Below are 56,411 nucleotides of genomic sequence, written 5' to 3'. Positions count from 1 at the left end.
ATCGCCCCTCGCGTGGTAGGCCAGCGCCAGATCGACCCCGCCGCGCGGGTAGAGCAGGCGCGCCAGCGCGGGCGCGACATCGGCCTCCGCGGCGGCGGCGGTCAGGGTTGCGGCGGACCATCCGTCGAACGGCACATGGGCCAGGGCGGCGTCCAGGATACGCTCTGCGGGGGCGGTCTGATCGGTCATCTCGGGCTCCTCGTCGGGCTGCGGCTGCATGCTGGACAAACAGGGCGGCGCTTGGTATGTGGCCACCTCCTGCAATCTCTTGCAACTCTAACCTAGGAAGGTGGTGACAACCACATGCAGGTATCTGTTCGCGACAATAACGTCGATCAGGCGCTCCGCGCCCTGAAGAAAAAGCTCCAGCGCGAAGGCGTGTTTCGGGAAATGAAGCTCAAGCAGCATTTCGAGAAACCCTCCGAGAAGAAAGCGCGCGAGAAGGCCGAAGCGATCCGCCGCGCCCGCAAGCTGGCGCGCAAGAAAGCGCAACGCGAAGGTCTGCTCTGAGGGTTTTCCTTCGGACAGAACAGTAAGTTCAGACGACCCCCGTGGCTCCCGCCCGGGGGTTTGTCATTTCCGGGTCCTGACACTGCGGGCCTGCAAGTCCCTGATCTGTATACCGGAATATCGCAAACACCCCCAAAAGGGCCGGTTCCGGCAAGGATTCGCCGATTCCGCAGCGTCACAAATGTGACAGGGGTGTAATGGGTTTATGACGGCACTAAGTAGCAGCTTTCGTACCAGCGGAAGTTGCCGATGACCCGTTCCAGACACCCGATTGCCGAACTGCTTCTGCTGAGCCTCTTCATCGTGGCGCATGCCAGCTCCGTCTGGTTCGCGTTCACCGATCCCGATTACTTCACCCTCAGCTACGCGGCCGAGGACGGACCGCTGGAATATGCCACCGCCGTGCTGCTGTTCATCGGCTGCCTGGTGCTGGCCCGGCGCGCGCTGCAGGCCCCGGCCCACGGGCAGCCGCGCTACTATCTCTGGCTGACGGGGCTCTATGCCCTGATGTTCTTCTTTGCCGCGGGCGAGGAAGTCTCCTGGGGGCAGCGTATCTTCGACTGGCAGTCGAGCGCCTATTTCCTGCAGCACAACTACCAGGGCGAGACGAACCTGCACAACCTCGTGATCGGCGACGTGCACCTGGCCGAGAAGATCTTCGGCAATGCCCTGACGCCGATCATCCTGCTCTACCTGCTGGTTCTGCCCCTGCTCTTCGGCCGGGTCCGCTGGGTCGGTGCCTTCGTGCGCCTGCTGGCCGTGCCGGTGCCGCGCGGGCTGCACGCCTGGATGGCGCTGATCGCCTCGCTGCTGATGGGCGTGATCACGATCAAGCGGCAGTTCGAACTTTACGAACTGGCCTTCGGGATCATCACCCTGATGATTTTCCTCTCCCCTCGCAACCCCGGCGTCTGGGGCCTGACCGGACCGGCGACCCGGCCCAAAGACGAGACATTGGATCAGGCGGCAACCGTGGCGCGCGACACCTCCGCCTGAACCGGGCGCGGGTCCGTTCCCGATCACCCGCGCCGCCCGCCCGGCCGATGATGACCCCCGCGCCGGTGCAGCCGCCGCCGGTCCTTTGCGTCGCGCCGGCATTGAGCACCCTCGGCCCGCCGATCCCCCTGCACGCGGCCCGCGCCCCCGATGATGGAACCCGGTCCAGAGCATCGCGCTCCCTGCCCTCAGAGCGGATACCGGCCCGAGCATTGGCCCTCCGGCAGCCCCTGCGCGCCCGGCCCTGCCTTCCTCTGGCCGGAAATATCCTCGGGGGAATCGGGCCGCAGGCCCGATGGGGGCAGACAGCCCCCTGCCCGGCCAGACCACGCATGACGCTGGCCAGCCGGGCGCAGGCAACGCAGCTTGCGTATCCCGCCGCAGGGAAGAGGCCGCGGCACGGCCCCTCTCAGACCTCGGTGTCGCAGCTCACCCGGATCGCGCGGATGTTCGCGCCATAGGGCGCCGGATCGGTGACCGACCCGCCCTTGAACACCGCCGATCCCGCCACCAGCACATCCGCCCCGGCGGCGCGCAGCGACGGCGCCGTCACAGGCGTGACCCCGCCGTCGATCTCGACATGCACCGGCCGGTCGCCGATCAGCTCGCGCAGGCGCCGCACCTTGGCCGTCATGTCGATGAAGCTCTGCCCGCCAAAGCCGGGGTTCACCGTCATCACGCAGACCAGGTCGCAGAGGTCCAGCACATGCTCCACCGCCACGGCGGGGGTGCCGGGGTTCAGCGCCACGCCCGCCTTCATCCCCGCGCCCCGGATCGCCTGCAGCGTCCGGTGGATATGCGGCCCGGCCTCGACATGGGCGGTCAGGATGTCGGCCCCGGCATCGGCGAAGGCGTCGATATAGGGATCGACCGGCGCGATCATCAGATGCACGTCCATCACCGTCGTCACGTGGCGGCGGATCGCCTTCACCAGCGGCGGGCCGAAGGTGAGGTTGGGCACGAAATGCCCGTCCATCACATCGACATGGATCCAGTCGGCCCCCTGCGCCTCCACCGCCTCGATCTCACGCCCGAAATCGGCGAAATCTGCGGACAGGATCGAGGGCGCGATCTTCAGCGAACGGTCAAAGCTCATGGGCGGGGTCCTTCGCGCTCAGCCGTGCAGCCCGGCGACGTGATCCACCTCTTCGGCGGCGCCGAAGACAAAGGGGATCTTCTGGTGCAGCTCGGTCGCGCTCAGCGACAGGATCGGATCCTTGCCGTTGGTCGCCTTGCCCCCGGCCTGTTCCACCAGGAAGGCCATCGGCGCGACCTCGTAGACCATGCGCAGCCGCCCCCTGGCATAGGCCGGGCGGGCGTCGCCGGTGTAAAGGAACACGCCGCCCCGCGACAGGATGCGGTGCGTCTCGGCCACCAGCGAGGCAACCCAGCGAAAGCCGAAATCCTTGCCGCGCGGGCCGTCCTTGCCGGCCTCGGCCTGTTCGACATAGCTGCGCACATAGTCCGGCCAGTGGCGGCGGTAGCCCGCGTTGATCGCGTATTCCTTGGCGGAGGCCGGGATCGACAGCCCCGTCTCGACCAGTTTGAAACATGTGTCGGCCGGGTCCAGCACATACATCAGCGTGCCCGAGCCGAAGGTCACCACCAGCCCGCATTGCGGCCCGAAGATGATGTAGCCCGCCGCGATCTGTTCGGATGCGGGGCGCAGGAAGCTTTCCTCGGGCCCGGCACCGGCCGGAAAGACCGAAAAGATCGTACCGATCGAGACGTTGACGTCGATGTTCGAGGATCCGTCCAGCGGGTCGATGGCGAGGGCGAATTTCTCGCCGCCCAGGGTCAGCACGCTTTCCTGCTCTTCGGAGGCATAGTATTTCACCCCCGCCGGCCCAAGCGCCTTTTCGAATGCCTCGTCGGCCATCACGTCCAGCGCCTTCTGCTGGTCGCCGCCGGTGTTCTCGCCCACACCCGCGCCCAGCGACTGGCCCAGCGGGCCGCGGGCGATGGTGGCGGCCACGTCGATGCCTGTCGCGCAGAGCGCCTCGATCACGGGCAGCAGGTCGGCGGGGATCTTGTCGGGCTCGATGACGGGCATGGCGGTCTCGCATGGGTTCCAGTTGCCCGGGTTATTCCACGAAACCCCGCCCCGCGCCAACGGGTTTTGCCCGGCCTGCGACATGGCGCGCCTTCGACGGGGATTGGATGACCGTTCGACCGGTGGATATCAAACCCCGGCCCGGATCGGGGTACAATGCCTCGCATATGCTCCATGGAAAGTGACAAGAGCGGCAGACGCGAAGAGAGGCGCAGCGGATGGGCATCGAGGTCCTGCCGGAATTCGATATCGGTTCGATCCGCCCCACGCCGCCCGGCTCAGGGGCAGAGCAAAACCGCCGCTGGCGCCCTCGCCTCAGCCTGGCTAGACATCCGCCGGTCAGATACCTGGCCCCTGGCAGCGCCCCGACCGGCTCAGCGCCAGTCGAAGAACCCCGCGCCGGCCCGCTCCAGCAGGCGCCCGGCCAGCGTCTCGCCCATCGCGGCGCCGTCGGCGACCGGGCCGCTGATCTCGTCGGCCAGCGCCTCGCTGCCATCTGGGCGCAGGATCTCGCCCCGCATCCGCAGCGTGCCGCCCGCGACCTCGGCCAGCCCGGCAATCGGCGTCTCGCAAGACCCGTCGAGCGTGGCGAGGAAGGCGCGTTCGCAGACCAGCCGCTCGGCCGTGGGCCTGTCGTGGATCGCCTCCAGCAGGGCGGCGACCCGCATATCGTCCGCCCGCCGCTCGATCCCGATGGCGCCCTGGGCCACGGCGGGCAGCATGTCGTCGGGGTCGACTGCCTCGGCCTGCACCTGGGTCATGTTCAGCCGGTTCAGCCCGGCCATCGCCAGAAAGGTGCAATGCGCCACCCCGTCGGCCAGCTTGCGCAGGCGGGTCTGCACATTGCCGCGGAATTCCACCACCTCGACATCCGGGCGCTTGACCCGGATCTGCGCGCCCCGGCGCAGGCTGGAGGTGCCGACCTTGGCGCCCGTGGGAATGCCGTGAATGCCGCCCGGCGTCAGGCAGACGAAGGCGTCGCGCACATCCTCGCGCGGCAGGTAGCACTCCAGCACCAGCCCGGCGGGCTGCAGCACCGGCATGTCCTTCATCGAATGCACCGCGATGTCGATACCGCCCTGTACCAGCGCTTGTTCGATCTCGCGGGTGAACAGGCCCTTGCCGCCGATCTCGCGCAGGGCACGGTCCTGGACCCGGTCGCCGGTCGTCTGGATCACGCTGATCTCGAAGGCCTCGACCGGCAGGTCGAACGCGGCCATCAGCCGGTCACGTGTTTCATGGGCCTGGGCCAGCGCCAGCGGAGATCCGCGGGTGCCGATCCGCAGCGGAGCGGAAGGGGTGGGACGTGCGACACTCATGCCGATCTGTTAAGCGCCCCCCGAACGGCTTGCAAGCACCAGCGCAGGCGCCATCCGGTCGCATGGCCCCCGGGGGCGGGCCAGGCGGCGCGCAGGCGGATGCCGCGCGGCAGGCGCCGGGCGGGTTCTTGCGCCCAGCGGTCCAGGCCAAGGCGGATCAGCAGGATATGGTCGTAATAGGGCATGGTGTCCTCGCGGGGGTGGTCGGGTCTTGAGGGTGACGCATCGCTCCTGCCATCCTGCTGTCAGTGGCCTGTGCTATCCTGTCAGGAGCCTGCAGCCGGAGCGCCCGACCATGACCCGACAGAACCGCCTGTTCGAACTGATCCAGATCCTGCGCGCCGCGCCCGGCCCCCGCACCGCCGAGACACTGGCCGAGGCGCTGGAGGTGTCGGTGCGCACGGTCTATCGCGACGTGGCCGCGCTGCAGGCGATGCGCGTGCCGGTCGAGGGCGCGGCGGGCATGGGCTATGTGCTGCGCCGGGGCTACGACCTGCCGCCGCTGAATTTCGACACCGAGGAATCCGAGGCCCTGCGCGTCGCGCTCGCCATGCTGGCGCGGACCGGGGACACCGCGCTGATGCGCGCGGGCGAGCGGGTGCGCGACAAGATCGACGCGCTGCACGGCCCGGCGGACTGGCTGCATGTCGCCCCCTTCGGCGCGGTGCGCGACGACCCGGCGCTTGGCTGCGTGCCGGTGTCGCTGCTGCGCGGCGCGATCCGCGAGGAACGCAAGCTGCGCATCGACTACCGTGCGCTCGACGGCGGGCAGAGCACCCGGGTGATCCGGCCGCTGGTGGTGATCTACCATGTCGAGGTCAAGCTGCTGGTCGCCTGGTGCGAGATGCGCCACGACCTGCGCCATTTCCGCATGGACCGCATCTGGCACTGCGACCTGCTGGAGGAGACGTTCACCGGCCAGGGCGAGGTTCTGCGCGCGCTCTGGGCCGAGCGCGAAGCCGCGGCGGATGCGCCCGCCGCAAGCGGGGCGGCTTGACAAGCGGCCCCTGCGCGGCGACCTCAAGGGGCGACAGAGGAGCCCCGCATGACCGACAAGACCATCCTGCGCGCCCTGAAGGGCGAAACCCTGCCGGTGCCGCCGATCTGGATGATGCGCCAGGCCGGACGCTACCTGCCGGAATACCGCGCCACCCGGGCGCAGGCCGGGGATTTCCTGTCGCTCTGCTACAACCCGGAACTGGCCGCCGAGGTCACGCTGCAGCCGATCCGGCGCTACGGGTTCGACGCGGCGATCCTGTTCGCCGACATCCTGCTTGTGCCCCAGGCGCTTGGCGCCGATCTGTGGTTCGTCACCGGCGAGGGGCCGCGCCTGTCGACCGTCACCGCCCAGGGCGATTTCGACACGCTGAAACCCGCAAGCGCGGTGCACGAGACGCTGGCCCCGGTCTACGAGACCTTGCGCATCCTGTCCCGCGCCCTGCCGGCCGAGACGACGCTGATCGGGTTTGCCGGCGCGCCCTGGACTGTCGCGACCTATATGATCGCCGGGCGCGGCACGCCCGACCAGGCCCCCGCCCATGCGCTCAAGGCCGAGAACCGCGCCCTGTTCGAGGCGCTTCTGGAGCGGCTGACCGAGGCGACGATCGAATACCTTTCGGCCCAGGTCGAGGCCGGGGCGGAATGCGTCAAGCTGTTCGACAGCTGGGCCGGATCGCTGAACGGCGCCGATTTCGATGCCTATGCGCTGGCCCCCGCGAAACGCATCATCGCTGAACTCAAGGCGCGCCACCCCGGCCTTCCGGTCATCGCCTTCCCGCGCGAGGCGGGTGAGAAATACGTGGGCTTTGCCAGGGCGACCGGGGCCGATTGCGTCGCGCTGGACAACTCCGTCGCGGCGGACTGGGCGGCACAACACGTGCAAGTCGACGGCTGCGTGCAGGGCAACCTCGCCTCCTCGCACATGGTCACGGGCGGTCAGGCGCTGGTGGACGAGACCCGCGCCATCGTCGAGGCCTTCCGCAACGGGCCGCATATCTTCAACCTGGGCCACGGCATCACGCCGGATGCCGATCCCGAAAACGTGCAGCTGATGATCGACACCGTGCGCGCGATGGCCCCGGCCACCTGATTTGGGCGGTCATGGCGCCGTGCCCGCGGGCGCGGGCAGGCCATGAGAGCGGCGGCCGGTTACCTGCGGGCGGACGGCTCACGGCCGGTTGCGATATGTCGGCGGCTGGACCCGCTCCGCATCCGCAGGACGGGGCCGCGCCACGCCGGGTCGCCGGGCCTCACGCACGAGGGCCCCGGCGCCCCGCACCGACACCTCCGCACCCCGGCGCGACAGGCTAGCGCGACAGGGCGCCGATCACGTCGATGGGCCGGATCGCGCCGACCTCGCGCCCGGCCTCCATCACGCGCAGCCCCGGCGCGCCCGATTTCAGCGCCGCCACCGCGTCCAGGATCGGCGCGTCGGCCGCGATCTCGGGGCCGGTGCCGCCAGCCGCGCTCATCACGTCGCGCGCCCGCAGCACGCCCAAAGGGTTCATATGGGCCACGAAATCCGCGACGTAATCGCTGGCGGGGGCGGCGATGATCTCTTGCGGGGTGCCGCATTGCACGATCCGCCCGCCCTCCATGATGGCGATGCGGTTGCCGATCTTGAACGCCTCGTCCAGGTCGTGGCTGACAAAGACGATCGTGCGTTTCAGCCGGGATTGCAGCTCCAGCAGCTCGTCCTGCAGCCGGGTGCGGATCAGCGGGTCGAGCGCGCTGAAGGGCTCGTCCATCAGCAGGATCGGGGCGTCTGTGGCAAAGGCGCGGGCCAGGCCCACGCGCTGCTGCATGCCGCCCGACAGCTCGCTCACCTTGCGGGTGGCCCAGTCGGTCAGGCCCACCATCTCCAGCTTCTCGCGCGCCTTGGCCTCGCGCGCGGGGCGCGACATGCCGGCAAGCTCCATGCCCAGGGCCACGTTGTCCAGCACGTTGCGCCAGGGCAGCAGGCCGAACTGCTGGAACACCATCGCCACGCATTCCCGCCGCAGGTGCAGCAGCTCTGCCGACGAACAGTCGGGGATGCGGCAGGTCCAGTCGCCGTCCCGCACCCGGACCTCGCCGCGCACCACGGGGTTCAGCCCGTTGACCGCCCGCAGCAGCGTCGACTTGCCCGAGCCGGACAGGCCCATCAGCACGAGGATCTCGCCCTCCGCGACCTCCAGCGAGCAGTCGTGCACGCCCAGCACCTGCCCGGTGGATTTCTGGATCGTGGCCCGGTCCTGCCCCTTGTCCATCAGCGGCAGCGCCTCCTGCGGGCGGTTGCCAAAGACGATCGAGACCTTGTCGAAGATGACAGCGCTCATTTCCGGCCTCCGATCCGCAGCATCCGGTCCAGCAGGATCGCCACCACCACGATGACAAAGCCCGATTCGAACCCGAGCGCCGTGTTCACCTGGTTCAGCGCCCGGACGACCGGCACGCCCAGCCCGTCGGCGCCCACAAGCGCCGCGATCACCACCATCGACAGCGACAGCATGATGGTCTGGTTCAGCCCCGCCATGATCTGCGGCAGGGCATAGGGCAGTTCGACCTTCCACAGTTTCTGCGAGGGGGTCGCGCCAAATGCCTCGGCCGCCTCCATCAGCGCGACGGGGGTGGACGACACGCCCAGATAGGTCAGCCGGATCGGAGCGGGCAGCACGAAGATCACCGTGGCGATCAGCCCCGGCACCATGCCGATGCCGAAAAAGACGATGGCCGGGATCAGGTAGACAAATGTCGGCAGCGTCTGCATCAGGTCCAGCACCGGCTGGATCCAACCGTAGAGCTTGGGCCGGTGCGCCAGGGCGATTCCGGCCGGAACCCCCAGCCCCATGCAGACGATGCAGGCGGACATCACCAGCGTCAGGCTTTCGGTCATCTCTTCCCAGTAGCCCTGGTTGAGGATGAAGAGGAAGCCCAGCCCGGTCAGCAGGCACAGCTTCCAGCTGCGTTGCAGCACCCATGTCAGCGCGACGAAAAGCGCGATGACGATCAGCGGATGCGGTTCCTGCAGGCACCAGAGCAGCCAGTCGATCAGCCATTCCATCGCATCCGACAGGGCGTCGAAGAAGAAACCCCCCTTGACCTCAAGCCAGTCGAAGGCCCCGCCGGCCCATTTGCCCACGGGTATCTTGGTGTCAGTCAGCCAGTCGAGCATCGCCGCTCCTGTCCCTGTTGTCCGTTTCCTCCGGCGGTCCGTGCCGCCGGTTCGTCAGTCCTGCGCCATCGGCCCCGGGGGGGTCTTGCGCGTCGTCCCTGTCCCGGGACCGCTGCGGCCATCAGGGCGGTGCCGGTCCCGATGTCGCCCCTGAGGGGCACGGAGGGGCGGGCCAGACCGGCACCCTGCCAGCCCCAGAACCCGCCCCCACCGAAGTCGCGCCTGCCCCGCCGGGGCAGGCCGGGGCGAGGGCCAGCCCCCCACCCCGCCGCGGATCAGTTCAGCGCGGCCTTGACGGCGGCCATCGCGTCGCCGCCATCCTCGGTCGTCACGCCGTCCAGCCAGGGCATCCAGGCGTCGGGATGGGCGGCAAGCCATTCCTTGGCGGCGTCTTCCCCGTCCTCGCCATCGTCGAGGATCTTGCCCATGATCTCGTTTTCCATCGCCAGCGAGAAGGACAGGTTTTCCAGGAACTTGCCCACGTTCGGGCATTCCGCCACATAGCCCTTGCGCACGTTGGTATAGACCGTCGCGCCGCCTAGGTCGGGGCCGAAGAAGTCGTCGCCGCCTTCCAGATAGGTCATGTCGAAATTGGCGTTCATCGGATGCGGTTCCCAGCCGAGGAAGACAACCGGCTCACCCTTGCCGTCGGCACGCTTGACCTGCGCCAGCATCCCCTGTTCCGAGCTTTCGACCACCTCGAACCCGGTCAGGCCAAAGGCGTCCTGCCCGATCATGTCCATGATCAGGCGGTTGCCGTCATTGCCCGGCTCGATGCCGTAGATCTTGCCCTCGAGCGCGTCCTTGTGGGCCGCGATATCGGCAAAATTGGTGATGCCCAGATCCGCCGCCGCCTTGTTCACCGCCAGGGTGTACTTGGCACCCTCAAGGTTGGCGCGCACCGTCTCGACCGTGCCTGCGTCGCGATAGGAGGCGATATCGCCCTCCATCGTGGGCATCCAGTTGCCCAGAAAAACATCGACATCGCCGCCGGCCAGCGCGGTGTAGGTCACCGGGACCGACAGCACCTTGGTGTCCGTCTCATAGCCGAGCGCGTCGAGAATCACCGAAGCCGCCGCCGTGGTCGCCGTGATGTCGGTCCAGCCGACATCCGAGAAGACCACCTCGTCGCAATCCGCAAAAGCCGCCTGCGCGCCAAGAACCAGCGCCGCAACGCTTACCGTGCAAGTTTTCATCATGGGTATCTCCCTTGTCGTTTGCCACGCAGCCCCGCGATTTGGCCGGGGTTGCGTTTTTTGTTGATTGATGAGTTAATCAAAAACCAATGAGCCACGATTGCAAGCCGTTTTCCATTCGGCCTGCGTGGCCACCGAGCGCGACACTAAGGGAGTTCTCCAGAGATGCCAAAGGTGGGAATGGAGCCGGTCCGCCGCGAGGCGATGATCCGTGCGACGATCCAGGCCATCGGCGAGGCCGGATCGCTGGATGTGACGGTCAGCCAGATCGCCAAGCGCGCCGGCATGTCCTCGGCGCTGGCGCATCACTATTTCGGCTCCAAGGACCAGATCTTCCTGGCCGCCATGCGCCACATCCTCAAGGGGTTCGCCAGTTCGGTCGCGCTGCGCCTGCGCAATCTCGACACGCCCGAGGCGCGGATTCGCGCGATCATCGCCGCCAGCTTCTCGGAAGGGCAGTTCGACAAGGAGGTCGTGGCCGCCTGGCTGACCTTCTACATCCGCGCCATGCAGTCCGAGGACGTGGCCCGCCTGCTGCTGGTCTATGCCCGGCGGCTGAAGTCGAACCTGCAATACGACCTGAAAAAGCTGTTTCCCGATCACGAGGCCGAACAGGTGGCCCAGGGCCTCGCCTCGATGATCGACGGTTTCTACATCCGCCACGCCCTGCAAGAGGTCGCCCCGGACCGCGACGCGACCCAGGCGCTGGTCTGCGACTACCTCGACCTCTGGCTAGAAAGGAAGACCCACCGTGGCTGACCGGCCCAATATCCTGATCGTGATGGTGGACCAGTTGAACGGGACCCTGTTCCCCGACGGCCCGGCCCCCTGGCTGCATGCGCCGCACCTCAAGCGCCTCGCCGCCCGGTCGGCGCGTTTCGCCAATGCCTATACCGGCTCGCCCCTCTGCGCCCCCGGCCGCGCCTCGTTCATGGCGGGGCAGCTGCCGCGCCGCACCCGGGTCTACGACAATGCGGCCGAATTCGCCTCGGACATCCCGACCTATGCCCATCACCTGCGCCGGGCGGGCTATTCCACCGCGCTTTCGGGCAAGATGCATTTTGTCGGCCCCGATCAGCTGCACGGGTTCGAACAGCGCCTGACCACCGATATCTACCCCGCCGATTTCGGCTGGACCCCGGATTACCGCAAGCCGGGCGAGCGGATCGACTGGTGGTATCACAACATGGGCTCGGTCACCGGCGCGGGCGTCGCCGAGATTTCCAACCAGATGGAATATGACGACGAGGTCGCGCATTTCGCCAAGATGAAGCTTTACGACCTGGGGCGGCGCAACGACGACCGGCCGTGGATGCTGACCGTCAGCTTCACCCACCCGCACGATCCCTATGTCGCGCGGCGCAAGTACTGGGACCTCTACGAGACCTGCGAACACCTGCAGCCCGAGGTGCCCGCGATCCCCTACGAGGACCAGGACAACCACGCCAAGCGCATCTTCGACGCCAACAACTGGCGCGAGTTCGACATCACCGAAGAGGACATCCGCAAGTCGCGGCAGGCCTATTTCGCCAATATCTCGTATCTCGACGACAAGATCGGCGAGATCTTCGAGGCGCTCGAAGGCACCCGGCAGGCGGAAAACACCGCGGTGCTTTTCGTGTCCGACCACGGCGACATGCTGGGCGAGCGGGGCCTGTGGTTCAAGATGAACTTCTTCGAAGGCTCGGCCCGCGTGCCGCTGATGATCGCCGGCCCCGGCATCACCCCGGGCCTGATCGAAACGCCGGTTTCGACCATGGACGTGACCCCCACCGTGGCCGATATCGCCGGTATCGACCTGACCGAGGTCGCCCCCTGGACCGATGGCGAAACGCTGGTGCCGCTGACCCGGGGCACGCCCCGCGAGACGCCGGTGCTGATGGAATACGCGGCCGAGGCAAGCTATGCCCCGCTGGTCGGCATCCGCCAGGAGCAATGGAAATACATCCACTGCGAACTGGACCCGCCGCAGCTCTTCGATCTCGACAGCGACCCGCATGAGCAGGTGAACCTGGCCGACGACCCGGATTATGCCGAGGAATCCGCCCGTTTCGCCGCCGAGGTCGCCGCCCGCTGGGACATGGCCGCCTTTGACGCCGAAGTGCGCCAGAGCCAGGCCCGCCGCCTTGTCGTCTACGAGGCGCTGAGGAACGGCAACTACTACCCCTGGGATTTCCAGCCGCTGCAGAAGGCCAGCGAGCGGTACATGCGCAATCACATGGATCTTAACGTCGTGGAGGAAAATCAGCGCTACCCCCGCGGCGAATAAAAAGGGGGCGCTCAACGGAACAGTGAGGAAACGCGAACAATGTCTGTCGATGAAAGCCGGATGAGGATCGGCACAAGCGGAATATTCCGCGATGTGAATCCTCCGATGGCCACCCTGTCCAAGATCATCATCCTCGGCTTCGTGCTGGCCGGGGTCTTCGCTCCCGATGCGGTCGGGTCGTTCTTCTCGGGCGTCCAGTCCTGGATCAATGCGAACCTGAGCTGGTACTACATCCTGTCGATCGCGATCTTCATCTTCTTCGTCTTCGGCCTGATCTTTTCGCGCTACGGCTCGATCCGGCTGGGCAAGGATGACGACCGCCCGGAATTCAGCACCTTCACCTGGTTCTCGATGCTGTTCGGCGCGGGGATGGGGATCGGGCTGCTGTTCTGGTCCGTGGCCGAACCGATGTACCATGTGCAGAACGCGCCCTTCCTGGAACCCGGGACGGAAAACTCGATGGCCGGGGCGGTCATGGCGATGCAGGTGACCTTTCTGCACTGGGGCCTGCACGGCTGGGCGGTCTATGTGATCGTGGGCATGGCGCTGGCCTATTTCGCCTATCGCAAGGATCTGCCGCTGACGATCCGCGCCTCGCTCTATCCGATCCTGGGCGACCGCATCTACGGCTTCTGGGGCCACCTCGCCGACCTGCTGGCGATCTTCGGCACCGTCTTCGGCGTGGCCACCACGCTGGGGCTGGGCGCCGGGCAGATCCAGGCCGGGCTCAATCACCTGTTCGGCGTGCCTATGGATCCCTGGATCAAATACGTGCTGATCATGATCATCTCGGCCATCGCCACGCTGTCGGCGGTGTCCGGTGTCGGCAAGGGCATCAAGATCCTGTCCGAAACCAACATGTGGCTGTCGATCTTCATGATCGTGGTCTTCATCCTGGTCGGGCCGACCGTCTTCGTGCTGGGCTTCTTCATCACCAATGTGGGCGAATACATCGTCAACGTCATCCCGATGGGCCTCTGGGTGAATCCCGATCCCTCCTCGGGCTGGCAGGGCGCCTGGACCGTGTTCTACTGGGGCTGGTGGATCGCATGGGCACCGTTTGTCGGCATGTTCATCGCCCGCGTCAGCCGTGGCCGGACGATCCGTGAATTCGCCGTCGGCGTGCTGATCGTGCCCACGCTCATCACCTTCTTCTGGATGTCCGTCTTTGGCGGCACCGCGCTCTGGCAGGAGTTCATGCAGGGCGGCGGCATCATCGAAGCGGTGAATGCCGACATCGCCCGCCCGCTGTTCCTGATCATCGACAACTTCGGGCTGGGCTTCTTTGGCAACATCCTGTCGTTCATGGCGCTGATCCTGATCATCACCTACTTCGTCACGTCCTCGGACAGCGGCACGCTGGTGGTGACCACGCTCATCTCGATGGGCAAGGAAGAGCCGCCGGTCAGCTACCGCATCTTCTGGGGCTTTGGCGAGGGCGCGGTGGCGGCCGTGCTGCTGGCCTCGGGCGGATTGCAGGCGCTGCAGACGGCCTCGCTGGCCGCGGGGCTGCCGTTCTCGGTCATCATGTTCCTGATGATGTGGGGGCTGATGAAGTCGCTGGCGCAAGAGCCGGTGGGGCAGCGCCACGCCGTGAGCGCGGCACCGCCCTCGGCCGAACCCGCGGAGTGACGGACCGGCCCGGCGCGCGGTCACACCCGCGCCGGGCCCATTCCCATCGAAGGACTTTCAAGATGTACAAGAACATCCTCGTCGCCGTGAAACTGGAACATGCCCGCCCCGCCGCGCCGCTGCTGCGCCGCGCCGCCGCCGTCGCGGAAAAGGGCGCGGTGCTGACCGTGATGACCGTGGTCCCCGAAATATCGGATAACCTGAAGGTCCTGCCCGAGGATTCGCAGCCCCTGCTCGACAAATACGTCGACGGCTGCGACCTCGACGGGATCGAGGTCCGCACCATGCTGCGCAAGGGCTCTCCGCACCGCCTGATCCCGCAGGTGGCCGAAGAGCTCGACGCCGACCTGATCGTGATGAATTCCCACAACCCGCGCATCCGCGACTACCTGCTCGGCTCCACCGCCGGGCATGTGGTCACCCATGCGCAATGCAATGTCCTGGTCATCCGGCAGAACGCCGGCTGACCCCCCAAGAAGGCAGAAGACCCATGAGAGCGCAGCCAGAGGCGAGCCATTTCATCGCCGGCACCTATCGGCACGACGACAGCGTCGCCCCCTGGGCGGATATCTATCCCGCCACGGGCGAGACCATCGCCGAGATCCGCCCCGCCACCGCGGCCGAGATCGACGCCGCCTTTACCGCCGCCCTGGCCGCGCAGGCGGGCTGGGCCGCCCTGCCCCCGGTCGAACGGGGCCGCGTGCTGCGCCGCGCCGCCGACATCCTCCGCGCCCGCAATGCCGAGCTGAGCGAGCTGGAAACGCTCGACACCGGCAAACCGATCCAGGAGACGCTGGTGGCCGATGCCGCCTCGGGCGCCGATGCGCTGGAATTCTTCGGCGGCATCTGCACCACGCTGAACGGCGAGACCGTGCAACTGGGCGAGGACTGGGTCTACACCCGCCGCGAACCGCTGGGCGTCTGCGTCGGCATCGGGGCGTGGAACTACCCGATCCAGATCGCCTGCTGGAAGGCCGCCCCGGCACTGGCCGCCGGCAATGCGATGATCTTCAAACCCTCCGAGGAAACCCCCCTCACCGCGCTGAAACTGGCCGAGATCCTGGTCGAGGCCGGGGCGCCCGCGGGCCTGTTCAACGTGGTGCAGGGGCGTGGCGACGTGGGGGCCGCGCTGATCGCGGATCCGCGCTGCGCCAAGGTCTCGCTCACCGGCTCGGTCCCGACGGGGCGCAAGGTCTATGCCGCCGCCGCCGAGGGCATCCGCCATGTGACGATGGAGCTGGGCGGCAAATCCCCCCTGATCGTCTTTGAGGATGCCGATATCGACAACGCCGTCTCGGCCGCGATCAACGGCAACTTCTACTCCACCGGGCAGATCTGCTCCAACGGGACCCGCGTCTTCGTGGCGAAATCCATCCTTCCGGCCTTCACCGAACGGCTGGTGGAACGGACCAGGACCGCCCGCCTGGGCGATCCGCTGGATCCTGAAACGAACATCGGGCCGATGGTGTCGGATACGCAGCGCCAGAAGGTTCTGGCCGCCATCGCCCGGGGCCGCGACGAGGGGGCGGAGCTGCTCTGCGGCGGCGAGGCGCCCGAAATGGCGGGCTGGTACATCACCCCCGCCGTCTTTGCCGGTGTCACCGACAACATGTCGCTGGCGCGCGACGAGATCTTCGGCCCCGTCCTGTCGATCCTCTCCTTCGAGGAGGAGGACGAGGTGATCGCCCGCGCCAATGACACCGATTTCGGTCTGGCCGCCGGGGTCTTCACACGCGATCTGACCCGGGCGCATCGCGTGGTGTCCCGGCTTCAGGCCGGGACCACATGGATCAACACCTACAACCTCACCCCGGTCGAGGCGCCCTTTGGCGGGATGAAACTGTCCGGCGTCGGGCGCGAGAACGCCCGCGCGGCGCTGGATCACTACAGCCAGATCAAGAGCGTCTATGTCTGCATGGGCGATGTGGAGGCCCCTTTCTGATGCTTACCATCTATGGACGCGCCAATTCCTCGAACGTGCAGCTGGCCATGTGGGCGGTGAACGAACTGGGCCTGGAACACGAGCGGCTGGATTACGGCCAGGGCCATGCCTCGGCAAAGACGCCGGACTACCTGGCGATGAACCCGATGGGCCTGGTCCCGGTGTTGCGCGACGGCGATGTGACGATGTTCGAAAGCGCGGCGATCCTGCGCTACCTCGGCGCGCGCTACGGCGCGCCCGACTTCTGGCCCGCCGATCCGGCAGAGCGCGGCCCGCTCGACACCTGGGCGGAATGGGGCAAGACCACCTTTGCCCCCGCCGTGCTGCGCATCTTTGTCTACGAGGTCCGCACCGCACCGCAGGACCGCGCCCCCGCCGAGCTGGCCGCCGCCGCCAGGGCGCTGGTGCCGCTGGCGACGATCCTCGACGCGCGCATCGGCGACGGGCCTTGGCTGGGGGGCCGGGACTTCACCTTTGCCGATATCGCCTGCGGTCACATCCTGCACCGCTATTACACCCTGGTGTGGGACCGCCCCGACCTGCCCGCCCTGGCCGCCTATTTCGAGCGGCTTCAGACCCGTCCGGCCTATCGTGCGCATGCGATGGTGAACTACGACGCCCTGCGCGGCGCCTATCCCAAGGTTGCCCCCTGATGGAGGCCGATTTCGTCATCATCGGCTCCGGCTCCGCCGGGTCCGCCCTGGCCGCACGTCTCAGCGAGGACGGGCGGCATTCGGTCATCGTGCTGGAATATGGTGGCACCGATGCGGGCCCCTTCATCCAGATGCCGGGCGCGCTGAGCTATCCGATGAACATGGGCATCTACGACTGGGGCTTCAGTTCCGAACCCGAGCCGCATCTGAACAACCGCCGCCTCGCCACCCCGCGTGGCAAGGTGATCGGGGGGTCCTCGTCGATCAACGGCATGGTCTATGTGCGCGGCCATGCCCATGACTTCGACACCTGGGCCGAGATGGGCGCGGATGGCTGGAGCTATGCCGACGTCCTGCCCTATTTCAAGCGCCTGGAAAGCTGGGACAGCGGCGGGCACGGCGGCGACCCGGACTGGCGCGGGCGCAGCGGCCCGCTGCATGTCACCCGGGGCAAGCGCGAGAACCCGCTGTACCAGGCCTTTGTCGATGCCGGCGCGCAGGCCGGGTTCGAGCTGACCGACGATTACAACGGCGAGAAGCAGGAAGGCTTTGGCCCGATGGAGCAGACGGTCTGGAAGGGCCGCCGCTGGTCCGCCGCCAATGCCTATCTGAAACCGGCGCTGAAGCGGGCGAACCTGACACTGGTGCGCGGCCTTGCCCGCCGCGTGGTGATCGAGGACGGCCGCGCCACCGGCGTGGAATACGAACGCGGCGGCACGGTTGCGGTGATCCGCGCGCGGCGCGAGGTGATCGTGGCGGCCTCGTCCATCAACTCGCCCAAGCTGCTGATGCTTTCGGGGATCGGCCCGGCGGCGCATCTGGCCGAACATGGCATCGCGCCCGTGGTCGACCGCCCTGGCGTCGGCCAGAACCTGCAGGATCACCTGGAGCTTTACATCCAGCAGGAATGCACCCAGCCGATCACGCTCTACAAGCACTGGAACCTGATCGGCAAGGCGCTGGCCGGGGCGGAATGGCTGCTGTTCAAGACCGGGCTTGGCGCGTCGAACCAGTTCGAAAGCGCGGCCTTCATCCGCTCGCGCGCCGGGGTGGCCTATCCGGATATCCAGTTCCATTTCCTGCCCTTCGCCGTACGCTACGACGGCAAGGCGGCGGCCCGGGCGCACGGGTTCCAGGCCCATGTCGGGCCGATGCGCTCGCCCTCGCGCGGGGATATCTCGCTGCGCTCGGCCGATCCGAAAGAGGCCCCGCGCATCCGGTTCAACTACATGTCGACCGAACAGGACTGGGTCGATTTCCGCCACTGCATCCGCGTGACGCGCGAAATCTTTGCCCAGGCGGCTTTCGATCCGTTCCGGGGGCCCGAGATTTCGCCGGGTTCCGCCGCGCAAAGCGACGATCAGCTCGACGCCCATATCCGCGAGCACGCGGAAAGCGCCTATCACCCCTGCGGCACCTGCCGGATGGGTCGTGCGGACGATCCGCATGCGGTGGTCGACCCCGAGGCCCGGGTGATCGGGGTGGACGGGCTGCGGGTGGCGGACAGCTCGATCTTTCCGCGGATCACCAACGGCAACCTCAACGCGCCGTCGATCCTGGTGGGCGAAAAGGTGTCGGACCACGTGCTGGGCAAGACACCCCTGCCCCCGGCCAATGACGAACCCTGGCTGAACCCGCGCTGGCAGGTGTCGGACCGGTAGGGCCCGGGACGGGTGAGCCCGGCGCCAGGCCACCACTGGCCCGCCCGGCGGCGCCCGTCCGGCCCATGCGCGCATTCGGACCTGAGACCTTGCACCGGCGAGTGTCCGAAACGGCCCCCCAATGGGGTCGGGCGCCGCGCTTCGGGCTTGGCGAACGGCTCGTCGCTCCGCTCACGCCTCCAGCGCCGCCTCGTCCCGGGCGATGTCGCGGAAGGCCCGGATCAGCTTGGCGCCGCGCCTCTGGTGCAGATAGACCAGCGCCTCCTCCATCAGCAGCCCGTCGGGCGGCCGGATCGGGATCGGGACCAGCCGCGCATCCGCGCCGAACTCCGCCTGGCTGACGAAACCGATCCCGCCCCCCGCCGCCACGATCTCGCGCACCGCCTCGCGGCCCTCGGCCTCGATCGCCGGGGCCAGCACGATCCCGGCCCGCTCCGCCGCCGCCAGCAGCTTGGCACGGGTGCGCGACCCCTCTTCGCGCAGCACCAGCGGCAGACCTGGCAGATCGGACAGATGAACCTCGGACCGCTGCGCCAGGACGGAGCCGCGCGCGGCAAAGGCGACGATGGGCGACACGCCCAGGGTCGCCCCGTCGATCCCCGCCTCGCGCGGCATCTCGCCCATCACGCCCACATCGGCCTGATAGGTCTGCAACTGCGCGATCACCTCGTCGCTGTTGCCGGTCCTGAGCGAGACGCGCACCCCGGGATAACGCTCGCGGAACCGCGCCAGCAGGTGCAGCAGGTGATGCGGCGCATCCGCCACGATGCGCAGATGGCCGGTGCCCAGGGCCCGCGCCTCGGACAGGAGTTCCGCCGCCTCGCGTTCCTCGTCGAACATCCGCCGCGTGATCGCCAGCAGCCGCTCGCCCACCGGGGTCAGCGACACGCGCTTGCGGCGGCGGTCGAAGAGCAGGAGATCGTATTCTTCTTCCAGCTTGCGGACCTGGTCGGAAATCGCGGGCTGGGTCAGGTTCAACTCTTCCGCCGCGCGCGAAAATCCGCCCGAGACGGCGACATGATGAAAGGCGCGGAGCTGAACGTAACGCATATGCGACCTTCTATCGGCTGAGCTTATGTTAGCATCTTGATAAACGATTTCTCAGATGCACGGCAATATGCGACACCCCCGCCATCCGCCGCGAGAGGAGCCGCGACCATGACCGCCTTTCCCGATCCCGAACTGGGCGAGCCCTACCTGCTGACGCCCGGCCCGCTGACCACCTCGGCCGAGGTGAAACAGGCCATGCTCAGGGACTGGGGCAGCTGGGACGGAGATTTCCGCGCCATGACCGCCGAGGTCCGCCGCCGCCTGCTGGAGATCGCGGGCGACACGGCCGGCGCCTATGACTGCGTGCCGCTGCAGGGTTCGGGCTCTTACTGTGTCGAGGCGATGCTGGGCAGTTTCGTGCCCCGCGACGGCAAGGTGCTGGTGCTGGCCAACGGCGCCTACGGCCTGCGCGCGGCCGAAACGATGCGCTATCTGGGCCGCGCCTTCACCCTGATCGACAAGGGCGACTACCTGCCCCCGCGCGGGGCCGAGGTGGCGCAGGCGCTGGCCGCCGATCCGGCGATCACCCATGTTCTGGCGATCCACTGCGAAACCTCCAGCGGCATCCTGAACCCGATCCCCGAGATCGCCGAGGCCACCGCGCAGGCGGGCCGCAAACTGCTGATCGACAGCATGTCGGCCTTTGGCGCCGTGCCGCTGGATGTGCGCGACTTGCAGGTCGAGGCCTTTGTCTCGTCGGCCAACAAATGCATCGAGGGCGTGCCCGGCTTTGGCTTCGTCATCGCGCGCAAGGAGACGCTGGCCGGGGCCAAGGGCAACAGCCATTCCCTGGCGCTGGACCTGCACGCGCAATGGGCCACGATGGAAAAGACCGGGCAGTGGCGCTATACCCCGCCGACCCATGTGGTGGCCGCCTTCGTCAAGGCGCTGGAGATGCATCGCGCAGAAGGCGGCGCCCCCGCCCGGCTGGCCCGCTACACCCGGAACCGCGACACGATGGTGGCCGGCATGCGCGCCCTGGGGTTCGAGACGCTGCTGGCCGACAGCTGGCTTTCGCCCATCATCGTCACCTTCTTCTGCCCCGCCGATCCGGCCTTTGCCTTTCCGCGGTTCTACGAGCTGATGAAAGACAGGGGCTTCATCATCTACCCGGGCAAGCTGACGGTGGTCGACAGCTTCCGCATCGGCTGCATCGGGCGGATGGACGACACCGTCATGAACCGCGTGGTCACGGCCGCGCAGCAGTCACTGGCCGACATGGGCGTGGCCTCTGCCGTGCCGCCCGCCTCGGCCCTGGCCGAGCGCGCGAACCTGGCCGCGTAACGAGATCCGGAGAGACAGACATGAACGCACCCACCCGCACCCCCGTCACCGTCAACGGCCGCGCCTATCCCTGGCCCGCCGTCCCCGCCATCGCCATCTGCCTGGACGGCTGCGAACCGGCCTACCTGGACGCCGCGATCGCCGACGGGCTGATGCCGACGCTGAAACGCATCCGCGAGACCGGGACAGACCGGCTGGCGCATTCGGTGATCCCGTCCTTCACCAACCCCAACAACCTGTCCATCGCCACCGGCCGCCCGCCGGCGGTGCACGGCATCTGCGGCAATTACCTCTACGAGCCCGAGACCGGCGAAGAGGTGATGATGAACGACGTCCGTTTCCTGCGCGCGCCGACGATCTTTTCCGCCTTCCAGAAGGCCGGGGCCAAGGTCGCCATCGTCACCGCCAAGGACAAGCTGCGTGCCCTGCTGGGCGCCGGGCTGACCTGCGGCGCGGAGGGCGCGGTCTGCTTTTCGTCCGAGAAATCCGATACGACCACACTCGCGGAGCACGGGGTGGACAATGCCAGCACCTGGCTTGGCCGCCCCGTACCCGAGGTCTACTCCGCCGAGCTGTCGGAATTTGTCTTTGCCGCCGGGGTCAAGCTGCTCAAGGAGCGCCGCCCGGACGTGATGTACCTGACCACCACGGATTACATCCAGCACAAGTTCGCCCCGGAAGATGCGGAAGCGAAAGCCTTTTACAAGATGTTCGACGGCTATCTGGCCGAGCTCGACGCCCTGGGCGCCGCCATCGTGGTGACCGCCGACCACGGGATGAAACCCAAGCATGACGCCAATGGCGACCCGGCGGTGATCTATGTGCAGGACCTGCTGGACGACTGGCTGGGCAAGGCCGCGGCCCGTGTCATCCTGCCGATCACCGACCCCTATGTGGTGCACCACGGCGCGCTTGGCGGCTTTGCCACCGCCTATCTGCCCGAGGGTGCCGACCGCGCCGGGATCGTCCGCCGCCTGTCCGACCGGCCCGAACTGATCGCCGTGCTGACCCGGGAAGAGGCCGTGGTGCATTACGAACTGCCCGCCGACCGGATCGGCGACATCGTCATGATCTCGTCCGAGAACATGACCATCGGCACCTCGGCCGACCGCCACGACCTGGCCGCGCTGAAGGAACCGCTGCGCTCGCATGGCGGGCTGACCGAACAGACCGTGCCATTCATCGTGAACCGCGTGCTGGGCGACCTGCCCGCCGCGCCGACGCTGCGCAACTTCGACGCTTTCTACTTCGCCACCGTGGCGGCGGCAGGCAAGGCATGAAGGACGCCCGCAGCCCCCGGCACGAGCCGATGCGCATCGCCGGGCGCCGCGTCGACTCTGACGCGGTGATCGAGGTGCGCTACCCCTGGGACAATTCCGTGATCGGCACGGTGCCCGCCGGCACCGCCGCCCATGCCCGCGAAGCCTTCGAGATCGCAGCGGCTTACACCCCGAAGCTCACCCGGTACGAGCGGCAGCGCATCCTGCTGCGCACCGCCGAAATCCTGGCGGAACGGCGCGAGGATCTGTCCGAGCTGATCACGCTGGAGCTTGGCATTTCCCGGGCCGATGCGCGTTACGAGGTCGGCCGCGCCTGCGATGTCTACACCCTGGCCGGGCAGCTCTGCCTGCGCGAGGATGGCGAGATATTCGACTGCGACATCACCCCCCAGGGCAAGGCGCGCAAGATCTTCACGATGCGCGAGCCGTTGGGCGTGATCTCGGCGATCACCCCGTTCAACCACCCGCTCAACATGATCTCGCACAAGATCGCCCCGGCCATCGCCACCAACAACTGCGTCGTCGCCAAGCCGACCGAGCTGACGCCGATGACCGCGCTGGTGCTGGCCGATATCCTCTACGAGGCCGGGCTGCCGCCGCAGATGCTGTCGGTCATCACCGGCTGGCCCGCCGATCTGGGCGACGAGATGATCTGCAACGAGCATATCGAGCTGGTGACCTTCACCGGCGGCGTGCCGGTGGGCAAGCTGATCGCGTCCAAGGCGGGGTACAAGCGCAAGGTGCTGGAACTGGGCGGGAACGATCCGCTGATCGTCCTGAACGACCTGGATGACGCCGACCTGCGCCGCGCCGCCGACCTGGCGGTGCTGGGGGCCACCAAGAACTCGGGCCAGCGCTGCACCGCGGTCAAGCGCATCCTCTGCCAGGACAGCGTCGCCGACCGTTTTGTCGAGATGGTCGTCGAACGGGCCAGGGCGATCCGCTTTGGCGACCCGATGGACGAGGCGACGGAGCTGGGCTGCGTCGTGCATGCCGAGGCCGCCGCCCTGTTCGACGCCCGCGTCAGTCGCGCGGCCGAAGACGGGGCCGAGGTGCTCTATCACCCCGGCCGCCAGGGCGCCCTGCTGCCGCCCATCGTGCTGGACCGCGTCGATCCCGCCTCAGAGCTGGTGCGCGAAGAGACCTTTGGCCCGGTGATCCCGGTGATCCGCGTCCCCGACGACGACGCGGCTGTGATGGCGATTTCCAACGGCACGGCCTTTGGTCTGTCCTCGGGTGTCTGCACCAACGACTTCCGCCGGATGCAGGCCTATATCCGCGGCCTGAATGTCGGGACGGTGAACATCTGGGAGGTCCCCGGCTACCGCATCGAGATGTCCCCCTTTGGCGGCATCAAGGACAGCGGCAACGGCGAGAAGGAAGGCGTGCAGGAGGCGATGAAGAGCTTCACCAACGTCAAGACCTGGTCCATGCCCTGGGAAATGTGAGCGGGCGGGCCCGGCTCAGATCTCCGGCGGCGGCGCACCCGCCCCCGGCGTAATGCTGGCGGGTTAGGCTCCGGTCTCCGGTCTCCGGTCTCCGGTCTCCGGTCTCCGGTCTCCGGTCTCCGGTCTCCGGTCTCCGGTCTCCGGTCTCCGGTCTCCGGTCTCCGGTCTCCGGTCTCCGGTCTCCGGTCTCCGAAGGATTGGCCGCAGGCCACGCCGCTTGCAAGTGCCGGATTGGCCCGCCCGATTTCCGGCTTTGGCCTGCCGCGGCCCGGCCGTCACCCGGCCCGCAACCGCCTCACGCCCCGAGCGCCAGCCCGGTCAGGCGTCGGTCGCGTCTCTCTGTCATCCGGTCGATCAGCCGCCGGGCCATCCGGCTCACCTCGGCTGCATGGGCCGGGTCGCCGGCCAGATCCCGCGTCTCGCCCGGATCGGCCGCCAGATCGAACAGCATCGGCGCAACGCCCCCGCCGAAATGCACGTATTTCCAACGCTCCTCGCGCAGAACCACGGCCCCGGCGCTGTCCAGCCCCACCCCCATCGACTGCATGAAGCGCGTCGGCTGCACCGGATGGCCGAAATCGGCCTCCATCAGTACGGCGTCGCGCCAGTCCGCGACCGCCTCGCCCCGGGCGAAGCCCAGCAAGGAGCGCCCGTCCATCGCCGGGGGCACCGGCAAGCCGATCCAGTCCAGCACCGTGGGCGTCACGTCCACCGACTCGGTCAGCGCCGTCACCCGGCCCCCGGGCGCAGCGCCCGGCACCCGGATCACCAGCGGCACGTGAAAGGCCGCGTCAAAGACGCTTTCCTTCCCCCACATCCGTTTCTCGCCCAGCATCTCGCCGTGATCGGCGGTCAGCACCACCAGGGTGCGCTCTGCCTGGCCCGTGGTCTCCAGCCAGTCCAGCACCCGGCCCAGATGGGCGTCCACCTCGGCGACCAGCCCCAGGTAGACCGCCCGCAGCTCCTGTGTCAGGGCGTCGGACATGCCGGCGTTGTTCCCGTCATGGCCGTGGAACAGGAACATCCCCACGTTCCGGGAAAACCACGCATCGACAAAGGGATGCGCGGGCGCGCCCCGTTCGGGCAGCGGCAGGCCGGCAGGGTCGATCATCGCGTTGTAGGGCGCGGGCGCGATCAGCGGAGGATGCGGGCGGATATAGGTCAGATGCGCGAACCAGTCGCGATCCGCCCGGATCGACAGCGCCTGCAGCGTCCGGTCCGTCAGATAGGCGGTGTCGGAATGCTCGGCCGGATAGGGCGCGGGATCCGAGGGGCGCCCCTGCCCCGTGGGCACATAGATCGAGGGCCAGCCGTCATCGCGCATCGTCACGTCGATACCCTGCGCGGCCAGATGCGCGGGCCATTCGCGCCCCGCCTCCAGCCGCATCTCGACCAGCTCGCGGAACCCCGGGGCCACGCCTTCGTAGACGGCCAGATCCGGGTCCTCCGGGTCCATCCCCGTCGGGTCGGGGGCGATGTCGGTATAGCCGAACAGCAGCGGCTCGTAGCCCGCCTTGCGCGCCTCGGTCGCGATGGTCGCATGGTGACGGGCCAGAGGCGTGCCGTTGCGGATCGCCCGGTGGTTCATCGCGTAAAGCCCGGTCAGCAGCGAGGCGCGCGCCGGGCCGCAGGGCACCGTGACGGTGAAATGCCTTTCGAACAGCGTGCCCCCGGCCGCCAGACGGTCCATGTTCGGCGTCGGGCAATGGGCCGCCAGCGGACCGGACAGCACCGCGGCCACACATTGATCGAGCGTTATCAGCAACACGTTGCCGGGACGGGTCTTGCCTGTCATCGAATTCACCGCATCTGGTTGGCCAAAGGATATCCCGTATGCCCGAGCTCGCCTACCGCAGACCCGTCCCGGAAGACCTGCATTTCGTCGCGGATCTGTTCTCCCGGCCCGAGGTCGTGGCGCACCGCCCCGACCCGGAGCCCGATCCCCCCGCCATCAGCGCCGACCGGCTGGCCCGCGACATCGCCCATTGGGAGCGGCACGGCTATGGCCGCTGGACGGTGACGGAAGGCGGATGCCACGTGGCGCTTGGCGGGGTGACCGCCATCGCGGATACGGACGAGGTGAACATCTCGTACCACGTGCACCCCGATTGCTGGCGGCGCGGCATCGCGGGGGCGGTGGCCGCCCATGCCGTGAGCCATGCCTTCACCGTGCTGGGCGTGCCACGCATCCGCGGGCTGGTGCGCGAGGCGAACCCGGCCTCGGCCCATGTGCTGCTGAAACTGGGCTTCCTGCGCGCGGGCGTGATCGAGCATGCGGGCCAGCCCACGGTGAAATACCTGCTCGACCATCCCTGACCCGTCAGGCGGTGGTGGTGGCCGGGGCCGGGGCGGCAGCGGTGCGGGTGAAATCGAACTCTTCGGCGAAGTGACAGGCCGCCATATGGCCCGGCGCCACCTCGCGCAGCTTGGGGCGCGAGGCCTTGCAGGCGTCGCGGGCCAGGCGGCAGCGGGTGTGAAACTTGCAGCCCTGCGGCGGATCGGCGGGCGAAGGTATCTCGCCCTCCAGCTTCTCGGCCGTCTTGGGCGCGTCCGGGTCCAGCGAGGGGATCGCCGAAAGCAGGGCCGAGGTATAGGGATGGCGGGGCCGGGCGAAGAGGCTGCGCGTCGGCGCGCTTTCCACGATCTGACCCAGGTACATCACCGCGACATGGTCGCAGACATGGGCCACCACCGAAAGGTCGTGGCTGATGAACAGAAAGCTGATCCCCATGTCGCGCTGGATCTGCTTGAGCAGGTTCAGCACATCGGCCTGGATCGACACGTCCAGCGCCGCGACGCTTTCGTCAGCAACGATGAAGCGCGGCCCCGAAACCAGCGCACGGGCGATGGAAATCCGCTGCCGCTGCCCGCCGCTGAAGGCATGGGGAAAGCGGCGCAGGTGTTCGAGGTTCAGCCGGCACTTGGCCGCGATCTCGCGCACGCGCTCGTCGGTTTCGGCACGGTTGCGGGTAAGCTTCATCACCTCCAGCGGCTCGGCGATGATGTCCCGCACGGTCATGCGGGGGCTGAGCGCGGCGTAGGGGTCCTGAAAGATCAGCTGCGCCCGCTTGCGGTAATCCTTGAGCGCCAGGCCCTCGATCTCGCGCAGGTCGTGGCTGACCTCGTCGTCGCGGTAAAAGACTTCGCCGTCCGAGATCGGCGCGGCCTTGAGCAGCGCCCGCCCCAGGGTCGTCTTGCCCGATCCGCTTTCCCCGACGAGGCCGAAGAAGGACCCCCTGCCGATCTTCAGCGAGATGCCGTCGACCGCGTTCAGATAGGATTTGTTGCCGAACAGCGTACGCCCCAGCGGGTAGGAGACGTAAAGCTCCCTGGCTTCGATCACCGGATCATGGCTCATGCAGACACCTCCGTGGCGGGCAGGCCCTCGGCATAGTGGCAGGCCACGGTATGGCCGTCGGGCAGGCTGCGGGGTTCGGGCGTGACGCGGTCGCAATGGCCCGCGCGGGCGATGGAGCAGCGGGTGTGAAAGACGCATCCCGCGGGCCGGTTCAGCGGCGAGGGAATGTCGCCGGGCACCGGGGTCAGCTCGGCCTCCAGGTCTTCGAGCTTGGGCAGCGCGTCGATCAGGCCCCGGGTATAGGGGTGTTTCGGGTCGCGGATCACCTGCCGGACGGTGCCGGTTTCCACGATCCGGCCCAGGTACATCACCGCCACCCGGTCCGCCGTCTGCGCGATCACGCCCAGATCGTGGGTGATGAACAGGATGCCCATGCCGAATTCGGTCACGAGATCCGTCATCAGGTCGATGACCTGGGCCTGGATGGTGACGTCGAGCGCGGTCGTGGGTTCATCCGCGATCAGCAGTTTCGGACTGGTGGAGAGGGCCATTGCGATCATCGCCCGCTGCCGCATGCCGCCCGAGAATTCGAATGCGAACTGGTCGAAGCGTTTTTCGGGCGCCGGGATGCCGACCCGGCCCAGCATCTCGATCGACAGGTCCCGGGCCGCTTTCTTGGACAGTTTGGTATGGATCAGCAGCTGTTCCACCATCTGGTCGCCCACGGTGATCGCGGGCGCGAAAGAGGCCATCGGCTCCTGAAAGATCATCGAGATCGCGCCGCCGCGGATCTTCTCCATGTCGCGTTCGCGTTTCAGCTTGAGCACCTCGGTCGACTGGCCGTCGGCGGTCAGCGTGATGGTCGAGCGCTCGCCGTAGACCGTGTTCCCGCCGTTGAGCCGCATCAGCGCCTTGGCGGTGACCGACTTGCCCGAGCCGGATTCCCCGACAAGCCCGAGGACCTCGCCGGGGGCGATGTCGAAGCCGACATCCTCGACAGCGGTGATCAGGCCCTCGTCGGTCTTGAAGCGGATGGCGAGGTCGCGGACGGAGATGAGGCTCATGTGCGGGCCTCCGGTTGGATGCTGTTGGGGTTTCGGATTTCCCGGGCGACAGACGGCGGCGTATTTCGGATGGAGGAACAGCCCTCAACACCCATCTTGGCACGGGCGACCAGCCCGGGCCGCGCCCGGCCCTGCGCTTCGCGCGCTCGGTCCTGCGCTTCGCGCGCTCGGTCCTCAAACGCGCCACCGGCGCGTTTGCGAGACGGACCTCGCCCCTCCCCCCGGGAGGGCGCTTTGGCGATGTCATTCGCGGCAGGACCGTAGTCCGAAGCTTTCGAGACAAACCGCTGAAGCTCGACCCGGTCGAAGCGCCCAGCCAGGGTGGGGCGCGGCCCTCTGCTCTGCGGTTCCGACGTCTTGAACACGCTCATTTCCGCGTCCCCGCGTAAGGGTCCGCTGCGTCGCGCAGGCCGTCCCCGACATAGACGAAGGCCATCACCAGCGCGATGAAGAACAGCACCGGGATGAAATACCACTGGTAGTTCAGCAGCACATCCGCCGAGGTCGTGTTCTGCAGCATCACCCCCAGCGAGTTCACCGGATCCTTGAGCCCCAGCCCGATGAAGGACAGCGCGGTTTCCGACAGCACGATATAGGGAAAGGAGATCACCAGATCGACGATGATATAGGAGGTGAACGAGGGCAGCAGGTGCTTGCGGATGATATGCCCTGCCGGCGCGCCCTGCAGCTGCGCGGCCAGCACGTATTCCTGGTTCCGCTCGACCAGCAGGTGGGTGCGGACCCTTCGCGCCAGGGTGGGCCAGTTGATGAAGCCGATGATGATCGAGATGAAGAAGAACCGCATCTCGGAGGACCATTCCTGCGGGATGAAGGCCGCAATGGCCATGAAGAGCGGAATGATCGGCACCGTCCGGATCGCATCGGTGACCATCTGGATCACCCCGTCGATCATGCCGCCGAAATAGCCGGCCACCCCCCCGATGATCAGGGACAGGACAAAGGAGATCAGAACCCCCAGCGTGCCGACCGCCAGCGAGGTGTAGATCGCATGCAGCGTGCGCGAGAAGATGTCCTTGCCGGTGTCGTCGGTGCCGAAGAGGTGGATGAACCCCTTGTCCACGCCGAAGAGGTGGGTGTCGAAGGTGAAGGGGCCGACATCGTAGGTCCAGCCCTTGGTGAAGAACTGCAGGTAGCGGCGTTCATCGGTGTCGATGGTCGTCACCCATCGGAAGTTGGTGGCGATGGAGCGCTCGCGCTTCACCCCGTAGATGAAGGGGCGCAGCGAGCAGCCGTTGTCGTCGCAGAAGCGCGGGATCTGGGGCGCGCCGTTGGTGTAGTCCTTGTCGCGGCCCGCGATGGTGGGATCGTGCGGCGACAGGAACGGGGCGAAGACGCCCATCATCACCAGCAGGGCGAGGATCATGCCCGCGATCATGGCCGAGCGGTTCTTCCTGAAGCGGGCCCAGATGAGCTGTCGCTGGGAGGCGGTGAAATAGGCCTCGCGCGCGCGGCGCTCGACGGCGTCCTCGGTCTCGACGATGGCGACGTCGGGGCCGGTGGTCTGGCTGTCCATGGTCATGGGCGGGCCTCCGGGTGCGGGGCAACATGGGGCCGGGCGCCGCGGGCGCCACGGCCGGGGAGAGGGGGGCTGTCTGCCCCCCTCTTGCACCTGCGGTGCAATTCACCCCCCGAGCATATTTCCGGCAAGAGGAAGGGGCGGGCGTGGTGCGGGGTCCGGCTCATGCGCCCACCACGGATTTGCGCACGCGCGGGTCGATCAGGGCGAGCGCGATATCGGTGATGAAGTTCAGCCCGACGATGGTGGCGGTGAGCAGGAAGATGATGGCGCCGGCAAGCTGCTGGTCGTTGGAGCGGGCCAGCGATTCGAGCAGGAGGGAGCCGGCTTCGGTCAGGGTGAGGATCAGGGCCACGATGGGCAGTTCGTTGAAGATCCGGTTCAGGTCGAAGCCCAGCGAGTTGATGATGGGCCCGAGCGCATGGCGGGCCGGATAGCGCCAGAGCAGCCGGCGGCCGTAGAGGCCCCGGGCGCGGGCGGCTGTGACATAGAGCTTGCCGTTCTCGTCCAGCATCAGGGCGCGCACGGTCTGCAGGGCAAAGGCGGTGGCGGACCAGCCGAGGATGAAGACCGGCAGCCAGGCGCGCGACAGGAAGTCGAGCAGCTTGGCGAAGCTCCACGGCGCGTCGCGATAGGCCGACGAGAAGAGCCCGGTCATCGAGTCCCCCCAGAAGACCGTGGATATCAGCATGATCATCAGCGCCAGCAGGAAGTTCGGCATGGCGAGGCCGAGGTAGCTGACGAAGCGGAGGGAGCCGTTCAGGAGTTCCGAATTCGATGAGGCGGACAGGATCCCCACCGGTATCGCGATGAGATAGGCCAGGATCAGCGAGGCGAGGCAGATGGCGGCGGAGATCGCGAACTTGTCGCCGAGCAGGCGGTTGATGTTCACGCGCAGGATGCAGCTGTCGCCGAATTCGCCCTTGAGGAAGACATTGCCGACCCAGGAACCCCAGCGGACCACGAAGGGCCGGTCGAGACCGAGGCGTTTCTCTTCGGCCTCGATATCGGCGACCGAGATGCGCTGGCCCTGGGTGTTCTTGAAGGCGAGATAACGTTCCGCGCAGGTGCCGGGCACCAGCTCCATCAGCGAGAAGACGATGAAGGAGACCAGCAGCAGGGTGAACAGCGCCATCGAGGCGCGCAGCGCGGCGAATCTGAGGAAGTTCAGCATGGTGTCCCCTGTCGGCCTCTGCTTGCCCTCTGGCGGGGCGGGCCCTGGGGCACGGGCGGCGGAGGTGCCGCCCGTGCCGATGTCACGCTCGGACCCGCGGGCCCGGCCTTATTCCGAGAGGTACCACTGCGCGGGCAGGTACGGGAACGTGCGGTAGTACTCGTAGCTCTGCGTCTTGAACTCGGTGAAGTTCTTCAGCGCATTGCGGTGGTAGATCACGTTGGGCGCCTGGACGGTGCCGATGAACAGCAGATGCTCGGCCATAGCCTTGGCGATCTTGTTGCCGTATTCGCCCTGCTCTTCGGACCCGGGCATCGCGCCCTGGAACGAGGCCGTGTCGGCGGCCATCTGGTTGACCCATTCCGGCGGCTGGACACCCGAGGCACCGTTGGTGTCGTTGTATTCCGCCCAGAGCATCGCGGTCCGGTGGCTGAAGTAATCGCCGAAGGGCGGCTGGAACAGCAGGTTCACGCCCATCACGATCGGCACCGGCTGACCCTGTTCCCACATGCCCACGTCGAGCTGGTTGGAGGACTGGGCCGAGCGGTATTCGTCGGGCGTCACCTCTTTCACCGTGGTCTGCACGCCCACATCGGACCAGTACTGGCCGACCAGTTCCACGACCTCGCCGCCCAGACCCTGGGTGGAGAACTGCATGTTCAGCACGATCTTGTCGCCCGAGGGCAGTTCGCGGAAGCCGTCGCCGTCGGTGTCGACCATGCCGATTTCATCCAGCAGGGCCTTGGCGGCTTCGGGGTCGTATGCGGTCTTGTACTTGTCCAGACCCTCCTCGACGAAGCCGGGGGTGGGCGAGAAGCCGATGTATTGCTTGGGCTCGCCCTGGCCGAAGAAGGCGACCTCGTTCAGCTCGTCCCGGTTGATGGCGATGGACATGGCCTCGCGGAACTTCAGGTCGCCGAAGACGGCGCGCTTGTTCATGTCCTCGGCGGTGACGTTGAACGAGAAGATCGGCATCGCGATGGTCGGCGCCAGCTGGACGGTGAAATCGCCCTTTTCCTGGTTTTCCAGCAGGATCGGCGCGGCGCCCAGGGTCAGCGACTGCGACTTGTAGTCGGCCTCGCCGTTCACCAGCTTGAGGATGCGCACCTCGTTGTCATTGGCGTAGAGCTCGTCCTGGCGCGAGATGTAGGGCAGCTGGTTGCCCGCCGTGTCGACCATGAAGAAATAGGGGTTGGCGACCAGCTTGCGCCCCTCGGTCGTGTCGGTGATGTAGAGGTGGCTTTCCAGCGTCGGATAGGTCGCCTTGGGCAGGCAGCCGACCTCGTCGGGGCTGTTGAGCATCGGCGTCGGCGTGTCGGTCCAGTCCGAGTTGCCGTAATAGGCCGCGATCACCGCCAGGCCGTTGTCGAAGCCGCAATCGGCGGCCAGCTTGTCAGCCTCGGGGTTTTCCTTGGCGTAGTACATGCCCAGGAAATGCTTGGGCAGGAAGGCCTGCGCGTAGGAGGTCGCGAAATGGGCCAGCAGGCCCGGCTTGGGCGAGGGCAGGTTGAAGATCACGGTCTCGTCGTCGGGCGTTTCCACCGTCATCGGCTCGCCCGCCACAAGGTTGTAATCCTTGGGCTTTTCATAAATCTCGGGGTCGAGCGAGATATCATAGTAGAACTTCACGTCGGCCGAGGTGAAGGGTTCGCCATCCGACCATTTGTGGCCCTTGCGCAGCTTGAAGGTCAGCTTGGTGAAATCGTCGTTCCATTCCCACGACTTGGCCACGTTCGGCACGATGGTCTGCAGGTCGTCGGCATAGCGCACCAGGTTCACGTGACGCACCGAAAGGAAATCCGATGTCCCGGCCTCGGTCGCGTTGGACAGGGCGCGCAGCGTGCCGCCGTACTGGCCGATCGCGTCATAGGGCACGACAACCAGCGGCTCGGCGGGCAGGCGCTCGGCCACCGGGGGCAGGCTTTCCGGGTTGCCCTTGATCTCGCCGTTCAGCGCGGCGATCTCGGGGTTTTCGGCAAAGGTCATCTCGCAGCCGGCGGCCGCTTCGAATTCGCTCAGGTCATATTGTTGCGGATAGGCCCCGGAGGCCACGCCGCCCATGTCGGTCTGCGTGATCGAAGGGCATTCGGCAGCGGCCATGCCCGCCATCAGGCAGGTGGCGGCTGTCGAAAGCAGCAGCGTTCTGGTGTGTCTGGTCATAGGATTGCTCCGTTCCTGTTGGATGCAGGCCGATTTACGCGGCACTTGTATCGTTTTGTTAAAATCACTTCTGTCGAACACCCCGAACCGAATGTTGGCCGCTGGTTGAGCGGCCAGTCAAGGATTCCGAACGGCACGGACCCGCGCCACCGCCCGGTGGTGGAAATTCTGGGCACCGGCTTCCATGCGTCCTGTCCCCGTTCCCGGGGTCCGGCATGCCGCTGCAACCATGCGAAGAACCCGGGCGGCATGGCACCGTCCCGCACCGGCGGCTAGCCTGCCGGCGACAGGGACCGACAGAACTCGGAGGGGTCAATGACAGTCGAAACGAGCCACGATTTCAGCGCCGTCATCAGGCCGTGCCGCATCCATTCGGGCGAGGGCGCGCTGGACGCGCTCGGGGCCGAAATCGCGCGGACGGGCGCACAGCGGGCCTTCGTGCTCTGCGGGCGGTCGGTGGCCGGCACGACCGACCTGCTGGACCGCATCCGCGCCCAGGCGGGCGACCGGCTGGCAGGCGTGTTCGACCGGATCGGCAAGGACACCCCCCTGCCCGACGTGCTGGCCGCGACCGAGGCCGCACGCGATGCCGGGGCCGACCTGCTGATCGCGGTCGGCGGCGGCAGCGTGATCCAGGCGGCCCGCGTGGTGGCGATCTACCTGGCCGAGGACGGCACGCCGGAAAGCCTGGCGACCCAGTACCCCGAGGACGCGCCCGCGATCTCGCCCCGGCTGAACGCGCCGAAGATGCCGATCTTCAACGTGCCGACCATCGGCACCACTGCGCAGAACTGGGGCGGCTCTCCGGTCAAGGGCGGCAAGCAGGGGCACCGGCTGGAATACTTCGATCCCAAGACCCGCCCGACCGCGCTGTTCTGGGACCGGGCCGCGCTGGCCACCGCGCCCTTGTCGATGGTGCGCGCGACATCGGGGATGCTGTGGTGGCGGTCGGTGATGAACATGGGCTACAGCAGCGCCCCGGTGCTGGTCGACGCGAACCGGCGCGAGGTGCTGTCGCTGGCCACACAGGTCCGCGATGCGCTGGCCCGGGACGAAGACAGCGACAGGCTGCGCGCCGACCTGTGCCTGGCGACCTGGCTGCAGAACCAGGATGCCGACCGGGGCGGGAAGCTGGTGAACACCTGGGCCTCCCGGGTGACCTATGCCTTTGCCATCGGGATCTTCCACCGCCATGCCGAAGTCGCGCAGGGGGCCACCACCGCCGCGCTGACCTGCGGCGTGCTGCGCCGCCTCGGCCACCGCGACGAGGACAGCGTGGCGGCCATTGCAACGGCGCTCGGCATTCCCGGCATGGTGCCCTCTGCCGCGTTGGCGGATCAGCTGGAGCGTGACTTCGTCTCGATGGGCCTTCCGGTGAACCTGACGCAGCTCGGGATCCCCCAGGACAGCGCCGGCCCGGTGCTGGAGGCGGCGATGCAGAACTACAACTCCGACCCCAGGCGCGAATTCCGCCGCGAACGCGACCTGCTGGCCGAGGTGCTTGCCGGCTGCTGGTAGGCCGCGCGAATCGATGCGGCGACAGGTCATGCCGGCACGGGGATCCCCGCGCCGCGCCGGTGCTGCAGGATCGGAGCGAACCTCGCCACATACATGCGACCAGCACGCTTTGGCGCGGCATTTGCCCCGCCCCAGCTTAATCTGACCCAAGGCCGTTGCCGCGCTGTGCCAATTGGCGCATCGTGAAATGGTATACCAAATTAGGCGACCCCTGGCCGATGGCGGAGGCCCCGAGACCCGCCGGCCCGGCCGTCGCCCGCGATCAGGGAGGTCGACCGCACCATGAATGTCCAGGACAGCCAACTCTCGGCCTTCCGCGCCGAGGCGCGCGAATGGCTCGACAAGAATTTCCCCAAGAGCCTCGCCCACCGGGGTGACGAGTATTTCGACATCGCCCCGCGCTACCCCGAGGGCGAGGACTGGGCCGCCTGGCGCAAGGCCATGTGCAGCAAGGGCTGGGGCACGCCCACCTGGCCGACCGAATATGGCGGCGGCGGGCTGACCCGGCAGCAGACCCTGATCCTGCGGGACGAGCTGGAAAAGATCGGCGGTTTCATCCCGCTGACCGGCATCGCGGTGTCGATGTTCGGCCCCACCCTGCTGGAATACGGCACCGCCGAGCAGAAGCAGCGCCATATCCCCCCGATCTGCCGGGGCGAAACCATCTGGTGCCAGGGCTATTCCGAACCGGGCGCGGGGTCCGACCTTGCCAGCCTCAAGACCCGGGCCGAGGATATCGGGGACAACTTCCTGGTGAACGGCCAGAAGATCTGGACCTCGGGTTCGATGCACGCGCATTGGTGTTTCTGCCTTGTGCGCACCGACACCAGCCACAAGCACGAGGGCATCTCGTTCCTGCTGATCGACATGAAGTCGCCCGGTGTCGAGGTGCGGCCGATCACGCTGATCTCGGGCAAGCAGAGCTTTGCCGAGGTGTTCTTTACCGATGTGAAGGTCCCCAAGGAGAACCTCGTCGGCGGGCTGCGCGAAGGCTGGACCATCGCCAAGCGCCTGATGCAGTTCGAACGCGAGGGCATCGGCGCCCGCCGGATGACCGTGGGCGAGCTGCGCCCGCTGGACGAGGTGGCCCGGGAGTACATCGGCACCGATGCCGAGGGCCGCATCGCGGATCTGGATCTGCGCGCGCGCATCGTGCGTCACCAGATGTGGGAACGCGCCCACCGGCTGACCGTCGCCCGGGTGGCCGACGAGGCCAAGACCGGCCCGTCCGAGGCGACCTCGGTCCTCAAGAACGCCGCCAGCCACGCGCTGCAGACCCGGGGCGAGATGCTGACCGAGATCATGGGCTTTCAGGGGATCGGCTGGGATGGCGACGACTACACCCAGACCGAAAAGGACAGCATGAAACAGATGCTGCAGAACAAGGCCCATTCGATCTACGGCGGCACCTACGAGGTGCAGGCCAACATCATCTCCAAGCGCATCCTCGGGATGCTGGACCACCAGTAAGGGACGCGACCGATGGCTGTACTGACCGAAGAACAGACGATGCTGCGCGATGGCGCGCAGGACTGGGTCACCGACCGCGCGCCGGTGAGCGCCTTCCGCAAGCTGCGGGATTCCGGCGCGGGCACGATGGACCCCGCCCTGTGGAAAGAGATCGCCGAAATGGGCTGGGCCGGCATTGTCGTGCCCGAGGAACACGGCGGGTCGGATTTCGGTCTGACCGGCATGGGCCTGGTGCTGGAGGAGATGGGCAAGCAGCTGGTGGCCTCGCCGCTGTTCATCTCGGGCCTGGTGGCCGCCACGGCGTTCCGCCAGATGGGCAGCGCCGCGCAGCAGGGCGAATGGCTGCCCCGGATCGCCGACGGATCGGCCATCGTCACCCTGGCGGTGGACGAGGGCAACCGCCACGACACCGCAAGGACCGCGCTCACGGCCGAGGCCTCGGGCAGCGGCTATGTGCTGAACGGCACCAAGACGATGGTGATCGACGGCATGGATGCCGATGCGATGCTGGTGCTGGCGCGGACCTCGGGCGCGCCGGGCCATAGCGCGGGGCTGACCCTGCTGATCGTGCCCACGGACGCCGCGGGGATCGAACGGCACGGGCTGGCGACGGTGGATCGCCGGGGCCATGCCAAGGTCACCTTCAGCGGCGTGCAGGTCGGCCCGGATGCCGTTCTGGGCGAGGTCGGCGGCGCCCATGCCCCGCTGGAAAAGGTGCTCGACGTGGCCCGCGTGGGCCTTGCGGCCGAAATGCTGGGGATGTGCCAGCAGGCCTTTGACACCACGCTCGCCTATCTGAAGACGCGGGTGCAGTTCAACACGATCCTGGCCCAGTTCCAGGCGCTGCAGCACCGCATGGCGGATCTGTTCATGGAGATGCAGCTGGTCCGCTCGGCGGTGGAACATGCGGTGCGCGAGATCGACGCGGGCGGCGACGGGGCCGAAGAGGCCGCGATCCTGGCCAAGGCGATGGCCAGCGATTTCGCCAACAAGATGACCCGCCAGATGATCCAGCTGCACGGCGGCATCGGCATGACCGACCAGTACGATGCCGGGTTCTACATCAAGCGCTCGCGCCTGCTGGAAATGACCTTCGGCAACGCGGCCCAGCACTGCGAACGTTGGGCCCGGATGCGCGGCTACTGAGGACACGATCATGGGCGTTCCCTATCCCGACCTGCTGTCGATGAAGGCCGAGGCCATCGACTGCGCCTATTCCGACCGCGAGGTCATGCTTTACGCCCTTGGCATCGGCATGGGCACCGACCCGCTGGAGGACAGCGAGCTGGCCTTTGTCAACGAGGGCTGGATCACCCCGCGCGAGGTTCCGCTGAAGGTGGTGCCGACCTTTGCCTCGGTCTTCGGCTATGCGGCGCGGCCGCCCTCGATCCCGCTGGACCGGGTCAAGGTGGTGGATGCCGCGCGCGACATCACCTTTCACAAGCCCCTGCCGGTTGCGGCCAGGCTGACCGCCGACGCCAGCTATATCGGCGCCTGGGACAAGGGCGACAAGGGCGCCATCGTCCAGCGCGAAACGGTGGTGCGGGACGCAAGCGGCGAGCCGGTCTGCACCCTGCGCGGCATGACCTTTGCCCGGGGCGACGGCCATTTCGGCGGCCCGACCGAGGGCGCGCCCGATCCGCACCCGGTGCCCGACCGCGCGGCGGATCTGACGGTCGACATTCCCACGCGGGACGATCAGGCGCTGGTCTTCCGGCTGTCGGGCGACCGCAACCCGCTGCACTCCGACCCGGAATTCGCCCGCAAGGCGGGGTTCGACCGGCCGATCCTGCATGGCATGTGCACCTACGGGATCACCTGCCGCGCCGTGCTGTCGACCTTTGCCGACTGGGACCCCAACGCCTTTCGCCGCCATGCCGCACAGTTCCGCGCCCCGGTCTTTCCAGGCGAAACGATCACGGTCGACATGTGGAAGGACGGCGATACCATCAGCTTCGAAGCCCATGTCAAGGCGCGCGGCGTGACCGTGGTCAAGCACGGGCTGACAGAACTGGGCTAGGGCCCGCACGATCCGCCCCCTGCCAAGGCAGCGGGGCACAGGGCGGCGTCTCCGCCCGTTTGATACCCCTGAGGAGGAACCATGGGACTACTGGACGGCAAGGTTGCCATCATCACCGGCGCGGGCAACGGGCTCGGCGCCGCCTACGCGCGGCTTTTCGGGGCCGAGGGCTGCAAGGTGCTGGTCAACGACCTGGGCGGGGCGCGTGACGGGTCCGGCGGCAGCATCGGCCCGGCGCAAGAGGTCGTGAACGACATCGTCGCTGCGGGCGGCGAAGCCGTGGCCAACGGCAACGACGTCTCGACCATGGATGGGGGACAGGCGATTTTCGACCAGTGCATCGCGCAATGGGGCAAGGTCGACATCCTGATCAACAACGCCGGCATCCTGCGCGACGAGACCTTTCACAAGGGGACCGAAGCGAACTGGGATCTGGTGCTGAAGGTCCATCTGAAGGGCACCTATTGCTGCACCAAGCCGGTCTGGCAGTGGATGCGCGACAACGGCGGCGGCATCGTGGTGAACACCACCTCGACCTCGGGCCTGATGGGCAATTTCGGGCAGACCAACTATGGCGCGGCCAAGGCCGGGATCGCGGGGCTGACCCGCAACCTGGCCATCGAAGGGCGCAAATACGGGATCCGGGTCTGGGGCATGTCGCCCGGCGCGCTGACCCGCATGACCTCGGATCTGCCGCGCTATCGCGAGCTGGCGGAAAAGGGGGACGAATTCCCCGTGACCGGCCAGCCCGACACCATCGCGCAGGCGATGCTTTACATGTGTTCGGACCTCAGCGGCGACCAGACCGGCAAGTTCATGCATGTCGCCCGCCAGGGCGTGGCCGAGCTGAAGGTGATGCGCTCCAAGGGCTGGGAGCCGACCCATGCCTATACCGCGCAGGAAATCGCGGACCATTACGACGAGGTCTTTTTCCCCGACGCCTGAACCGCCTGACGGGACAACAAAAGCGCGCCGGTCCCCCGACCGGCGCGTTTGCGTTCGGCCCCTGCCCTGCTCAGCCGACCGGGCGGCCGATGCAGTTGGTCGTGATCACCTCGGTATCCACCAGGTAGGTCCGCCGCCGGGCGAAGCGGATGGCCCAGTCGGGCCGGGCCTCGCCCTCGCGGGTGGTGAATCGCGAATTGGCCCAGGCCCCCATGCTGGCATAGCGGGCGATCAGGAAATAGCTCGTCACCCCGTTCTCGGGCGGCTTCTTCCACAGGCCCACGGCATGCACGCCGTTGTCCGCCTCCCATGTGTCCCAGGACATCAGGCTGTCATCCTCGAAGGCCGCTTCCAGATCGCTGCGGCAGTGGAACCAGCGGTTGGTGTAAAGCGCCGCGTCCGCCGCGATCAGCGGCAGGTTCCGCTCGGCCACCGGGGTCAGGCGGTCCGCTGTCGCCCCCGACACCCCCGGCGTGGCAAGCAGCCGGTCGCGCAGCCTGTCGAGCGCGGCCGTGTCGTCGCCAAAGGCCGTGACGGTGACGGTGTTCAGGCTGCGCCCGATATGGGGCCGGAACGCCGCTGCAAGCGAGACACCCGCCGGGTAGGTTCCCGGGTCGAGCGCCGCATCGCGGACCCCCTCGAACCCCGAGAAACCGCCGGGCAGCACGATGTAATCCATCATCCCGTCACATCCCGATCATGTTGGCCTGGTCCAGCACCCGGTCGACGATGCGGATCGACGCGATGTCGATCATCCGCCCCTCGAACTGGACGGACCCCTGCCCCGCGGCCAGCGCGGCGTCATAGGCCGACTTCATCCGGCGGGCGCGGTCCACGTCCTCGGGCTTGGGAGAGAACACCTCTTGCGCGATCTCGACCTGGCTGGGGTGGATCGCCCATTTGCCGACCATGCCCAGGATCATCGCGCGGCGGCATTCCTCGCGGAACGTGTCGGGATCGCTGAAATTGGCAAAGGGCCCGTCCACCGCGTCGATCCGGTTCACCCGGGCGGCAATGGTCATCTTCTGGCGCTGGTAATGCCAGATGTCGCCGGGATAGCCGCTGTCGCCGCCGATATCCTTGGTGCTGACGCCCTGGCTTGCGGAATAGTCGCCCATACCGAAGATCAGCGCCTCCAGCCGGTCCGACGCGCAGGCGATCTCGTCGACCTTCTGCATCGCCTCGACCTCTTCGATGAGGGTTTCCAGCCCGATGCGCTTCTTCAGCTTCAGCTTCTTCTCCATCTGGGTCATCAGCTTGTCGCAAAAGGTGATGTCGTCGGGGCCAAGCGCCTTGGTCAGCATGATCAGGTCCAGGTTCTCGCCCGCGCCCTCCATCACCTCGATGATGTCCTCGGCCGCGTATTCCGTGGTCAGGTCGTTGATCCTGACGCAGCGCACGGAGCGGCCGAAATCGAGGGTGTTCAGCGCCTCCACGATCTTTTTCCGTGCGGGGCGCTTTTCCTGCGGGGCGACGGCGTCTTCCAGGTCGAGGAAGATGTAATCGACGTCCAGCCCGGCGGCCTTGGTCATCATCTTCTCGCTCGATCCGGGCACCGAAAGCTGGCAGCGGCGCAGGCGTTTGGGTCTCTGGGTCATGGTCTCTCCTCTAGTCCACGGCGCCCGAGGCGCGCAGCTGCGCGATCCTCTCGGGGCCGATGCCGAATTCGGTCAGGATGGTGTCGGTATGCTCGCCCGTCAGGGGCGCGCGGGCGCGCACGCCGCCGGGGGTGCCGGTCATCTTGACGGGGGTGTTGGCGATGGTGACGTCACGCTCTGTCCCCGGGTGGCGCACCTGGGCCAGCATGTCCCGGGCGGCGAAATGCGGGTCGGCGAACTGGTCGTCGGCGCGGTAGACGGGGCCAAAGGGGACCTGCCCGCCAAGGATCCCGGCCAGTTCGGCCCGCGTGCGCGGCAGGGTGAAATCCTCGACCAGCCGCACCACCTCGTCCCGGTGCTGCAACCGCTGGTCGTTCTGCCCGATGCGCGGATCCGTCGCCAGCTCGGGACGGCCGATCAGCTTGGTCAGGATGGCCCAGAATTTCTCGTTCGGGACGGCCAGGCTGACCCAGCCATCCGCCGCCCGGAAAAAACCGAAGGGGCAGAGCAACGGGTGATGATTGCCCTCCACCCCCGGATTTTCGCCCGTCATGCCGCGCTGAAAGATCGCGCGTTCGCAGGTGGCCATGATGCTGTCGACCATGCCGATGTCGACATACTGCCCCTGCCCGCTTGCCCGCGCATGCAGCAGCGCCGAGACCAGGCCGAAGGCCGCGTACATCGCCGGGATGATGTCGCCCACGCCGGGGCCGATCTTGGTGGGCGTGCCGCCCGCCTCGGGCCCGGTGATGCCGACGATACCGCCCATGGCCTGCGCCACCGGGTCATAGGCCGGCCAGTGACCGTAGGGCGAGGCCCCGCCCCGCCTGTCGCCAAAGCCGCGGACGCTGACATAGACCAGCGCCGGGTTCACGCGGGCCAGCGTCTCGTAATCGTTGCCCAGCCGTTCGGCCACACCGCCGCGATAGTTCTCGATCACCGCATCGGCCTGGGCCACCAGCTCATGGAACAGCGCCCGCCCCTCGGCCGATTTGAAGTCGATGCAGATCGAGCGCTTGTTGCGGTTGATGGACCCGAAATAGGCGCCATAGCCGCCCTGATCGCGGGGCAGCTCGTCCTCCAGATGCGGGCCGATGCGGCGGGTGTTGTCCCCGCCAACGGGTTCGATCTTGATCACCGTCGCCCCCTGATCCGCCAGCATCATCGAAGCAAAGGGCCCGGCCAACATCATCGTCAGGTCCAGCACCACCACGCCCGACAGCGCCCCGGGGAACTGCGCCGGTGCCATCTCAGCCCCGGCGCCGCAGCGCGACGCGCCGGTCGGCGGTCACGCAAAGCTTGTCGTCCTGGTTGATGCCGTAGTGGCGGAAGGTGACGATGCCGGTGGCCGGGTCCGCGCCGTCCTCCTTGGCGATCACCTCGGAAAAGGCGTAGAGCGTGTCGCCGTGATAGACCGGATGCGACAGGCGGATGCCGGTCATCCCCAGCTCGGCCACCGCCTGTTCGCCGGTGTCCTGCGCGGCCAGGCCGATGACCATGCTCAGGTTGATGCCGCCGAACACCACGCGGTCGGTGAACACGCCGTGCCCCTGCCCGCCCTGCATCCGGTGGGCGTTGAAATGCCCCTCGGCCGTGTTCATCACCATGTTGGTGATCAGCACATTGTCCATCTCGGTCACCGTCTTGCCCCGGGCGTGGCGGATCAGCTCGCCCTCGGCGAAATCCTCGAAATACCCGTCGGGCGAGGTCAGCTTGGACAAATCGGTCATTTCTGACCCCATGCCTTTTCAAAGGCCGTGTCGGTGATCCATTTGTCCACTTCGGACTTGCCCAGCATCTGGTCCGAGATGATGCGCTGTTGGATCTCGCTGGTGCCCTCGAAGATCTTGGTCAGCCGGGCATCGCGCCAGTAGCGTTCCACCGCGTGCAGGGTGGTGTAGCCCGCCCCGCCGAGGATCTGCAGCGCCTCGGATGTGACCCTCTCGGCCATCTCGGTGGCGAAATATTTCGCCATCGACGCCTCCTTGTCGCAGCGCCGTCCCTGGTCGATCTCGTTGCAGACGTGGTAGAGCAGCTGCCGCGCGGCCTCGACCTCGGTCGCCATTGTCGCCAGCTTGAACCGGATCGCCTGGAATTCGGCGATCGGGCGGCCGAACTGCATCCGCTCCTGCGCATAGGCGGTGGCATCCTCCAGCGCGCCCTGCGCCAGACCGATGCCCCGCGCGGCGGTATGGGCCCGGGCGGTTTCCAGCCCGCGCGCCATGATGCGGAAGGCCATGCCCTCCTCGCCCACCAGGGCCGAGGCAGGCACCCGGCAGCCGTCGAAGGACAGCTCAAGCGTGTTCCAGCCGAAATAGCCGATCTTGGGGATCTTTGCGCCGGACACGCCCTTGGGCAGGGTGCCGCGCGGCTTTTCGATCATGAAGCAGGAAATCCCCATCCACCGTTTCGCGGCCGAGGGCGGCGGAGCCGTCCGGGCAAAGACGGTCATGAAATCCGACCCGTCGGCAAAGGTGCACCAGTACTTGTTGCCGGTGATCACCCAGTCGTCCCCGTCCCGCACCGCGCGGCAGGAAATCGAGGCGAGGTCGGAGCCCGTCCCCGGCTCGCTCAGCGACGAGGCGTTGAGGAATTCGCCCCGCACCACACGGGGCAGGTATGCGCGCTTCTGCTCTTCGGTCATGACCCGCTTGATCATGCCGCCCTGCCCGCGCGCCATCAGCGAGGCGACGGACATCCAGCCCCGCGCCAGCTGCTCGGCCACCAGGCAGTATTCAAAGGCGCCCAGCCCCAGCCCGCCGTATTCCTCGGGGATGGTGATGCCGAAATAGCCCATGTCGGCCATCTTCTGGCGCAGATCCATCGGGATCTCGCCGTCCGGCCCGTCGAGCGCATTGGCCACGGGCAGCACCTCGCGCATCGTGAAGGCGCGCGCGGTGTCGCGGATCATGATGCGTTCCTCGGTGAAATAGCCTTTGCCGTCCTGCGACTGGTTCATTGCGCCGTCCATGATCAGCGTGCCTTTCTGACAAGGTTGGTCCGGCGGAAGCGCACGACTTCCTCGCCGCGCTGGTTCACGCCGCGGGTGGCCCAGGTGACGATGCCGAATTCGGGCCGCTTGCCGCTTTCGCGGCAGTCGATGGTTTCGCTGGCGGCGGTGAGCGTGTCGCCGGGATAGACCGGCACGCCGTAGACCAGATCGTCGACGCCCAGGAACGGCCCGCCCCCTTCGGAACAGTCCTCGACCGTCAGGCCGAAGACGGTGTTGAAGACCAGCAACGGGTTCACCGGCGTGGCGGGATGCCCTTCGGCCCGGGCCACCTCCGCATTGGTGTAGCGGGGGTTGTAGTGCATCGTGAGCACGCAGAAGAGCGTGTTGTCGCCTTCGGTGATCGTGCGGCCCCAGTGATGGGCAAAGGTCTGGCCGGGGGTGAAATCGGCAAATCGGTTGCCCCGGGCACGGTATCTGGCGTCGCGCTTCAGGCGGGCGACGATGTCATGCGTACTCATTGCGCCGGGCCCGCCATCGCGGTCATCAGCGCCGAGAGATCCGCTGCCTCGTCCACCCCCAGTGCCGCGTCGATCATCGCCCCGGTGGCCCCGGCCCCGATGGCGCCAGTGCAGATGGCGCGGGCCTTGGCGGTCAGCTTGCGCTCTTGCAGGGCGGTGTCGGCCAGGGGGATGCCGACATTGGTGGCATAGCGCAGCGCCCGCCCGTCCATCGTCACCATCTCGACCGAGGCCGCGTGGCGCTGGCCGTCGACGCTTGGATGCCCCTCCAGCGCGACCTTGTCGCGGAAGGCCCAGACCCCGGCATCCGCCGCCGTCGCCTCGCAATAGGTATCCAGATCCGCCGTATCGCGCCCCAGCACCGCCATCGCGGCCAGGTGGCGGATCGAGAATTTCACGTCCAGCCCGGTTTCGGGGCGCTGGATGTCGCAGACCTTGCACGAGGCCGCCGGGATATGGATCGTCAGCGCGGCGATGTCACCGGGCGCCAGCCCGTGTTCGGCCACCAGAGCCCGGGTCGATTCGATCACCGAATGGGTCAGGTAGCAGGCGGCGTGGTATTTGAAGAGGGTGTTCTGCACCTCCATATGCTCCGGGTCGGGCGCAAAGGCCCCGGGCCGGAAAGCGGGCGACAGCGTGGGGCCGAACCCCTGGGGGCAGTCCAGCCCGCCCAGCCGGGCCTCGAACCCGGCGCCGGCCAGTTTCGCCGCCAGCAGCCCGTTCGACGCCGCCTTGCCCGCGTGCAGCGGTTTGGCCATCGTGCCGAACATCGACTTCAGCCCCGCCGCCTGGGTGCCCGCCAGCGACAGCGCGTGTTCCATCTGCAGCGCGTCCAGCCCCAGCACCACGCCCGCCCCCGCCGCCGCCGCGACCGATCCGATGGTCGCCGTGGCGTGAAAACCGTGGTCGTAATGCTCATCCCCCATCATCACGCCAAGAGCGCCCGCGATTTCGTGCCCCGCGACGATCCCGGCCAGCACCAGCGGGCCGGGGGCGCCCGCCTCTTCGGCGGCGGCCAGAACGGCGGGGATCACGGCGACCGAGGGGTGCCCGTGCATATGTGCGTTCACGTCGTCGAAATCGAGCGCATGGCTCATCGCGCCATTGACCAGCGCGGCATCCACCGGCGCGGCCCGCCGCCCCGTCGCGGGCAGGGTGCAGGGGCCGTCATCGCGGCCGAACTCTCCCGCCAGGATCGCCGACAGCGGTTCGGTCGCGCCCGCGACGGTGACGGCGCACCAGTCCAGCAGGCAGTGACGGGCCCAGAGCGCGGCCGCGCCGCTCATGCCCGCGGGGCCGAAATCCGCCAGCCAGGCGGCCATCGCGGCCCCCAGAGCCTGCGGCGGAACCTGCGATGCCGGGGGCCTGTCGGCCAGGATGTCCGAATGAGTCATCTGGCGAACCTCCCTGACGTCTCGCCCCGGCGGATGGTCTTGCCGCCGGACTTACTCAGGGAACAGTGTTTTGACCGTCACGTCAATTTTGCCCGGGAAATTGCCGTGCCCGGGCGCCAGAAATCGCATACGTGGTGGATCCGGCGGGTGGCGGCCCGGTTCCGGCCAAGCCGAACCTTCACATGAGCGTGACATTGCCGCCGGATTGCGACATTGTGGTCACATAATGCCATTTCCCCGGGAACGAACCGGGATAATTTCCTGTTTCTTTCCGGTATTCTCTCGCCAGAGATACATCCAAGCGATTCCAACGGAGCTGCCATTCCATGACCACTCGCCGCACTTTCCTCGCCTCCGCCGCTGCCGGGGCAGCGGCCCTCGCCCTGCCCGCCCCCGCGCTGGCGCAGGCCGGCCGCAATGTCCTGGCCAAACAGGAAGTCACCATCAGCAAGGCCTACCAGCCGGGCGAGATCGTGATCCTGCCGCGCGCCTATTTCCTGTACTACGTGACCGCGCCGGGCAAGGCGCTGCGCTACGGCATCGCCGTGGCCAAGCCGGGCCTGGGCTACAAGGGCACCGCCGTCATCAAGCGCAAGGTCGAATGGCCCACCTGGCGCCCGACCGACGAGATGATCGAGCGCGACCCCGGCCATTACGGCCGCTTCAAGGGCAACGAAGAGCGGATGGCCGGCGGCCCCGGCAACCCGCTGGGCGCCCGCGCGCTGTACCTGTTCGAGGGCAACAAGGACACCCACATCCGCATCCACGGCACGATCGAGCCGTCGAGCATCGGGCGCGCCGCCTCCTCGGGCTGCTTCCGCATGCTGAACGAAAACGTGATCGACCTGTACGACATGGTCCCGATGGGCACCCGCGTCACCGTCCTGTGACACCGGCCCGGCCAATCCACGACACTGGCCGATCCACGACTTAGGGCCGCCCCGGGGCGGCCCTTTTCGTTTGCGCTGTCCGGCCCGGGTCAGGCCCGGCCGGCAATCGCCTTATTCACCCAGTCGAGGATGGCCGCCTGCCCCATCGCGCCCGAGGTCCGCGCCCTTTCGCGCCCCCCGGCGTAAAGGATCATCGTCGGGATCCCCCGGATGCCGTTTGCGCCGCTGACCGAGGGGTTGGCCTGGGTGTCGATCTTGGCCAGCCGCGCGACACCCTTCAACCCCCCGGCAGCCTTGAGGAATTCCGGCGCCATCGCCCGGCAGGGGCCGCACCAGGGCGCCCAGTAATCCACCACCAGCGGCAGCTCGTCCGTCCGCGCCGCCTTGCCCAGGGTCGCGGCGTCCAGCTCGGCCACCTTGCCGGTCACCAGCGCGCCACCGCAGGTGCCGCATTTCGGGCCCGAGCCAAGCCTGTCGCGTGGAACCCGGTTTGCCTGTCCGCAGTTGAGACAGGTCATCTTGATACCCGCCATTCCGAACCCTCCATCACATTCAGGTCTTGACATATGTTCATCACGATCCGCCGGCAAGCCCCCGCTCAACACGCGACACCGGGGGCATCTGCCAGCCGGGGCGCGGCTTGACGCTGCCGCCGGGCCGTCGGATATCTTGGGCGATGCCGTCACGTTCCCTCCCGCTTCTCCTGACGCTCTGCGCCGCGCTGCTGGCCGGATGCTCGACCTTGCCCACGGCCCAGGAGGCCGAGGTGATGCCCATCGTGCATGACGGCAAGCTGCACAAGGGCGTGGGCAAGGCCATCGTGGTGATCCCGGGGGCCATGGCCTCGGTCAACATGTATGCGCCGGTGCTGGACTGGAACGTGCCCGACAGCACGGTGATGGCCTATCGCTTTCCCGGCCTCGACGGGATGAAGCTGGACCACCGCGTCGATATCGAGGCGGCCGGAGAGCTGATCGCCGAGGTGCTGACCAAGATGGAGGTGCGTGAGGTCTACCTCATCGGCTTCTCCACCGGCGGGCCGATCGCGCTGGAGGCCGCCCGCCGCCTGAAGACCCCGGATGTGGACATCGCGCTGGTGTCGACCGCAGGGCCGTTCCCCGCGGCGGTCAAGGCCTCGGTCGAGGGCTTCTTCGACGTGCTCAAGGCCATGGGCCGGTCCAACGGCAAGACGCTGGACGAGACCTGGCTGGAGAATTACCGCACCCTGCTCTATGGCCGCAAACACCTGGAGAACAAGGAGCTGGCCGCCCGCAGCGAAGAACTGGCCATGCGCCAGAAAGGCCGGTTCGGCACGCCCAGGCTGAAGCTGACGCTGGCCCATACCAGCGATCTGATGACCTGGACCCTGCCGCGTGACGACCCCAAGCTGCGCGCGGCGCATATCGGGGTGTTTCACGGGGCGACGGATTCGGTCTTTTCCCTGAAGGATACCGAGCGGCTGGCCGGACGCATCCCCGCCGACGGCATCCGCGTCTATCCCAACGAGGGGCACCTGCTCTACGTGACCGAGGACCGGCTGTTCGACGAGATCCGGGGCTTCTTCGGCCTGGGCCCGGGCGGGTGAAGGCGCGGTTCGATCTGATCGTGATCGGCGCCGGGCCCGCGGGTGGCGCCGCGGCCTTCACCGCCGCGCGCGCCGGTCTGACCGTGGCGCTGGTCGACCGCCATGCCTTTCCGCGCGACAAGCTGTGCGGAGGCGGCTTCACCGGGCGCAGCCACCAATATTTCTGCGAAATATTCGGCACCCCGCCCGAACCGGGGCAGATCGAGACCCATCATTCGGTCTCGTTCCACGCCCACGGCACCGATCTGGGCCGGATCGACGGCATCCCGCCGCTGCACCTGACCATGCGCCGCGTGCTGGACACCGAGATCTGCGCCCGCGCCCTGGCCGCCGGGGCGGCGGATTTCACCGGACGCCCCGTGGCGCGGCTGGACCCGGAGGCCGGGCAGGTCGTGCTGGAGGACGGTGCGGAGTTGACGGCCCCTCTGGTGCTGGGTGCGGACGGGGTCAACAGCATGGTGGCCCGCGCGCTGTTCGGGCAGGCCTTCGACCGGGGGCGCATCGGCTTCGGGCTGGAGGTCGAGGCCCCCGCCGCCCCGGACAATGCCGAGGCGCCCGTCAGGATCGACTTCGGCGCGGCGGACTGGGGCTATGGCTGGCATTTCCCCAAGACCTGCAGCTCGACCATCGGGGTTGGCGGCGTGCTGGCGCGCAACGCCGACATGAAGGCGATGATGCGCAGCTACCTGACCCTGCTGGGGCAGGATCCCGACCAGAAGGCCAAGGGGCAGTTCCTGCCCTTCGGCGACTTTCGCCGGGTGCCGGGGCGGGGCCGCACCCTGCTGGCCGGGGACGCGGCCGGGCTGGTCGATCCGATCACCGGCGAGGGCATCGCCTATGCGATGAAAAGCGGCCAGCTGGCCGCCCTGGCCGCTGCCGCCGCCCTGCGCGAGGGGCGTCCCGAAACCGCCCTGGCCCGTTATCGCCGCAGCCTGCGCCCGATGCACCGCGCCCTGCGCCAGGCCCGGGCGATCCGGCTGATGATCTTTGCCCGCCCGTTCCGCGGCAGCTTTGTCGCGGCCTTCCGCCGGTCGGGCCAGCTGCGCCATCTCTACCTGCGGCTGCTGGCCGGCGAGATCGAATATCCCGAAATGGCCCGCGCCACGCTGTGGCGGTTTCCGGCCTTTCTGTGGCGCAGCATCCGCCCCGGGAACCGCAGCGGCGCGTGACCCGGCATGGTGGCGGTTTTCCCGCTCGGAACCCCGGATCCGGGTGACCGACCCTTGCACCACGTAAGGCAGAATGGCATATTAAGGGACGCGAGTTATCTCATTCGACCACCTGCTCCGTCCTCGGCTCAGTCAATCGATGCTGCACTGACGAGCCGACCTGCCGCACTCCCGCGGGCAGTTATTACAGGAGTAACGACGATGGCCAAAGGCACCGTCAAATGGTTCAACACGACTAAAGGCTACGGCTTCATCGCGCCCGAAGGCGGCAGCAAGGACGTTTTTGTCCACATTTCCGCTGTCGAGCGTTCGGGCCTGACCGGCCTGGCCGACAACCAGAAGGTCACCTTCGACATTCAGCCCGGCCGCGACGGCCGCGAGTCGGCGGTGAACCTGGCGCTCGACTAAGATCGGCGCATCCCGATGACGGACGGCCCCGGCAGGCAATGCCGGGGCCGTCTGCGTTTCGGGCCCCGCGCGGGACCACCGGCGCGCCGGTCCACGTGGCGGCACCCTCTGCCGGGCGTGGCGCGTTGGGCTATTTGACGCGGGCGATCAGCTCTTCGACCCTCGGCCCGATCCGGGCGACGATCCGCTTCACCCCCTCGGCATTGGGGTGGATGCCGTCGGCCTGCATCCACTGGCGATAGACCGAGGGATCCCCGTCATCCCCCGCCAGCCCCTGAAAGAAATTCGGCTCGTACAGTGCGCCATGCTCCTGCGCCAGTTCGGGGTGGATCGCGTCGAAGGCCTGCTTGAAACTGTCGCCGTAATTGCGCGAGGCATAGAGCCCGATCAGCAGCACCGGCACACCCTTGGCATCGGCGGCGTCGAGGATGTAATCCAGATTCTCGCGCGTGGCCTTGGGGTCGGTCCCGCGCAGAATATCGTTGCCACCCAGCGTCACGATCATCGCGTCGACCTCGGGCGTCAGCGACCAGTCCACCCGGGCGCGCCCGCCCCGCGTGGTGTCGCCCGAAACGCCGCCGTTGATCACCCGCACGTCCTCGCCCTGCGCCTTCAGCCAGCCTTCGAGCTGCGGCACGAAGCCGTCCGCCTGCCTCAGCCCATAGCCCTGGGTCAGCGAATCGCCAAGCGCCAGCACCGTGGTTTCGGCCATCGCGGGCAGCGCGGCGATGCAGAGAATTGCCACCATCGCCTTGCGGGCAAGGGCACGCCCCCCATATGAACCATAGCCCAGGACCAACCGGCAAAGACGCATGACAGACCCCATACTCCGCCTCGAAGACATCCGCCTTTCGCTCGACGGCAACGCGGGGCGGGTCGATATCCTGCACGGCATCACGCTGGACGTGGCGCGCGGGGACACCCTGGGGCTGGTCGGGCCATCTGGTTCTGGCAAATCGTCTCTCCTCATGCTCATGGGCGGGCTGGAGCGTGCCACCGGCGGGCGGATTGCCGCGCTTGGCCACGATCTGACCGGGATGGGCGAGGATGCGCTGGCCCGGTTCCGCAGAGATCATATGGGGGTGGTCTTCCAATCCTTCCACCTGATTCCGACAATGACCGCGCTGGAAAACGTCGCCACCCCGCTGGAACTGGCCGGTCACCGCGACGCCATGACCCGCGCGCGGGCCGAACTTGACGCCGTGGGCCTGGGCCACCGGGCGGGGCATTATCCCAGCCAGATGTCAGGCGGCGAACAGCAGCGCGTGGCCCTGGCCCGCGCCATGGCGCCGCGCCCCGAGATCCTGCTGGCGGACGAACCCACCGGCAACCTGGACGAGGCGAACGGCGCCGCGATCATCGACCTGCTCTTCGACCTGCGCGACCGGCAAGGGGCCACGCTGGTGCTGGTCACCCATGCCCCGGAACTGGCCCGCCGCTGCGACCGGGTGATCCGCCTGCGCGACGGGCGGATCGAGGGCGACGCCCTCGGCCGGGCCGCCGAATGAGCCTGCGCAACGCCGCCCGCATCGCAGCGCGCGAGTTGCGCGGCGGCACCCGGGGTTTTCGCATCCTGCTGGCCTGCCTTGCGCTTGGCGTCGCCGCCATCGCCGGGGTCGGCACCGTGCGCGCCTCGATCGAAGCCGGGCTGGCGCAGGAAGGCGCGGCCCTGCTCGGCGGCGATGCCGAGATGTCCTTCACCTACCGCTTCGCCACGCCCGAGGAACGCGCCTGGATGGACGAAACCGCGGCGCAGGTCTCGGAAATCGCCGATTTCCGTTCGATGGCCGTGGTCCAGCGCGGGGAGGAAGCCGAACGCGGCCTCACCCAGGTCAAGGCGGTCGACGACGCCTACCCGCTGGTCGGCACGGTCGCCCTGACCCCCGATATGCCGCTGGACGTGGCGCTAGCGGGCCGTGACGGCCGCCCCGGCGCGGTGATGGAGCCGCTGCTGAGCGACCGGCTGGGGATTGCCCCCGGCGACACCTTCCGCCTGGGCGACACGGAATTCGTCCTCATGGCCGCGCTGGAGCGCGAGCCCGACGCCGCCACTGCCGGGTTCGGCCTCGGCCCCCGCACCATCGTGCGGCGCGCGGCGCTCGACGCCTCGGGCCTGCTTGCCCCCGGCACGCTGTTCGATTCGAAATACCGCCTGGACCTGCCCCCCGGCACCGACCTCGCCACCGCCGCCGACACCGCGCAGGCGCGGTTCGAAACCTCGGGCATGCGCTGGCGCGACGCGCGCAACGGCGCCCCCGGCGTGGCGGAATTTGTCGAACGGCTGGGCAGTTTTCTGATCCTCGTGGGTCTCTCGGGACTGGCCGTGGGCGGCGTCGGCGTCTCGGCCTCGGTGCGCGGCTACCTGGCCGACAAGACCGGCGTGATCGCCACCCTGCGCACCCTCGGCGCCGACCGGTCGACAATCTTCCTGACCTATTTCATGCAGATCGGCGCCCTCTCCCTTGTCGGCATCGCCATCGGCCTGGCCCTCGGGGCGGGCCTGCCGATCGCGCTTGCCCCGGCGATCACGGCCCAGCTTCCGATCCCGGCGGTCTTCGGCCTCTACCCCCGCCCCCTGGCCGAGGCCGCTGTCTACGGCCTGCTCACCGCGCTGATCTTCACCCTCGCGCCGCTCTCGCGGATCGAGGATATCCGCGCCGCCGCCCTGTTCCGCGACTCGCTGGGCGCCGCCCGCAGCCTGCCCGCCCCGCGCTACCTGCTGGCCATCGCCGTGCTGCTGGCCCTGTTGGTGGGCGTGGCCGCGCTGTTCTCCGGCAATGTCGTCCTCACGCTCTGGACCACGGGCGGCATCCTCTTCTCGCTGATCCTTCTGGCCGGCGCGGCGCTTGGCATCCGCCGCCTCGCCCGCCGCGCGCACGGGCTGGCCAATGGCCGCCCGCCCCTCCGCTGGGCCCTGGCCGCCATCGGCGGGCCGCGCAACGACGCCCTGCCGGTGGTGCTCTCGCTGGGCCTCGGCCTCTCGGTCCTGGCGGCGGTCGGCCAGATCGACGGCAACCTGCGCGCCGCGATCACCCGCGACCTGCCGGACCGGGCGCCCTCCTACTTCTTCGTCGACATCCAGAAGGACCAGATGCCCGCCTTCCGCGCCCGGCTCGACGACGACCCGGCGGTCACCCGGGTCCAGAGCGCCCCGATGCTGCGCGGCGTCATCGCCCGCATCAACGGCCGCCCGGCGGCCGAGGTCGCGGGCGATCACTGGGTCATCCAGGGCGACCGGGGGGTGACCTACTCGGCCAGCAAGCCCGAATCCACCAAGGTGACGGCCGGGGCCTGGTGGCCCAGGGAGTACGACGGCCCCCCGCAGATCAGCTTCGCCGCCGAGGAAGGCGCGGAAATGGGCCTGAAACTGGGTGACGAGATCACCGTCAACATCCTGGGCCGCGACATCACCGCGACGCTCACCAGCTTCCGCGATGTCGATTTCTCTACCGCCGGCATGGGCTTCATCATGTCGATGAACCCCGCCGCCGTCGAAGGCGCACCGCACAGCTACATCGCAACGGTCTATGCCGAACCCCAGGCCGAGGCCGCGATCCTGCGCGACCTGTCGAACATGTTCCCCAACATCACCGCGATCCGCGTGCGCGACGCCATCGACCGGGTGTCCGAACTGCTCTCGGGCCTCGCCACCGCCACCTCCTACGGCGCGGCGGCCACCCTGCTCACCGGCTTCCTCGTCCTGATCGGCGCGGCGGTGTCCGGCGAAAAGGCCAGGGTCTACGAAGCCGCGGTGCTGAAGACGCTCGGCGCCACCCGCGCCCGCATCCTCGCCAGCCTGACGCTGCGCTCCGCCCTCCTCGGCGCCGCCGCAGGCCTCGTGGCGCTTGGCGCGGGCATCGCGGGCGGCTGGTCCGTCTGCCATTTCGTGATGCAGACGGACTACGCCGTCATCTGGCCCTCGGCCCTGGCCATCGTCGCAGGCGGGCTCATCGCCAATTTCGCGGCCGGCCTCGCCTTCGCCTGGCGCCCCCTCGCCGCCCGCCCCGCAAGGGTCCTGCGCGCCCGCGAATAACACCCGGCCCCGCGCAACGCCCGACCAATTCCCGGCGTTCCGCCCTTCCTCTGGCCGGAAATATCCCCGCCGGAGGCACAACCGCGCCGCGCGGATGCGCGGCGCAAAACATCACATGCGCCGCAGGCGCTCCGTCAGGAAAACCCCCCGCCCCTACTCGGCCGCCTCGGCATAATCGGACATCGGCGGGCAGGTGCAGGTCAGGTTGCGGTCGCCCCAGGCATTGTCCACCCGGTTCACCGGGGGCCAGTACTTGTCGACCCGGAAGGCGCCCGGCGGGAAACAGCCCTGCTCGCGCGAATAGGCCCGGTCCCAGTCGCCCACCAGATCCTCCACCGTATGCGGCGCGAATTTCAGCGGCGAGGCCGCGGCCTCCACATGCCCGGCCTCGATCTCGGCGATCTCCTCACGGATCGCCAGCATCGCGTCGCAGAAGCGGTCGAGCTCGGCCATGGTCTCGCTCTCGGTCGGCTCGACCATCAGCGTGCCGGCCACCGGAAAGCTCATGGTCGGCGCATGAAAGCCGCAGTCGACCAGCCGCTTGGCGATGTCGTCCACCGTCACGCCCAGCTCGGCAAAGGGCCGGGTGTCGATGATGCATTCATGCGCGACCCGCCCCGACGGGCCCTTGTAGAGCACGTCATAGGCGCCCTCCAGCCGCTTCACGATGTAATTCGCGTTCAGGATCGCCACCCGCGTCGCCTGGGTCAGCCCGGCCCCGCCCATCATCAGGCAATAGGCCCAAGAGATCGGCAGGATCGACGGAGAGCCATAGGGCGCGGCGGATACCGCCCCCTCGGTTCCCATATGCGGATGGCCCGGCAGATGCGGCACCAGATGCGGTTTCACCCCGATCGGCCCCATGCCGGGGCCGCCGCCGCCATGCGGGATGCAGAAGGTCTTGTGCAGGTTCAGGTGGCTGACGTCGCCGCCCAGGTCGCCGGGCCGGGACAGGCCCACCATGGCGTTCATGTTGGCCCCGTCGATATAGACCTGCCCGCCGTGCTCATGGGTGATCGCGCAGACCTCCTTCACCGTCTCCTCGAACACGCCGTGGGTCGAGGGATAGGTGATCATGCAGCCCGCCAGCGCGTCGGCATGCTGCGCCGCCTTGGCGCGGAAATCCTCCAGGTCGATGTCGCCATTGTCGAGCGACTTCACCGGCACCACCTTCCAGCCCACCATCTGGGCCGAGGCCGGGTTGGTCCCATGCGCCGACACCGGGATCAGGCAGATGTTGCGCCCCGCCTCGCCCCGCGCCTCGTGATAGGCGGCGATAGTCAGCAGCCCGGCATATTCCCCCTGCGCGCCCGAATTCGGCTGCAACGAAAACGCCGCGTAGCCGGTGATCTCGCAGAGCTTGGCCGACAGGTCGCCGATCAGCTGGGCATAGCCCTCGGCCTGGTCGGCGGGGGCAAAGGGATGCAGCGCGGCGAATTCGTCCCAGCTGACCGGGATCATCTCGGCCGCCGCGTTCAGCTTCATCGTGCAGGAGCCCAGCGGGATCATCGCCCGGTCCAGCGCCAGGTCGCGGTCGGCGAGGCGGCGCATATAGCGCATCATCTCGGTCTCGGCCCGGTTCATGTGGAAAATCTCGTGCGTCAGATAAGGCGTCCGGCGCACCAGCCCCTCGGGCAGGTCATAGGCCGGCGCGGTGTCCGGGTCGGCATCGGTGATGCCGAAGGCGCGCCAGACCGTGGCGATCGTCTCGGGCCGGGTGCATTCGTCCAGCGTGATGCCGATCTTGGTCTCGCCGACCTTGCGCAGGTTGATCCCCTCGTCCACCGCCGATTTCAGGATCGCGCCCTGGAACGGCCCGACCTCGACCGTCACGGTGTCGAAACACTTCTTGGGAAAGACGTCAAAGCCCGCCTTGCGCAGCCCCTCGGCCATGCGCACGGTGCGCGAATGGATCTGCTGGGCGATGCCCTTCAGCCCCTCGGGCCCGTGGAACACCGCGTACATCGAGGCCATGACCGCCAGCAGCGCCTGCGCGGTGCAGACATTCGACGTGGCCTTTTCCCGCCGGATATGCTGCTCGCGCGTCTGCAGCGCCAGCCGGTAGGCCCGGTTGCCCCGCGCGTCGATGGACACGCCCACGATCCGCCCGGGCATCGCGCGTTTCAGCGCGTCCTTGCAGGCCATGTAAGCCGCGTGCGGGCCGCCATACCCGATGGGCACGCCGAACCGCTGGGTGGAGCCCACGGCGATGTCGGCCCCCATCTCGCCCGGCTCTTTGAGCAGGCACAGCGCCATCGGGTCGGCGATCACGATGCCGATGGCCTTGGCCGCGTGCAGCGCCTCCATCTGCGGCGTGAAATCGCGCAGCACGCCGTTGGTGCCGGGATACTGGAAGATCGCGCCAAAGACCGCCGCGGCATCCAGATCCGAGGGGCGGCCGGTGACGATCTCGATCCCCAGCGGTTTCGCCCGGGTGCGGATCACCGCGATGTTCTGCGGGTGCAGCGCCTCGTCCACGAAAAACGCCATCGCCTTGGACTTGGCCGAACGCTGCGCCATGGTCATCGCCTCGGCCGCCGCCGTCGCCTCGTCCAGCAGCGAGGCATTGGCGATATCCAGCCCGGTCAGGTCGCAGATCATCGTCTGATAGTTCAGCAGCGCCTCCAGCCGGCCCTGCGAGATCTCGGGCTGATAGGGCGTATAGGCCGTGTACCAGGCCGGGTTTTCAAAGATGTTGCGCTTGATCGCCGGAGGCGTGATCGCGGCGTGATAGCCCTGCCCGATCAACGAGATCAGCGCCTTGTTCTTCTTCGACACCGCGCGCATGTGCACCAGCAGCTCCTGCTCGCTCAGCGGCGGGCCGAAGTCGAGCGGCTGCGCCTGGCGGATCGCCTCGGGCACCGTCTCGGCGATCAGCGCATCCAGGTCCGCAACGCCGACGACGCCCAGCATCTCCTCCATTTCGGCCGGAGAGGGGCCGATATGGCGGCGGTTGGCGAAATCGTAGGGCTGATAGCTGGTCGGGGTGAACGTCATCTGGGTTCCTTCCGGTCAGGCCCTCAGGGGGCCGGTGTCGGGTTGAGATAGCTGTCGAGGTTCGCAAGAGAGGCGGCGATGCCGGCCTCGTGCACGTCCCTTGGGATGGCGGGCGGCACGCCCTCGGCGGTGACACGCGCGCGCGTGCCGCCGCCGGGCTCGGCCTCGAACCGCCAGGTCATGCGCATGAGCCCGGCGAATTCCGCATGCTCGCTGTCGAACCGGCTTTCAAAG

At 67.8% G+C, this 56,411-nt stretch carries 52 protein-coding genes (2 of these 52 only partly in view); 26 read left to right on the top strand and 26 right to left on the bottom strand.

Features of this window, described 5'->3' with window-relative positions:
- On the bottom strand, positions 1-189 hold the 5' portion of the coding sequence (locus tag GLS40_RS14710) for a COQ9 family protein (protein WP_160383500.1). Its footprint begins 495 nt before the window's first position; the window shows 189 of its 684 coding nt (coding positions 1-189); the start codon lies at positions 187-189; the stop codon falls past the left edge of the window.
- 114 nt (positions 190-303) lie between these two features.
- Between GLS40_RS14710 and rpsU the strand changes: the two genes are divergently transcribed.
- Both rpsU and GLS40_RS14700 read left to right on the top strand, forming a co-directional pair.
- On the top strand, positions 304-510 hold the full coding sequence (gene rpsU / locus GLS40_RS14705; protein WP_005614280.1) for a 30S ribosomal protein S21: 207 nt from the start codon (positions 304-306) through the stop codon (positions 508-510).
- A gap of 249 nt (positions 511-759) precedes the next feature.
- On the top strand, positions 760-1,506 hold the full coding sequence (locus GLS40_RS14700) for a hypothetical protein (RefSeq protein ID WP_160383499.1): 747 nt from the start codon (positions 760-762) through the stop codon (positions 1,504-1,506).
- 409 nt (positions 1,507-1,915) lie between these two features.
- On the opposite strand, the gene rpe is transcribed toward GLS40_RS14700, so the two are convergent.
- The 4 genes from rpe to GLS40_RS14680 form a co-directional block, all read right to left on the bottom strand.
- Positions 1,916-2,602, bottom strand: a complete 687-nt coding sequence (gene rpe / locus GLS40_RS14695; protein ID WP_160383498.1) for a ribulose-phosphate 3-epimerase — start codon at positions 2,600-2,602, stop codon at positions 1,916-1,918.
- Between the two features lie 18 nt (positions 2,603-2,620).
- The gene (locus tag GLS40_RS14690; protein ID WP_160383497.1) at positions 2,621-3,559 is read right to left on the bottom strand and encodes a class 1 fructose-bisphosphatase; all 939 of its coding nucleotides are present in this window, start codon (positions 3,557-3,559) and stop codon (positions 2,621-2,623) included.
- A gap of 374 nt (positions 3,560-3,933) precedes the next feature.
- Positions 3,934-4,878: a hydroxymethylbilane synthase gene (gene hemC / locus GLS40_RS14685; RefSeq protein WP_160383496.1), complete on the bottom strand. Its 945-nt coding sequence runs from the start codon at positions 4,876-4,878 to the stop codon at positions 3,934-3,936.
- Positions 4,875-5,063 (bottom strand): hypothetical protein, encoded by a 189-nt coding sequence (locus GLS40_RS14680; protein WP_160383495.1) that lies wholly within the window; start codon positions 5,061-5,063, stop codon positions 4,875-4,877. The genes hemC and GLS40_RS14680 overlap by 4 nt, the downstream gene beginning before the upstream one ends.
- Positions 5,064-5,173: 110 nt before the next feature.
- Between GLS40_RS14680 and GLS40_RS14675 the strand changes: the two genes are divergently transcribed.
- Both GLS40_RS14675 and hemE read left to right on the top strand, forming a co-directional pair.
- Complete coding sequence (locus GLS40_RS14675; RefSeq protein ID WP_160383494.1) at positions 5,174-5,875, top strand: helix-turn-helix transcriptional regulator; 702 nt, start codon at positions 5,174-5,176, stop codon at positions 5,873-5,875.
- A 48-nt stretch (positions 5,876-5,923) separates the two neighbouring features.
- The gene (hemE, locus tag GLS40_RS14670; protein ID WP_160383493.1) at positions 5,924-6,967 is read left to right on the top strand and encodes a uroporphyrinogen decarboxylase; all 1,044 of its coding nucleotides are present in this window, start codon (positions 5,924-5,926) and stop codon (positions 6,965-6,967) included.
- A 217-nt stretch (positions 6,968-7,184) separates the two neighbouring features.
- Here hemE and choV read toward each other — a convergent pair whose 3' ends face one another.
- The 3 genes from choV to choX form a co-directional block, all read right to left on the bottom strand.
- Positions 7,185-8,195: a choline ABC transporter ATP-binding protein gene (gene choV / locus GLS40_RS14665; RefSeq protein WP_160383492.1), complete on the bottom strand. Its 1,011-nt coding sequence runs from the start codon at positions 8,193-8,195 to the stop codon at positions 7,185-7,187.
- A complete protein-coding gene (gene choW / locus GLS40_RS14660) occupies positions 8,192-9,031 on the bottom strand; it encodes a choline ABC transporter permease subunit (RefSeq protein WP_160383491.1) in 840 nt (279 codons plus the stop codon). Before choW ends, choV begins: the two co-directional genes overlap by 4 nt.
- Positions 9,032-9,306: 275 nt before the next feature.
- Positions 9,307-10,230: a choline ABC transporter substrate-binding protein gene (gene choX, locus GLS40_RS14655; RefSeq protein WP_160383490.1), complete on the bottom strand. Its 924-nt coding sequence runs from the start codon at positions 10,228-10,230 to the stop codon at positions 9,307-9,309.
- A gap of 162 nt (positions 10,231-10,392) precedes the next feature.
- Here choX and betI point away from each other — a divergent pair, with 162 nt between their 5' ends.
- From betI to betA, 7 genes are all read left to right on the top strand, one after another.
- A complete protein-coding gene (gene betI / locus GLS40_RS14650; RefSeq protein ID WP_160383489.1) occupies positions 10,393-10,986 on the top strand; it encodes a transcriptional regulator BetI in 594 nt (197 codons plus the stop codon).
- Complete coding sequence (betC, locus tag GLS40_RS14645; RefSeq protein WP_160383488.1) at positions 10,979-12,496, top strand: choline-sulfatase; 1,518 nt, start codon at positions 10,979-10,981, stop codon at positions 12,494-12,496. The genes betI and betC overlap by 8 nt, the downstream gene beginning before the upstream one ends.
- 39 nt (positions 12,497-12,535) lie before the next feature.
- Positions 12,536-14,128: a BCCT family transporter gene (locus GLS40_RS14640; protein ID WP_235905943.1), complete on the top strand. Its 1,593-nt coding sequence runs from the start codon at positions 12,536-12,538 to the stop codon at positions 14,126-14,128.
- A gap of 62 nt (positions 14,129-14,190) precedes the next feature.
- Positions 14,191-14,595, top strand: coding sequence for a universal stress protein (locus tag GLS40_RS14635; protein ID WP_160383487.1), 405 nt, complete (start codon positions 14,191-14,193; stop codon positions 14,593-14,595).
- Positions 14,596-14,618: 23 nt separating this feature from the next.
- Entirely contained in the window at positions 14,619-16,070 is a 1,452-nt protein-coding gene (gene betB / locus GLS40_RS14630) for a betaine-aldehyde dehydrogenase (RefSeq protein WP_160383486.1), read from the top strand.
- Positions 16,070-16,723 carry a glutathione S-transferase family protein gene (locus tag GLS40_RS14625; RefSeq protein ID WP_160383485.1) on the top strand — a complete coding sequence of 218 codons (654 nt, stop codon included), beginning with the start codon at positions 16,070-16,072 and terminating at the stop codon, positions 16,721-16,723. The genes betB and GLS40_RS14625 overlap by 1 nt, the downstream gene beginning before the upstream one ends.
- Positions 16,723-18,384: a choline dehydrogenase gene (gene betA, locus GLS40_RS14620; RefSeq protein WP_160383484.1), complete on the top strand. Its 1,662-nt coding sequence runs from the start codon at positions 16,723-16,725 to the stop codon at positions 18,382-18,384. Before GLS40_RS14625 ends, betA begins: the two co-directional genes overlap by 1 nt.
- A gap of 171 nt (positions 18,385-18,555) precedes the next feature.
- Here the strand turns inward: betA and GLS40_RS14615 are convergent, their stop codons facing one another.
- Positions 18,556-19,434 carry a LysR substrate-binding domain-containing protein gene (locus tag GLS40_RS14615; protein WP_160383483.1) on the bottom strand — a complete coding sequence of 293 codons (879 nt, stop codon included), beginning with the start codon at positions 19,432-19,434 and terminating at the stop codon, positions 18,556-18,558.
- Positions 19,435-19,542: 108 nt separating this feature from the next.
- Between GLS40_RS14615 and GLS40_RS14610 the strand changes: the two genes are divergently transcribed.
- From GLS40_RS14610 to phnY, 3 genes are read left to right on the top strand one after another with little or no spacing between them, the layout of a single operon-like run.
- Positions 19,543-20,718 carry a 2-aminoethylphosphonate--pyruvate transaminase gene (locus GLS40_RS14610; protein WP_160383482.1) on the top strand — a complete coding sequence of 392 codons (1,176 nt, stop codon included), beginning with the start codon at positions 19,543-19,545 and terminating at the stop codon, positions 20,716-20,718.
- Positions 20,719-20,738: 20 nt separating this feature from the next.
- Positions 20,739-21,998 (top strand): phosphonoacetate hydrolase, encoded by a 1,260-nt coding sequence (gene phnA / locus GLS40_RS14605; protein WP_160383481.1) that lies wholly within the window; start codon positions 20,739-20,741, stop codon positions 21,996-21,998.
- Positions 21,995-23,446, top strand: a complete 1,452-nt coding sequence (gene phnY / locus GLS40_RS14600; RefSeq protein WP_160383480.1) for a phosphonoacetaldehyde dehydrogenase — start codon at positions 21,995-21,997, stop codon at positions 23,444-23,446. The genes phnA and phnY overlap by 4 nt, the downstream gene beginning before the upstream one ends.
- 295 nt (positions 23,447-23,741) lie before the next feature.
- Here phnY and GLS40_RS14595 read toward each other — a convergent pair whose 3' ends face one another.
- Positions 23,742-25,241, bottom strand: coding sequence for an alkaline phosphatase family protein (locus tag GLS40_RS14595; RefSeq protein ID WP_160383479.1), 1,500 nt, complete (start codon positions 25,239-25,241; stop codon positions 23,742-23,744).
- A gap of 38 nt (positions 25,242-25,279) precedes the next feature.
- Here GLS40_RS14595 and GLS40_RS14590 point away from each other — a divergent pair, with 38 nt between their 5' ends.
- Positions 25,280-25,762 carry a GNAT family N-acetyltransferase gene (locus tag GLS40_RS14590; RefSeq protein WP_160383478.1) on the top strand — a complete coding sequence of 161 codons (483 nt, stop codon included), beginning with the start codon at positions 25,280-25,282 and terminating at the stop codon, positions 25,760-25,762.
- Between the two features lie 4 nt (positions 25,763-25,766).
- On the opposite strand, the gene GLS40_RS14585 is transcribed toward GLS40_RS14590, so the two are convergent.
- The 5 genes from GLS40_RS14585 to GLS40_RS14565 form a co-directional block, all read right to left on the bottom strand.
- Positions 25,767-26,804 (bottom strand): ABC transporter ATP-binding protein, encoded by a 1,038-nt coding sequence (locus GLS40_RS14585; RefSeq protein WP_160383477.1) that lies wholly within the window; start codon positions 26,802-26,804, stop codon positions 25,767-25,769.
- Positions 26,801-27,808, bottom strand: a complete 1,008-nt coding sequence (locus GLS40_RS14580) for an ABC transporter ATP-binding protein (RefSeq protein ID WP_160383476.1) — start codon at positions 27,806-27,808, stop codon at positions 26,801-26,803. Before GLS40_RS14580 ends, GLS40_RS14585 begins: the two co-directional genes overlap by 4 nt.
- Before the next feature lie 367 nt (positions 27,809-28,175).
- Complete coding sequence (locus GLS40_RS14575) at positions 28,176-29,342, bottom strand: ABC transporter permease (protein ID WP_160383537.1); 1,167 nt, start codon at positions 29,340-29,342, stop codon at positions 28,176-28,178.
- A 166-nt stretch (positions 29,343-29,508) separates the two neighbouring features.
- Entirely contained in the window at positions 29,509-30,519 is a 1,011-nt protein-coding gene (locus GLS40_RS14570; RefSeq protein WP_160383475.1) for an ABC transporter permease, read from the bottom strand.
- Between the two features lie 108 nt (positions 30,520-30,627).
- Positions 30,628-32,679: an ABC transporter substrate-binding protein gene (locus tag GLS40_RS14565; RefSeq protein WP_160383474.1), complete on the bottom strand. Its 2,052-nt coding sequence runs from the start codon at positions 32,677-32,679 to the stop codon at positions 30,628-30,630.
- Positions 32,680-32,994: 315 nt separating this feature from the next.
- Here GLS40_RS14565 and GLS40_RS14560 point away from each other — a divergent pair, with 315 nt between their 5' ends.
- The 5 genes from GLS40_RS14560 to GLS40_RS14540 all read left to right on the top strand — a co-directional run bounded on the left by GLS40_RS14560 (position 32,995) and on the right by GLS40_RS14540 (position 38,632).
- The gene (locus tag GLS40_RS14560) at positions 32,995-34,197 is read left to right on the top strand and encodes an iron-containing alcohol dehydrogenase family protein (protein WP_160383473.1); all 1,203 of its coding nucleotides are present in this window, start codon (positions 32,995-32,997) and stop codon (positions 34,195-34,197) included.
- 282 nt (positions 34,198-34,479) lie between these two features.
- Entirely contained in the window at positions 34,480-35,667 is a 1,188-nt protein-coding gene (locus tag GLS40_RS14555; protein WP_160383472.1) for an acyl-CoA dehydrogenase family protein, read from the top strand.
- 12 nt (positions 35,668-35,679) lie between these two features.
- Positions 35,680-36,813 carry an acyl-CoA dehydrogenase family protein gene (locus GLS40_RS14550; RefSeq protein ID WP_160383471.1) on the top strand — a complete coding sequence of 378 codons (1,134 nt, stop codon included), beginning with the start codon at positions 35,680-35,682 and terminating at the stop codon, positions 36,811-36,813.
- 10 nt (positions 36,814-36,823) lie between these two features.
- Positions 36,824-37,687 carry a MaoC/PaaZ C-terminal domain-containing protein gene (locus GLS40_RS14545; RefSeq protein ID WP_160383470.1) on the top strand — a complete coding sequence of 288 codons (864 nt, stop codon included), beginning with the start codon at positions 36,824-36,826 and terminating at the stop codon, positions 37,685-37,687.
- Between the two features lie 81 nt (positions 37,688-37,768).
- Entirely contained in the window at positions 37,769-38,632 is an 864-nt protein-coding gene (locus GLS40_RS14540) for an SDR family NAD(P)-dependent oxidoreductase (RefSeq protein ID WP_160383469.1), read from the top strand.
- A gap of 70 nt (positions 38,633-38,702) precedes the next feature.
- Here the strand turns inward: GLS40_RS14540 and GLS40_RS14535 are convergent, their stop codons facing one another.
- The 7 genes from GLS40_RS14535 to GLS40_RS14505 are packed head-to-tail and all read right to left on the bottom strand — an operon-like array spanning position 38,703 to position 45,095.
- A complete protein-coding gene (locus GLS40_RS14535) occupies positions 38,703-39,314 on the bottom strand; it encodes a hypothetical protein (protein WP_160383468.1) in 612 nt (203 codons plus the stop codon).
- Between the two features lie 4 nt (positions 39,315-39,318).
- Entirely contained in the window at positions 39,319-40,230 is a 912-nt protein-coding gene (locus tag GLS40_RS14530) for an HpcH/HpaI aldolase/citrate lyase family protein (protein ID WP_160383467.1), read from the bottom strand.
- Positions 40,231-40,240: 10 nt separating this feature from the next.
- On the bottom strand, positions 40,241-41,479 hold the full coding sequence (locus GLS40_RS14525; protein WP_160383466.1) for a CaiB/BaiF CoA transferase family protein: 1,239 nt from the start codon (positions 41,477-41,479) through the stop codon (positions 40,241-40,243).
- A gap of 1 nt (position 41,480) precedes the next feature.
- On the bottom strand, positions 41,481-41,960 hold the full coding sequence (locus GLS40_RS14520; RefSeq protein WP_160383465.1) for a MaoC family dehydratase: 480 nt from the start codon (positions 41,958-41,960) through the stop codon (positions 41,481-41,483).
- A complete protein-coding gene (locus GLS40_RS14515; protein ID WP_160383464.1) occupies positions 41,957-43,189 on the bottom strand; it encodes an acyl-CoA dehydrogenase family protein in 1,233 nt (410 codons plus the stop codon). The genes GLS40_RS14520 and GLS40_RS14515 overlap by 4 nt, the downstream gene beginning before the upstream one ends.
- A 14-nt stretch (positions 43,190-43,203) precedes the next feature.
- The gene (locus GLS40_RS14510) at positions 43,204-43,701 is read right to left on the bottom strand and encodes a MaoC family dehydratase (RefSeq protein ID WP_160383463.1); all 498 of its coding nucleotides are present in this window, start codon (positions 43,699-43,701) and stop codon (positions 43,204-43,206) included.
- Positions 43,698-45,095, bottom strand: a complete 1,398-nt coding sequence (locus GLS40_RS14505) for an MmgE/PrpD family protein (RefSeq protein WP_160383462.1) — start codon at positions 45,093-45,095, stop codon at positions 43,698-43,700. Before GLS40_RS14505 ends, GLS40_RS14510 begins: the two co-directional genes overlap by 4 nt.
- A 326-nt stretch (positions 45,096-45,421) precedes the next feature.
- Here GLS40_RS14505 and GLS40_RS14500 point away from each other — a divergent pair, with 326 nt between their 5' ends.
- Entirely contained in the window at positions 45,422-45,985 is a 564-nt protein-coding gene (locus tag GLS40_RS14500) for a L,D-transpeptidase (RefSeq protein ID WP_160383461.1), read from the top strand.
- Between the two features lie 89 nt (positions 45,986-46,074).
- On the opposite strand, the gene GLS40_RS14495 is transcribed toward GLS40_RS14500, so the two are convergent.
- A complete protein-coding gene (locus GLS40_RS14495; RefSeq protein ID WP_160383460.1) occupies positions 46,075-46,518 on the bottom strand; it encodes a thioredoxin domain-containing protein in 444 nt (147 codons plus the stop codon).
- Positions 46,519-46,661: 143 nt separating this feature from the next.
- On the opposite strand from GLS40_RS14495, the gene GLS40_RS14490 reads away from it, so the two are divergent.
- The 3 genes from GLS40_RS14490 to GLS40_RS14480 all read left to right on the top strand — a co-directional run bounded on the left by GLS40_RS14490 (position 46,662) and on the right by GLS40_RS14480 (position 49,147).
- Complete coding sequence (locus GLS40_RS14490) at positions 46,662-47,570, top strand: alpha/beta fold hydrolase (RefSeq protein ID WP_160383459.1); 909 nt, start codon at positions 46,662-46,664, stop codon at positions 47,568-47,570.
- On the top strand, positions 47,567-48,739 hold the full coding sequence (locus tag GLS40_RS14485) for a geranylgeranyl reductase family protein (RefSeq protein WP_328598910.1): 1,173 nt from the start codon (positions 47,567-47,569) through the stop codon (positions 48,737-48,739). The genes GLS40_RS14490 and GLS40_RS14485 overlap by 4 nt, the downstream gene beginning before the upstream one ends.
- Before the next feature lie 201 nt (positions 48,740-48,940).
- Positions 48,941-49,147, top strand: a complete 207-nt coding sequence (locus GLS40_RS14480) for a cold-shock protein (RefSeq protein ID WP_160383458.1) — start codon at positions 48,941-48,943, stop codon at positions 49,145-49,147.
- A gap of 130 nt (positions 49,148-49,277) precedes the next feature.
- Here the strand turns inward: GLS40_RS14480 and GLS40_RS14475 are convergent, their stop codons facing one another.
- Positions 49,278-49,895 (bottom strand): arylesterase, encoded by a 618-nt coding sequence (locus GLS40_RS14475; RefSeq protein ID WP_235905942.1) that lies wholly within the window; start codon positions 49,893-49,895, stop codon positions 49,278-49,280.
- Positions 49,896-49,959: 64 nt separating this feature from the next.
- Between GLS40_RS14475 and GLS40_RS14470 the strand changes: the two genes are divergently transcribed.
- Positions 49,960-50,655: an ABC transporter ATP-binding protein gene (locus GLS40_RS14470; protein WP_160383457.1), complete on the top strand. Its 696-nt coding sequence runs from the start codon at positions 49,960-49,962 to the stop codon at positions 50,653-50,655.
- Positions 50,652-53,180, top strand: coding sequence for an ABC transporter permease (locus tag GLS40_RS14465; protein WP_160383456.1), 2,529 nt, complete (start codon positions 50,652-50,654; stop codon positions 53,178-53,180). The genes GLS40_RS14470 and GLS40_RS14465 overlap by 4 nt, the downstream gene beginning before the upstream one ends.
- A 153-nt stretch (positions 53,181-53,333) precedes the next feature.
- On the opposite strand, the gene gcvP is transcribed toward GLS40_RS14465, so the two are convergent.
- On the bottom strand, positions 53,334-56,177 hold the full coding sequence (gene gcvP / locus GLS40_RS14460) for an aminomethyl-transferring glycine dehydrogenase (RefSeq protein WP_160383455.1): 2,844 nt from the start codon (positions 56,175-56,177) through the stop codon (positions 53,334-53,336).
- A 23-nt stretch (positions 56,178-56,200) separates the two neighbouring features.
- Positions 56,201-56,411, bottom strand: partial view of an SRPBCC domain-containing protein gene (locus GLS40_RS14455; protein WP_160383454.1) — the 3' portion only. Its footprint extends 269 nt past the window's final position; the window shows 211 of its 480 coding nt (coding positions 270-480); the start codon falls outside the window, past its right edge; its stop codon occupies positions 56,201-56,203.

Origin of the sequence: Pseudooceanicola pacificus (genome assembly GCF_009789075.1) — a bacterium.
GTDB classification, from domain to species: domain Bacteria; phylum Pseudomonadota; class Alphaproteobacteria; order Rhodobacterales; family Rhodobacteraceae; genus Pseudooceanicola; species Pseudooceanicola pacificus.
This window is presented reverse-complemented; position numbering and strand designations above follow the sequence as displayed.

Excerpts from the sequence above, each read along its gene's own strand:
- hemE (WP_160383493.1), top strand. The coding sequence starts at position 5,924 with ATGACCGACAAGACCATCCTGCGCGCCCTGAAGGGCGAAACCCTGCCG.
- GLS40_RS14625 (WP_160383485.1), top strand. The coding sequence starts at position 16,070 with ATGCTTACCATCTATGGACGCGCCAATTCCTCGAACGTGCAGCTGGCC.
- GLS40_RS14590 (WP_160383478.1), top strand. The coding sequence starts at position 25,280 with ATGCCCGAGCTCGCCTACCGCAGACCCGTCCCGGAAGACCTGCATTTC.
- GLS40_RS14500 (WP_160383461.1), top strand. The coding sequence starts at position 45,422 with ATGACCACTCGCCGCACTTTCCTCGCCTCCGCCGCTGCCGGGGCAGCG.
- GLS40_RS14680 (WP_160383495.1), bottom strand. The coding sequence starts at position 5,063 with ATGCCCTATTACGACCATATCCTGCTGATCCGCCTTGGCCTGGACCGC.
- GLS40_RS14635 (WP_160383487.1), top strand. The coding sequence starts at position 14,191 with ATGTACAAGAACATCCTCGTCGCCGTGAAACTGGAACATGCCCGCCCC.
- betI (WP_160383489.1), top strand. The coding sequence starts at position 10,393 with ATGCCAAAGGTGGGAATGGAGCCGGTCCGCCGCGAGGCGATGATCCGT.
- rpe (WP_160383498.1), bottom strand. The coding sequence starts at position 2,602 with ATGAGCTTTGACCGTTCGCTGAAGATCGCGCCCTCGATCCTGTCCGCA.
- phnY (WP_160383480.1), top strand. The coding sequence starts at position 21,995 with ATGAAGGACGCCCGCAGCCCCCGGCACGAGCCGATGCGCATCGCCGGG.
- GLS40_RS14520 (WP_160383465.1), bottom strand. The coding sequence starts at position 41,960 with ATGACCGATTTGTCCAAGCTGACCTCGCCCGACGGGTATTTCGAGGAT.
- hemC (WP_160383496.1), bottom strand. The coding sequence starts at position 4,878 with ATGAGTGTCGCACGTCCCACCCCTTCCGCTCCGCTGCGGATCGGCACC.
- GLS40_RS14560 (WP_160383473.1), top strand. The coding sequence starts at position 32,995 with ATGACAGTCGAAACGAGCCACGATTTCAGCGCCGTCATCAGGCCGTGC.
- GLS40_RS14565 (WP_160383474.1), bottom strand. The coding sequence starts at position 32,679 with ATGACCAGACACACCAGAACGCTGCTGCTTTCGACAGCCGCCACCTGC.
- GLS40_RS14595 (WP_160383479.1), bottom strand. The coding sequence starts at position 25,241 with ATGACAGGCAAGACCCGTCCCGGCAACGTGTTGCTGATAACGCTCGAT.
- GLS40_RS14570 (WP_160383475.1), bottom strand. The coding sequence starts at position 30,519 with ATGCTGAACTTCCTCAGATTCGCCGCGCTGCGCGCCTCGATGGCGCTG.
- GLS40_RS14580 (WP_160383476.1), bottom strand. The coding sequence starts at position 27,808 with ATGAGCCTCATCTCCGTCCGCGACCTCGCCATCCGCTTCAAGACCGAC.
- GLS40_RS14490 (WP_160383459.1), top strand. The coding sequence starts at position 46,662 with ATGCCGTCACGTTCCCTCCCGCTTCTCCTGACGCTCTGCGCCGCGCTG.
- GLS40_RS14550 (WP_160383471.1), top strand. The coding sequence starts at position 35,680 with ATGGCTGTACTGACCGAAGAACAGACGATGCTGCGCGATGGCGCGCAG.
- GLS40_RS14610 (WP_160383482.1), top strand. The coding sequence starts at position 19,543 with ATGACCGCCTTTCCCGATCCCGAACTGGGCGAGCCCTACCTGCTGACG.
- phnA (WP_160383481.1), top strand. The coding sequence starts at position 20,739 with ATGAACGCACCCACCCGCACCCCCGTCACCGTCAACGGCCGCGCCTAT.
- choV (WP_160383492.1), bottom strand. The coding sequence starts at position 8,195 with ATGAGCGCTGTCATCTTCGACAAGGTCTCGATCGTCTTTGGCAACCGC.
- GLS40_RS14555 (WP_160383472.1), top strand. The coding sequence starts at position 34,480 with ATGAATGTCCAGGACAGCCAACTCTCGGCCTTCCGCGCCGAGGCGCGC.
- GLS40_RS14690 (WP_160383497.1), bottom strand. The coding sequence starts at position 3,559 with ATGCCCGTCATCGAGCCCGACAAGATCCCCGCCGACCTGCTGCCCGTG.
- GLS40_RS14700 (WP_160383499.1), top strand. The coding sequence starts at position 760 with ATGACCCGTTCCAGACACCCGATTGCCGAACTGCTTCTGCTGAGCCTC.
- GLS40_RS14525 (WP_160383466.1), bottom strand. The coding sequence starts at position 41,479 with ATGGCACCGGCGCAGTTCCCCGGGGCGCTGTCGGGCGTGGTGGTGCTG.
- GLS40_RS14505 (WP_160383462.1), bottom strand. The coding sequence starts at position 45,095 with ATGACTCATTCGGACATCCTGGCCGACAGGCCCCCGGCATCGCAGGTT.
- betB (WP_160383486.1), top strand. The coding sequence starts at position 14,619 with ATGAGAGCGCAGCCAGAGGCGAGCCATTTCATCGCCGGCACCTATCGG.
- choW (WP_160383491.1), bottom strand. The coding sequence starts at position 9,031 with ATGCTCGACTGGCTGACTGACACCAAGATACCCGTGGGCAAATGGGCC.
- GLS40_RS14615 (WP_160383483.1), bottom strand. The coding sequence starts at position 19,434 with ATGCGTTACGTTCAGCTCCGCGCCTTTCATCATGTCGCCGTCTCGGGC.
- GLS40_RS14530 (WP_160383467.1), bottom strand. The coding sequence starts at position 40,230 with ATGACCCAGAGACCCAAACGCCTGCGCCGCTGCCAGCTTTCGGTGCCC.
- rpsU (WP_005614280.1), top strand. The coding sequence starts at position 304 with ATGCAGGTATCTGTTCGCGACAATAACGTCGATCAGGCGCTCCGCGCC.
- GLS40_RS14495 (WP_160383460.1), bottom strand. The coding sequence starts at position 46,518 with ATGGCGGGTATCAAGATGACCTGTCTCAACTGCGGACAGGCAAACCGG.
- choX (WP_160383490.1), bottom strand. The coding sequence starts at position 10,230 with ATGATGAAAACTTGCACGGTAAGCGTTGCGGCGCTGGTTCTTGGCGCG.
- GLS40_RS14535 (WP_160383468.1), bottom strand. The coding sequence starts at position 39,314 with ATGATGGATTACATCGTGCTGCCCGGCGGTTTCTCGGGGTTCGAGGGG.
- GLS40_RS14465 (WP_160383456.1), top strand. The coding sequence starts at position 50,652 with ATGAGCCTGCGCAACGCCGCCCGCATCGCAGCGCGCGAGTTGCGCGGC.
- GLS40_RS14545 (WP_160383470.1), top strand. The coding sequence starts at position 36,824 with ATGGGCGTTCCCTATCCCGACCTGCTGTCGATGAAGGCCGAGGCCATC.
- GLS40_RS14585 (WP_160383477.1), bottom strand. The coding sequence starts at position 26,804 with ATGAGCCATGATCCGGTGATCGAAGCCAGGGAGCTTTACGTCTCCTAC.
- GLS40_RS14575 (WP_160383537.1), bottom strand. The coding sequence starts at position 29,342 with ATGGACAGCCAGACCACCGGCCCCGACGTCGCCATCGTCGAGACCGAG.
- GLS40_RS14470 (WP_160383457.1), top strand. The coding sequence starts at position 49,960 with ATGACAGACCCCATACTCCGCCTCGAAGACATCCGCCTTTCGCTCGAC.
- GLS40_RS14640 (WP_235905943.1), top strand. The coding sequence starts at position 12,536 with ATGTCTGTCGATGAAAGCCGGATGAGGATCGGCACAAGCGGAATATTC.
- GLS40_RS14540 (WP_160383469.1), top strand. The coding sequence starts at position 37,769 with ATGGGACTACTGGACGGCAAGGTTGCCATCATCACCGGCGCGGGCAAC.
- gcvP (WP_160383455.1), bottom strand. The coding sequence starts at position 56,177 with ATGACGTTCACCCCGACCAGCTATCAGCCCTACGATTTCGCCAACCGC.
- betA (WP_160383484.1), top strand. The coding sequence starts at position 16,723 with ATGGAGGCCGATTTCGTCATCATCGGCTCCGGCTCCGCCGGGTCCGCC.
- GLS40_RS14515 (WP_160383464.1), bottom strand. The coding sequence starts at position 43,189 with ATGAACCAGTCGCAGGACGGCAAAGGCTATTTCACCGAGGAACGCATC.
- GLS40_RS14480 (WP_160383458.1), top strand. The coding sequence starts at position 48,941 with ATGGCCAAAGGCACCGTCAAATGGTTCAACACGACTAAAGGCTACGGC.
- GLS40_RS14475 (WP_235905942.1), bottom strand. The coding sequence starts at position 49,895 with ATGGTGGCAATTCTCTGCATCGCCGCGCTGCCCGCGATGGCCGAAACC.
- GLS40_RS14510 (WP_160383463.1), bottom strand. The coding sequence starts at position 43,701 with ATGAGTACGCATGACATCGTCGCCCGCCTGAAGCGCGACGCCAGATAC.
- GLS40_RS14675 (WP_160383494.1), top strand. The coding sequence starts at position 5,174 with ATGACCCGACAGAACCGCCTGTTCGAACTGATCCAGATCCTGCGCGCC.